52 protein-coding genes (2 of these 52 only partly in view) are annotated in these 56,844 nt (G+C 68.1%); 31 read left to right on the forward strand and 21 right to left on the reverse strand.

What is annotated here, in order from left to right; all coding sequences use genetic code 11:
• Positions 1-835 carry the 3' portion of a DUF4331 family protein gene (locus ON34_RS11640; RefSeq protein ID WP_040778169.1) on the forward strand. It extends 200 nt beyond the left edge of the window, so the window shows 835 of its 1,035 coding nt (coding positions 201-1,035); its start codon lies beyond the left edge, outside the window; its stop codon occupies positions 833-835.
• A 31-nt stretch (positions 836-866) separates the two neighbouring features.
• On the forward strand, positions 867-2,294 hold the full coding sequence (locus ON34_RS38070; protein ID WP_051022392.1) for a HoxN/HupN/NixA family nickel/cobalt transporter: 1,428 nt from the start codon (positions 867-869) through the stop codon (positions 2,292-2,294).
• Between the two features lie 11 nt (positions 2,295-2,305).
• Here the strand turns inward: ON34_RS38070 and ON34_RS11650 are convergent, their stop codons facing one another.
• The gene (locus tag ON34_RS11650) at positions 2,306-2,794 is read right to left on the reverse strand and encodes a hypothetical protein (protein WP_157172265.1); all 489 of its coding nucleotides are present in this window, start codon (positions 2,792-2,794) and stop codon (positions 2,306-2,308) included.
• A gap of 636 nt (positions 2,795-3,430) precedes the next feature.
• Between ON34_RS11650 and ON34_RS11655 the strand changes: the two genes are divergently transcribed.
• Positions 3,431-4,426 (forward strand): alpha/beta hydrolase, encoded by a 996-nt coding sequence (locus tag ON34_RS11655; RefSeq protein ID WP_174372029.1) that lies wholly within the window; start codon positions 3,431-3,433, stop codon positions 4,424-4,426.
• Between the two features lie 637 nt (positions 4,427-5,063).
• On the opposite strand, the gene ON34_RS11665 is transcribed toward ON34_RS11655, so the two are convergent.
• Positions 5,064-5,516 carry a CBS domain-containing protein gene (locus ON34_RS11665; RefSeq protein WP_040778178.1) on the reverse strand — a complete coding sequence of 151 codons (453 nt, stop codon included), beginning with the start codon at positions 5,514-5,516 and terminating at the stop codon, positions 5,064-5,066.
• A 175-nt stretch (positions 5,517-5,691) separates the two neighbouring features.
• Between ON34_RS11665 and ON34_RS11670 the strand changes: the two genes are divergently transcribed.
• The 8 genes from ON34_RS11670 (at position 5,692) to ON34_RS11705 (ending at position 13,451) form a co-directional block, all read left to right on the forward strand.
• Complete coding sequence (locus ON34_RS11670) at positions 5,692-6,276, forward strand: biotin transporter BioY (protein ID WP_174372026.1); 585 nt, start codon at positions 5,692-5,694, stop codon at positions 6,274-6,276.
• The gene (locus tag ON34_RS11675) at positions 6,269-7,390 is read left to right on the forward strand and encodes a class I adenylate-forming enzyme family protein (RefSeq protein WP_040778181.1); all 1,122 of its coding nucleotides are present in this window, start codon (positions 6,269-6,271) and stop codon (positions 7,388-7,390) included. Before ON34_RS11670 ends, ON34_RS11675 begins: the two co-directional genes overlap by 8 nt.
• Entirely contained in the window at positions 7,387-8,514 is a 1,128-nt protein-coding gene (locus ON34_RS11680) for a thiolase family protein (protein WP_040778184.1), read from the forward strand. The genes ON34_RS11675 and ON34_RS11680 overlap by 4 nt, the downstream gene beginning before the upstream one ends.
• Positions 8,511-9,191 (forward strand): energy-coupling factor ABC transporter ATP-binding protein, encoded by a 681-nt coding sequence (locus ON34_RS11685; protein ID WP_040778187.1) that lies wholly within the window; start codon positions 8,511-8,513, stop codon positions 9,189-9,191. The genes ON34_RS11680 and ON34_RS11685 overlap by 4 nt, the downstream gene beginning before the upstream one ends.
• Positions 9,188-9,790, forward strand: coding sequence for an energy-coupling factor transporter transmembrane component T family protein (locus tag ON34_RS11690; RefSeq protein ID WP_040778190.1), 603 nt, complete (start codon positions 9,188-9,190; stop codon positions 9,788-9,790). Before ON34_RS11685 ends, ON34_RS11690 begins: the two co-directional genes overlap by 4 nt.
• On the forward strand, positions 9,783-11,189 hold the full coding sequence (locus tag ON34_RS11695; protein ID WP_040778195.1) for an AMP-binding protein: 1,407 nt from the start codon (positions 9,783-9,785) through the stop codon (positions 11,187-11,189). The genes ON34_RS11690 and ON34_RS11695 overlap by 8 nt, the downstream gene beginning before the upstream one ends.
• A 203-nt stretch (positions 11,190-11,392) precedes the next feature.
• A complete protein-coding gene (locus tag ON34_RS11700) occupies positions 11,393-12,388 on the forward strand; it encodes a DUF4185 domain-containing protein (RefSeq protein ID WP_083889330.1) in 996 nt (331 codons plus the stop codon).
• A 163-nt stretch (positions 12,389-12,551) separates the two neighbouring features.
• Positions 12,552-13,451 (forward strand): MurR/RpiR family transcriptional regulator, encoded by a 900-nt coding sequence (locus tag ON34_RS11705; RefSeq protein ID WP_157172266.1) that lies wholly within the window; start codon positions 12,552-12,554, stop codon positions 13,449-13,451.
• On the opposite strand, the gene ON34_RS11710 is transcribed toward ON34_RS11705, so the two are convergent.
• Positions 13,430-14,848 carry an amino acid permease gene (locus ON34_RS11710; RefSeq protein WP_218003870.1) on the reverse strand — a complete coding sequence of 473 codons (1,419 nt, stop codon included), beginning with the start codon at positions 14,846-14,848 and terminating at the stop codon, positions 13,430-13,432. The genes ON34_RS11705 and ON34_RS11710 overlap by 22 nt on opposite strands.
• A 160-nt stretch (positions 14,849-15,008) precedes the next feature.
• Between ON34_RS11710 and ON34_RS11715 the strand changes: the two genes are divergently transcribed.
• Genes ON34_RS11715 through ON34_RS11725 form a run of 3 tightly spaced genes read left to right on the forward strand, consistent with a single transcriptional unit; the run spans position 15,009 to position 18,761 of the window.
• Positions 15,009-15,782 (forward strand): enoyl-CoA hydratase/isomerase family protein, encoded by a 774-nt coding sequence (locus ON34_RS11715; protein ID WP_040778198.1) that lies wholly within the window; start codon positions 15,009-15,011, stop codon positions 15,780-15,782.
• Between the two features lie 2 nt (positions 15,783-15,784).
• Positions 15,785-17,947, forward strand: a complete 2,163-nt coding sequence (locus tag ON34_RS11720) for an acetate--CoA ligase family protein (RefSeq protein ID WP_040778201.1) — start codon at positions 15,785-15,787, stop codon at positions 17,945-17,947.
• A 7-nt stretch (positions 17,948-17,954) separates the two neighbouring features.
• Positions 17,955-18,761 carry a crotonase/enoyl-CoA hydratase family protein gene (locus ON34_RS11725; RefSeq protein ID WP_373291913.1) on the forward strand — a complete coding sequence of 269 codons (807 nt, stop codon included), beginning with the start codon at positions 17,955-17,957 and terminating at the stop codon, positions 18,759-18,761.
• A 59-nt stretch (positions 18,762-18,820) separates the two neighbouring features.
• Here the strand turns inward: ON34_RS11725 and ON34_RS11730 are convergent, their stop codons facing one another.
• Entirely contained in the window at positions 18,821-20,041 is a 1,221-nt protein-coding gene (locus tag ON34_RS11730) for a PucR family transcriptional regulator (protein WP_040778506.1), read from the reverse strand.
• Positions 20,042-20,297: 256 nt separating this feature from the next.
• On the opposite strand from ON34_RS11730, the gene ON34_RS33500 reads away from it, so the two are divergent.
• A complete protein-coding gene (locus ON34_RS33500; RefSeq protein WP_051022395.1) occupies positions 20,298-21,260 on the forward strand; it encodes a helix-turn-helix transcriptional regulator in 963 nt (320 codons plus the stop codon).
• Here ON34_RS33500 and ON34_RS11740 read toward each other — a convergent pair.
• Complete coding sequence (locus ON34_RS11740; protein ID WP_040778204.1) at positions 21,250-22,137, reverse strand: sigma-70 family RNA polymerase sigma factor; 888 nt, start codon at positions 22,135-22,137, stop codon at positions 21,250-21,252. The two genes, ON34_RS33500 and ON34_RS11740, sit on opposite strands and share 11 nt — an antisense overlap.
• 133 nt (positions 22,138-22,270) lie before the next feature.
• Between ON34_RS11740 and ON34_RS11745 the strand changes: the two genes are divergently transcribed.
• On the forward strand, positions 22,271-22,618 hold the full coding sequence (locus ON34_RS11745) for a DoxX family protein (protein WP_040778209.1): 348 nt from the start codon (positions 22,271-22,273) through the stop codon (positions 22,616-22,618).
• Between the two features lie 100 nt (positions 22,619-22,718).
• Here ON34_RS11745 and ON34_RS11750 read toward each other — a convergent pair whose 3' ends face one another.
• The 7 genes from ON34_RS11750 to ON34_RS11780 form a co-directional block, all read right to left on the reverse strand.
• Entirely contained in the window at positions 22,719-24,305 is a 1,587-nt protein-coding gene (locus ON34_RS11750; protein WP_040778211.1) for a GMC family oxidoreductase, read from the reverse strand.
• 97 nt (positions 24,306-24,402) lie between these two features.
• Complete coding sequence (locus tag ON34_RS11755) at positions 24,403-24,981, reverse strand: TetR/AcrR family transcriptional regulator (RefSeq protein ID WP_040778213.1); 579 nt, start codon at positions 24,979-24,981, stop codon at positions 24,403-24,405.
• A gap of 33 nt (positions 24,982-25,014) precedes the next feature.
• Positions 25,015-26,484, reverse strand: a complete 1,470-nt coding sequence (locus ON34_RS11760; RefSeq protein WP_040778216.1) for an FAD-dependent oxidoreductase — start codon at positions 26,482-26,484, stop codon at positions 25,015-25,017.
• 12 nt (positions 26,485-26,496) lie between these two features.
• The gene (locus tag ON34_RS11765) at positions 26,497-26,892 is read right to left on the reverse strand and encodes a carboxymuconolactone decarboxylase family protein (protein ID WP_040778219.1); all 396 of its coding nucleotides are present in this window, start codon (positions 26,890-26,892) and stop codon (positions 26,497-26,499) included.
• Positions 26,889-27,764 (reverse strand): NAD(P)-dependent oxidoreductase, encoded by an 876-nt coding sequence (locus ON34_RS11770; RefSeq protein WP_040778222.1) that lies wholly within the window; start codon positions 27,762-27,764, stop codon positions 26,889-26,891. The genes ON34_RS11765 and ON34_RS11770 overlap by 4 nt, the downstream gene beginning before the upstream one ends.
• Positions 27,765-27,840: 76 nt before the next feature.
• Positions 27,841-28,593, reverse strand: a complete 753-nt coding sequence (locus ON34_RS11775; protein WP_040778224.1) for an SDR family oxidoreductase — start codon at positions 28,591-28,593, stop codon at positions 27,841-27,843.
• Positions 28,594-28,630: 37 nt separating this feature from the next.
• Positions 28,631-30,100 carry an aldehyde dehydrogenase gene (locus tag ON34_RS11780; RefSeq protein ID WP_040778226.1) on the reverse strand — a complete coding sequence of 490 codons (1,470 nt, stop codon included), beginning with the start codon at positions 30,098-30,100 and terminating at the stop codon, positions 28,631-28,633.
• Between the two features lie 286 nt (positions 30,101-30,386).
• On the opposite strand from ON34_RS11780, the gene ON34_RS11785 reads away from it, so the two are divergent.
• The 5 genes from ON34_RS11785 to ON34_RS11805 all read left to right on the forward strand — a co-directional run bounded on the left by ON34_RS11785 (position 30,387) and on the right by ON34_RS11805 (position 34,919).
• Entirely contained in the window at positions 30,387-31,589 is a 1,203-nt protein-coding gene (locus ON34_RS11785) for a cytochrome P450 (protein WP_040778229.1), read from the forward strand.
• Positions 31,589-32,398, forward strand: coding sequence for an SDR family oxidoreductase (locus ON34_RS11790; RefSeq protein WP_040778234.1), 810 nt, complete (start codon positions 31,589-31,591; stop codon positions 32,396-32,398). Before ON34_RS11785 ends, ON34_RS11790 begins: the two co-directional genes overlap by 1 nt.
• Before the next feature lie 2 nt (positions 32,399-32,400).
• Positions 32,401-32,598, forward strand: coding sequence for a ferredoxin (locus ON34_RS11795; RefSeq protein WP_040778238.1), 198 nt, complete (start codon positions 32,401-32,403; stop codon positions 32,596-32,598).
• Between the two features lie 138 nt (positions 32,599-32,736).
• Positions 32,737-34,329: a succinic semialdehyde dehydrogenase gene (locus ON34_RS11800; RefSeq protein ID WP_051022396.1), complete on the forward strand. Its 1,593-nt coding sequence runs from the start codon at positions 32,737-32,739 to the stop codon at positions 34,327-34,329.
• 104 nt (positions 34,330-34,433) lie between these two features.
• Positions 34,434-34,919 (forward strand): glutathione peroxidase, encoded by a 486-nt coding sequence (locus ON34_RS11805; RefSeq protein ID WP_040778240.1) that lies wholly within the window; start codon positions 34,434-34,436, stop codon positions 34,917-34,919.
• A gap of 11 nt (positions 34,920-34,930) precedes the next feature.
• On the opposite strand, the gene ON34_RS11810 is transcribed toward ON34_RS11805, so the two are convergent.
• Positions 34,931-35,758: a class I SAM-dependent methyltransferase gene (locus tag ON34_RS11810; RefSeq protein WP_040778244.1), complete on the reverse strand. Its 828-nt coding sequence runs from the start codon at positions 35,756-35,758 to the stop codon at positions 34,931-34,933.
• A gap of 64 nt (positions 35,759-35,822) precedes the next feature.
• Between ON34_RS11810 and ON34_RS11815 the strand changes: the two genes are divergently transcribed.
• The gene (locus ON34_RS11815) at positions 35,823-36,455 is read left to right on the forward strand and encodes a TetR/AcrR family transcriptional regulator (RefSeq protein ID WP_174372027.1); all 633 of its coding nucleotides are present in this window, start codon (positions 35,823-35,825) and stop codon (positions 36,453-36,455) included.
• Positions 36,456-36,515: 60 nt separating this feature from the next.
• On the opposite strand, the gene ON34_RS11820 is transcribed toward ON34_RS11815, so the two are convergent.
• From ON34_RS11820 to ON34_RS11840, 5 genes are all read right to left on the reverse strand, one after another.
• Positions 36,516-37,880 (reverse strand): NtaA/DmoA family FMN-dependent monooxygenase, encoded by a 1,365-nt coding sequence (locus ON34_RS11820; RefSeq protein WP_040778247.1) that lies wholly within the window; start codon positions 37,878-37,880, stop codon positions 36,516-36,518.
• Between the two features lie 19 nt (positions 37,881-37,899).
• Complete coding sequence (locus tag ON34_RS11825; RefSeq protein ID WP_040778251.1) at positions 37,900-38,943, reverse strand: LLM class flavin-dependent oxidoreductase; 1,044 nt, start codon at positions 38,941-38,943, stop codon at positions 37,900-37,902.
• A gap of 218 nt (positions 38,944-39,161) precedes the next feature.
• Complete coding sequence (locus ON34_RS11830; RefSeq protein WP_169333861.1) at positions 39,162-40,598, reverse strand: MFS transporter; 1,437 nt, start codon at positions 40,596-40,598, stop codon at positions 39,162-39,164.
• Positions 40,599-40,679: 81 nt separating this feature from the next.
• Positions 40,680-42,341 carry a sulfatase-like hydrolase/transferase gene (locus ON34_RS11835; RefSeq protein ID WP_063821662.1) on the reverse strand — a complete coding sequence of 554 codons (1,662 nt, stop codon included), beginning with the start codon at positions 42,339-42,341 and terminating at the stop codon, positions 40,680-40,682.
• A gap of 171 nt (positions 42,342-42,512) precedes the next feature.
• Positions 42,513-43,199: a TetR/AcrR family transcriptional regulator gene (locus tag ON34_RS11840; RefSeq protein WP_040778255.1), complete on the reverse strand. Its 687-nt coding sequence runs from the start codon at positions 43,197-43,199 to the stop codon at positions 42,513-42,515.
• Between the two features lie 151 nt (positions 43,200-43,350).
• Here ON34_RS11840 and ON34_RS11845 point away from each other — a divergent pair, with 151 nt between their 5' ends.
• A complete protein-coding gene (locus tag ON34_RS11845; protein WP_040778258.1) occupies positions 43,351-44,289 on the forward strand; it encodes an NAD-dependent epimerase/dehydratase family protein in 939 nt (312 codons plus the stop codon).
• An 84-nt stretch (positions 44,290-44,373) separates the two neighbouring features.
• Here ON34_RS11845 and ON34_RS11850 read toward each other — a convergent pair whose 3' ends face one another.
• Positions 44,374-45,036, reverse strand: a complete 663-nt coding sequence (locus ON34_RS11850; protein WP_040778260.1) for a PAS and ANTAR domain-containing protein — start codon at positions 45,034-45,036, stop codon at positions 44,374-44,376.
• 431 nt (positions 45,037-45,467) lie between these two features.
• On the opposite strand from ON34_RS11850, the gene ON34_RS11855 reads away from it, so the two are divergent.
• The 8 genes from ON34_RS11855 (at position 45,468) to ligD (ending at position 56,202) form a co-directional block, all read left to right on the forward strand.
• Positions 45,468-46,163, forward strand: a complete 696-nt coding sequence (locus ON34_RS11855) for a type 1 glutamine amidotransferase domain-containing protein (protein WP_040778261.1) — start codon at positions 45,468-45,470, stop codon at positions 46,161-46,163.
• A 248-nt stretch (positions 46,164-46,411) separates the two neighbouring features.
• The gene (locus tag ON34_RS11860) at positions 46,412-47,479 is read left to right on the forward strand and encodes a DNA/RNA non-specific endonuclease (protein ID WP_245547991.1); all 1,068 of its coding nucleotides are present in this window, start codon (positions 46,412-46,414) and stop codon (positions 47,477-47,479) included.
• Between the two features lie 125 nt (positions 47,480-47,604).
• A complete protein-coding gene (locus tag ON34_RS11865; RefSeq protein ID WP_157172268.1) occupies positions 47,605-48,393 on the forward strand; it encodes an AfsR/SARP family transcriptional regulator in 789 nt (262 codons plus the stop codon).
• Between the two features lie 103 nt (positions 48,394-48,496).
• The gene (locus ON34_RS11870; protein ID WP_040778263.1) at positions 48,497-50,572 is read left to right on the forward strand and encodes a S1 family peptidase; all 2,076 of its coding nucleotides are present in this window, start codon (positions 48,497-48,499) and stop codon (positions 50,570-50,572) included.
• Positions 50,569-52,914, forward strand: a complete 2,346-nt coding sequence (locus ON34_RS35980) for a hypothetical protein (protein ID WP_040778266.1) — start codon at positions 50,569-50,571, stop codon at positions 52,912-52,914. The genes ON34_RS11870 and ON34_RS35980 overlap by 4 nt, the downstream gene beginning before the upstream one ends.
• Positions 52,911-53,345: a hypothetical protein gene (locus ON34_RS11880; protein WP_051022399.1), complete on the forward strand. Its 435-nt coding sequence runs from the start codon at positions 52,911-52,913 to the stop codon at positions 53,343-53,345. Before ON34_RS35980 ends, ON34_RS11880 begins: the two co-directional genes overlap by 4 nt.
• A 27-nt stretch (positions 53,346-53,372) precedes the next feature.
• Positions 53,373-55,136, forward strand: coding sequence for a M4 family metallopeptidase (locus tag ON34_RS11885; protein WP_051022400.1), 1,764 nt, complete (start codon positions 53,373-53,375; stop codon positions 55,134-55,136).
• Positions 55,137-55,248: 112 nt separating this feature from the next.
• A complete protein-coding gene (gene ligD, locus ON34_RS11890; protein ID WP_040778272.1) occupies positions 55,249-56,202 on the forward strand; it encodes a non-homologous end-joining DNA ligase in 954 nt (317 codons plus the stop codon).
• A gap of 27 nt (positions 56,203-56,229) precedes the next feature.
• On the opposite strand, the gene ON34_RS33505 is transcribed toward ligD, so the two are convergent.
• Positions 56,230-56,577 carry a VOC family protein gene (locus tag ON34_RS33505; protein ID WP_063821663.1) on the reverse strand — a complete coding sequence of 116 codons (348 nt, stop codon included), beginning with the start codon at positions 56,575-56,577 and terminating at the stop codon, positions 56,230-56,232.
• Positions 56,574-56,844, reverse strand: partial view of a LipP1 family hormone-sensitive lipase gene (lipP1, locus tag ON34_RS11905; protein WP_051022401.1) — the 3' portion only. It continues 698 nt past the right edge of the window; only the last 271 of its 969 coding nucleotides appear in the window; its start codon lies beyond the right edge, outside the window; the stop codon is at positions 56,574-56,576. Before lipP1 ends, ON34_RS33505 begins: the two co-directional genes overlap by 4 nt.

Below are 56,844 nucleotides of genomic sequence, written 5' to 3' on the forward strand. Positions count from 1 at the left end.
GGATCTGACCTACCGATTCGTCTTCGACGAGCGGGACCACGACGGCGTCCAGCGCTACACGGTCTGTCGCATCGACGGGGACGATGCCGCCGACCCGTTCGCCGCCGGAGTCGTCGTCGCCGACGGGCAGACCGATCTGGAAGTCTCCGGCGCCGACGGTATCCGGGTTTGGGCCGGGAAGGCTGGTGACCCGTTCTGGATCGAGCCCGACGTACTGCACGCCGTGGGCCATGCCTTCCAGGACGGTACCCGCCTCGATCTCGGCGGCTGGACTCCGGCGGCCGCGACGAACCTGTTCGCCGGGCACACCGTGTACTCGATCGTGCTCGAGCTTCCCGATCCGATACTGCTCGCCCCCAACGGAACTCAACACGCCATCGGCGTGTGGGCCGTGGCGAGCCTCGCGACGGACGCGGGCGGCTGGCGCTCGATCAACCGGGTCGGGCTGCCGATGATCCACCCACTGTTCACCCAGTACAACGAGCAACTCGGCGACGACCTGAACGCGGGAATTCCCAGCGAGGACCCCGCAAGATACGGAACCTTGCTCACCAAGGAGATCACGGCCGTCGTCGCCGCCTACGGCACCGCCAGCGATCCGCGCGACTATGCCGAACGGCTCGTCGACCGGCTGCTGCCGAACATCCTGCCGTACACGGTCGGGACCACGGCGACCTTCGGATTCCTCGCCTGGAACGGCCGCTCGCTGACCGACAACGCCCCCGACGTCATGTTCTCCACCGCGGCGAACACGCCGATCGGCCTGGGTATCGGTCGGGAATCGGTGACCTCGAAGCCGCGGTCGGCGTTCCCGTACGTCCCGGCCGCCAGCTGACCGGCACCCGACATTCGAGAGGACAACGGCAATGGCGGTATCATTCCGGCTCCTTCGCGGCGTCTGCGTGCGCTACCCGCAGGCCGCCGCTCTCGCGATGATGGCCGCGGCTGTCCTCGCGCTGCACGTGGCGGGGTGGGGGCTGCTGTTGTCACAGCATGCCTCCACCCAGGCCACGCTCGGAGTGGGGCTCGGGGTGACGGCGTACGCCCTGGGCCTCCGCCACGCCTTCGACGCCGACCACATCGCGGCGGTGGACAACACCACCCGCAAACTCGTCGACGACGGCCGGAAACCGGTCTCCGTCGGCTTCTGGTTCGCCCTGGGCCACTCGACCGTGGTGCTCGGTCTCACCGTCCTGCTGGCGTCGGGTGCACACGCGCTGTCCGGGCCGCTGGCGGACGACGACTCGGTGTTGCACCGGGTGACCGGCATCATCGGCGCCAGCGTGTCCGGCCTGTTCCTGTACTTGATCGCCGCGGTCAACATCCATATGCTCGTCGGCACCTGGCGGTTGTACCGGAAAGTCCGCGCGGAGGGGGATTTCCAGACCCGCCACATGGAGATCGCCCCGGCGGTACGTGGTCCGCTGAGCCTGATCCTCGCCCGCATCACGAAGGCGATTCGCGCGCCGTGGCAGATGTACCCTCTCGGCGTGTTGTTCGGCATCGGGTTCGACACCGCGACCGAAATCGGGTTGCTGGTCCTCGCCACCGGCGGCGCCGTCGCGGGAGTGCCCTGGTACTCACTGCTGTCGCTGCCGCTCATCTTCGCGGCCGGCATGACCCTGCTCGACACCGCGGACGGCGTTCTCATGCGTTTCGCCTACGGCTGGGCCTACGCCGACCCCGCCAGGAAGCTGCGGTACAACCTGAGCATCACCGCACTGTCGGTGCTGGTCGCCGTCGGAGTCGGCACGGCGGAACTGGTCCATATGGCGGCCACTCAGCTGGGCCTGAACAGCACCGGGTGGGGCCGGCTCAGCGACGTGGATCTCACGGCGGTGGGGCCCGCGACGGTCGTCCTGCTCACCATACTCTGGCTCGGAGTCGTGGTCCTGCGGCGTAAACCGCGATCACCGACCTCCGCGTCCACGCCCGTCCTGCTCGAGCCCGGCTGGCGACGCGGCCGGGTGTCCTGGTTCAACGACGCCAAGGGTTTCGGCTTCCTCATCCCAGACGACGGCGGCCCCGCGGTGTTGGTCGACTGCACAGCCATCGTTGTTCACGGCTTCCGCACCCTCGAAGCCGGTGAACAGGTCGTCTTCACCGCCCGCCCCACTGACCGCGGCCCGGAAGCCGCCCTCGTCCGCCCCGACCGCCATCAGCCAGCCCGTGCGGTGTCGTCCCGCCCTTGTATGAAGCACATGGGCTGGCCACACCCGTGCGCGAACACCGCGCTCTACACGACAACGACGAGTGTTTCGAGCAGCGCCTGCACTGGCTGCTCGAAGACGTAACGGCGGTCGAATCACTTCACCGGGCTGCTGGGAAAACGCACCGCAATTCGACATCCCGGAGAAGTGTTCCGGGACTGTCTTAGGTGTTGGATGCTTGTTCCGACTGCCCGGCTCTTTCGCGGCTGCTGCGGCATGGCCGGGCGTGAACTCCGGTTGCACCCCACGATCTGGCCCCACGCGTCGGTGAAGCGGCCCGCCGAATCGCTGAAAAATTGGTCTGCCGTAGCCGCCTGCTGGTCGGTGTTGGAGGCCAGCGATTCGAGCAAGTTGCGTTTCTTGTCCACCAGGGCGTATAGGAGGTTGCTGACCGGCTCGAGTACGGCGAGGATTATGTCTGGCCACTCCGGGTGCTGAGCGCCGATGCTCTGGAGTTGCTCTACGACCGAGTCTTGCAGCTGCTTGGATTGGGTGGTGGTGCTCTTCATCAGTTGATTGATCGGATCGCTGAGCTGCTGGCCGGAGATGGCGCCCGCGACCGCGCGCTGTCGCACTCGCTCCATAGCCGTACTTTGTGTGGTGGCGCTGATTGTGCGCGCGATGCGCGCGCGGCCGCACATCGTGCGCGGTTCCGGCCACAACGTGCTGGAGTCGGGCGAGAATCCGGGCGCCGATCCCGCCTGTTGCCCAAGCTGTAATCGGAAATCTCGCGTATTGCAACGGCCCGCGCACGGCGCGCCCGCCGTGCTTGATGCAACTCTGGATACCGCGGTTGTCGTGTCCTGCCGAGCCGAATCACGCGAAATCGCGGACAGTCCGGGTGGCCAAACCGCGGCAGATTCAGTTACAGCGATGTGCGCGGTGGATACTCGCGCGCGAGTGCGGGTTGCTGGACCACTCACGGTCCGGAACGGACGCGTGATCTTACCGCTGCTTGTGCCGCGCCCCCAGGGCAATCGGGCCGATTCGTGAGGTATCCAGACCCATCGAACCGGGGAAGTGCGTCCCCCTCCCTCTGCTTTAGCGTTGGCGGAGCTTGTGCGTCGTCCAGCAGCTGAATCGGTGCCGGGTAGACAGACGCGACGGTTGGAGGAAAACAAGCGATGAAACGAAGTTCCGACGTCGACGCCGGACGTGCCGCCGCGCCTGTTGTCGATTCGGTAAGAGTACGCGCGGGAATCGGAATGGTCTGCCGCTCGATGTTGCACGCGCTCGTCGTCCTGGCGGCGGTGTTCGCCGTGACCGCAGGGGTGGTCACGGCGTCATCGCCCGCGACGGCCGATGCGACGTCTATCACCGGTTCCTGGGCCGAGGACGACCGAACCGTGCAGGTGCGGGTGCATTCCGCGGCGATGGGGCAGGACATCATGGTGAAGGTGCTGCGCCCGGCCGACCGTTCGGTGCCGCGGCCGACGTTGTACCTGTTGAACGGTGGCGGCGGCGGTCAGGACAGCGCGACCTGGCAGAAGAATACTGACGTGTTGCGGTTCCTCGCCGACAAAGAAGTCAACGTCGTGCAACCGGTGGGTGGGCGCTGGAGCTACTACACCGATTGGCGGGCACCGGATCCGAAACTCGGTGTCTACAAATGGAAGACCTTCCTCACCGAAGAGTTGCCGCCGCTGATCGACGCCGAGTTCGGCACCACCGGAGTGAACGCCATCGCGGGTTTGTCCACCTCGGGAACTTCGGTGCTCCAGTTGCCGATCGCCAAACCCGGCCTGTACCAGGCGGTGGCGGCCTACAGCGGTTGCGCGCAGATCAGCGACCCGATCGGTCGCGAGTTCGTGAAACTCGCCGTGGAGAGCTGGGGCGGTGGTGACACCGACAACATGTACGGCCCGCCCGAAGACCCGATGTGGGCGGCCAACGACCCGTACCTGCACGCCGACCAGCTACGCGGCATACGTCTGTTTCTGTCCACGGGAACCGGCGTCCCAGGCATGTATGACACTTACAACGGTGCGTATGCCCAGCCAGGGCAGCGTGGCTATCTCAACCAGCTGGTGTTGGGCGGTGTCATCGAGGCGGCGGTGAATTGGTGCACGCACAACATGCGTGACCGTCTGAACGCACTAGATATTCCCGCGACCTACGATTTCCAGCCCACGGGAACCCATTCATGGGGTTATTGGCAAGAGGCACTGAAGAAATCATGGCCGGTGCTGGCCGACGGACTCGGCCTGCCGCAGTGAATCGCCGGGTCCGCGCGGATCGACACCGCGCGATGCCGGGACAGCCGCGCACGGCCCCATGAGCGGGTCGACACCGAAGTAGTTGAAGTACCAATAGACGTGCGCCCAGCCGAAGTAGAACAGGACGGCGGTCAGCAGCGTTGTCGGCGCGACCAGTTGGCCAGTGTCCCGGTGAGCAGCGTCAGTGTCGATCCGGGTGTCAGGATGATCGACCCGTTGGGCGACTGTTCGGTCGGTGTCGAATCGCGTTTCCCACCAAGGAAACTGCTGTATTTGCAAATGCTGCGCACGGTGTCGGTGTCGTCCTGCGCGATATCGACCTCGGCGCAGCCGCAGCACTCATCGGCTCGCCTTCTCCGCGAGATCCCGGACATCAACGATCGGGTTGCCTTGGAGCTCGGTGAACGCGGGAATTCGGAATGGTGCGCCCGCCGCCCTACCGGCATCGGTTTTCGCTGGTCGCCCGGGTACTTCAGCGTCCGGTGGGGTCTCGGTTCCGGACGCCGACTGCGTCGTCGCAGTGCCCGCTCCCCGGTCCGGCATCGACGTGGCGCATGCCGAGATCGCCACCACCACGGTAGCCAGGACCACGAGCCGCCGCGGTCTTCGCCGAGGCGCGGACGTGAAGGGCGGCCGGTCAGGACGCGGGCTGGCCCGGAGTCGGAAGATTCGCGGCGCAAATGGCTTCGACGAATTCGCCGACTTGATGCTCGGGCAGCTGTCGGGCGAGATCCGCCTCGGTGATGATGCCGGCGAGCCGGCCCTGAGCGGTGACCGGGAGCCTGCGGATTCGGAACTCGGTCATACACGCGAGAACAGCGCCGATGTCGGCGCCGACGTCGACGGTATGCATCTGCTCCGCGCCCTGGGTGAGTTCTCCCGCTGTGGTCGTCCTGGGGTTCAACCCGACACCGACGACCTTCACGACGATGTCGCGATCGGTCACGATCCCGACCGGATGGCCTTCGCCATCACAGATGGGGAGCGCGCCGACGTCGAGCTGGCGCATTCGCTGTGCGGCGAAGTCCATGGTGTCGCGTACGTTGATGCACTCGACATCCGGGCGCATGACGGTCTCCGCAGTGATCATGCTGAGCCTCCTCGATACGAACCGTCGGTTGCCGCTCGACCATCACTCGGATCCTGTCTCGGCGGTAGGGGACAAGGTCACCGTCTGGTCCTCGACTTCGAGAAATCGGGCCCTGCGTGCCGTCACCGTCGGCCTGCTATCTTGAACGTCGTTCAAGTTTGAGCGGAGGGTTGTCGTGGAGGGTGTCGAGAACTCTCGGGAGCCGAGGATCGGTATGTCGGCGCGCGATATGGCGCAGATCGCGGTGTTCGCGGCGCTGATCGCCGCGCTCGGTCTGCCCGGGGCCATCACGGTCGGGTTCAGCGGCGTGCCGATCACCGTGCAGACGCTGGGTGTCATCCTGGCCGGAGCGGTGCTCGGGGCGCGCAAGGGCACGGCCGCGGTGCTGGTCTTCCTCGCGCTCACGATGATCGGCCTGCCGCTGCTGTCGGGCGGCCGAACCGGTTTGACCGCGCTGGCCGGGCCCAGCGCCGGATACTTGCTCGGCTGGATTCCCGCGGCACTGGTCATCGGGCTGCTCACCGCCCGGATCCTCCCGAAATACCCGCTCGTGCTCGGCCTGCTGAGCAACGCCGCCGGAGGGATGCTGGTCATCTACGTCTGCGGCGTCGCGGGTCTGCTGGTGCGCACCGATCTGGGAATCGGAGCCGCGATTTCCACCAACGCCGCGTTCATTCCCGGCGACCTGGCGAAAGTAGTCGTCGCGACGGCGGTGGCCAAGGGTGTCCACCGTGCGTATCCCGGTCTGATCCATGCTTAGTCCCGAACTCGGCGGCGCGGACGATCAGCCTGCCCTCGACTTCGACGGCCGCGCCCACACCTATCGCGACCTCGACCAGGCGATCGAGCAGTGGATCGCTCAGCAGGGTGACGCGACCATCTATGACGCGTCGACCCTCTCGGTTCCGGACGCGTTGATCTGCGTCTGCGCCGCGGCCCGGCGCGGCATCCCGGTACTGGTCGAGAATCCCGACGCCCGTCCGCACCGGCCGAGCATCCCGCCTTCGGCGTTTCTCCTGGTGGCGACGTCCGGGTCGACCGGCCGTCCGCGTCCGCTCGCCCGGACGGCCGCCTCCTGGTACGACAGCTTCCCGGCGTTCACCGCGATCACCGGCGTGGCGCCGACCGACCGGGTACTGATCACCGGCCCGTTGTACGCGACCATGCATCTGTTCGGCGCGTTGCACGCGCTGTGGCGCGGCGCCTGCGTCACCGATGACCCGTCGCGGGCCACCGTCGCGCATGCCGTTCCCTCGGTGCTGCGGGAGATGGCCCGGACCTGCCCGCGCCTGCGTACCGCGATCGTCGCGGGCATCGCGGTGGACGACGGTGCGCTGGCCGCTGCCCACCACATCGAGGTCGTCGAGTACTACGGGTCTTCGGAAGTCTCCCTGGTGGCGGCGCGGCGCGTTCCCGAGCCGATGCGGCTGCTCGATGGCGTGGACGCCGAGATCCGCGACGGACTGCTCTACGTCCGATCCCCCTACACCGTGCTCGGCGCGCCCGACTGGTTCGGGATCGGTGACCTCGCAGAACTCGGCGACGACCGCACGCTGACGGTGCGCGGCAGGGGCGACTGCGCGATCAATGTGGGCGGCACCACGGTGGTGGCCGAGGATGTCGAGCGCGTGCTGGAGACACTCGATGGCATCGCCGCCGCGGCCGTGATCGGATCGCCCCATGCCGTTTTCGGGGAAACCGTCACGGCAGCGGTGCAACTGAACGGCCTGGTCGAACTCGACGAAATCCGGGCGCGGGCGCGGCGGGCACTGACCAAAGAGGCGATGCCGCGCCGGTGGGTGCCGCTTCCTGCGCTGCCGAGGACTGCCGCCGGAAAAGTCGCCAGGGGGCAGCTGAAAGACTTGCTGACATGACCCCTGTCCCCGTTCTGGTGGCGCCGCGTCGCACGCCGATCGGCAACGCCGGGCACGGATTCGCCGATCTGACCACCACCGATCTGGCCGCCCCTGTACTGCGCGAGGTGCTCGCGACGCTGCGCGGCGCGGGGATCGACGGCGAGGTGGACGACGTCGTCCTCGGAAACTGCCTCGGACCGGGCGGCGATCCAGCCCGGGTGGCCGCATTGCGGGCGGGGCTTGGCGTGCACGTTCCCGGCGTGACCGTCGACCGGCAGTGCGGCTCCGGCCTCGACGCGGTCATGCAGGCGGCGTCGCGCGTGCGAAGTGGCGCGGACGACCTCATCCTGGCCGGGGGCGTCGAATCGGCGAGCACGGCGCCGTGGCGCTTCTGGCCTCCGACCGCGGACGCCGACCCCGTGCGATACACCCGCGCTCCCTTCGCGCCACAAGGTTTTCCCGATCCCGATATGGGGGTGGCCGCCGATGATCTCGCCCGCGCGCACGGCATCAGCCGCGCCCGGCAGGACGCGTATGCGGCGCGCTCGCACACCCTCGCCGCGGCCGCCGATTTCTCCGCGGAGATCGTGCCGATCGGTGCCGTGCACCGGGACGAGCGCATCCGCGCGGGCATGACCGAGACCCGGCTCGCGCGGCTGCGCCCCAGTTTCAGCGCCGACGGAACGGCCACCGCGGGCAATTCGTGCGGAATCTCCGACGGCGCCGCGGCGATGGCGGTCACCAGCGAGGCAGTGGCCGCGGGGCTGCCCGCGTTGCGGATCCTCGGTTGCGCGGTCGCCGGCTCCGATCCAGCGCTGCCCGGACTCGGTCCGGTGCCCGCGATCCGGAAACTACTGCGCCGCACCGGTTTCAATGTGTCCGATCTCGGCGTCGTCGAGATCACCGAAGCGTTCGCGTCGGTGGTGCTGGCGGTGGCGGACGAACTGGGCCTGGACGAAGCCAAGATCTGCCCGCAAGGCGGCGCGATCGCGATGGGGCATCCTTGGGGCGCGTCCGGAGCCATCTTGCTGGTGCGGTTGGCGAGTCAGATGCTGCGAGCGGACGGCCCCGCGCTGGGGCTCGCGGCCTGCGCGATCGGAGGCGGGCAGGGCATCGCCATGCTTGTGGAGCGTGCGTCGTGAGTGACATCGTGTTCGACTCGGTCTGTCACCGCTTCGGTGACCGAAAGGTGCTGCGCGACATCGATTTGGGCATCAGCGAGCGTCGCGTCGGCATCATCGGCGCCAACGGTTCCGGCAAGTCCACCTTGGCGCGCATGATCAACGGTTTGCTGACGCCGACCTCGGGCACCGTCACGGTGGACGGCGTGGACGCCGCCCGCAAAGGCGCGCAGGTGCGGCGGAAGGTCGGATTCGTGTTCACCGACCCCGATACGCAGATCGTGATGCCCACGGTCGCGGAGGATCTCGCTTTCTCACTGCGGCGAACGGGCCTGAGCAAACAGGAGGTCGCGGCGCGGGTCCGGGAGATCCTGGAGCGGTTCGGGCTCGCCGACCACGCCGATCATCCCGCGCATCTGCTGTCCGGCGGTCAGAAGCAGTTGCTCGCCATCGGCGCCGTCCTCATCCGCAGGCCGGAGGTGATCGTCGCCGACGAGCCCACCACGCTGCTGGATCTGCGCAACACCAGGCTGATCGCCGAGGCGCTCGACGCCGTGGATCAGCAGGTGATCGTGGTGACGCATCAGCTGTCGCTGCTGGAGGACTTCGATCGCGTGATCGTCATCGATGACGGTGCGGTGGCGTTCGACGGCGCTCCCGCCGACGCCGTCCCGGCATATCGGGCCTCGGTCGCATGATCGGCGTCTACCGTCCGGGCGATTCGCCGCTGCACCGGATGCCCGCCGGGCCGAAGCTGGTCCTGCTGCTCGTTGCGATTGTGGCGGCGTCGGTGTTCGTGCGCAGCCCGCTTCAGGTCCTGATCGCCGCCGTCGTCGTCGCGGGGCTGTTCGCGCTGGCCAGGATTCCGTGGCGAATTGTCTTGGCGCAGTTGCGTCCGCTGGTGTGGATGGTGGCGCTGATCGCGGTGTTCCAGGTGCTGATCACGTCCCCGGCGCGAGCCGTCGTGGTGTGCGGTGTCCTGGTGATCTCGGTGGCGCTCGCGGCGCTGGTCACGCTCACCACTCGGGTGAAGGACCTGCTCGACGCCGTCACCCGAGGGCTGGGGCCGCTGCGCAGGCTCGGCGTCGATCCCGAGCGCATCGGTCTGCTGCTGGCTCTGGCCATCCGGTGCGTCCCGCTGCTGGCCGGAATCGTGCACGACGTCGCCGAGGCGCGGCGGGCCCGTGGACTGCAATGGTCGATGACGGCGCTGGTCACGCCGACGCTGGTGCGGGCACTGCGCACCGCCGACGCGATGGGCGACGCCCTCGCGGCGAGGGGAGTGGACGATGCCTGACCTGCTGGCCGCGCGGATCGCCCGGCAGGCCGTCCAGAACCCGCACGCGTTCGCGGTGATCGACCGGCGGGAGCGCATCGATTACCGGGACTTCTGGTCCCGGGTCGTCCGCACCGCCGCGGGGATCGACGGTATGCGCCGAATCGCCGTGCTGCCCACGTCCGATATCGAATCGCTGGTCGTGGTGACGGCGGCGATGCACGCGGGCGTGAGTGTGGTCCTGCTGCATCGCCATCTACTGCCCGCCCAGCTGAGCAGAGTGCTGGAACTCGCGGAGCCCGCAGCGGTCGTGGCCGCGCCGCATCAGCATCGGAGGCTGCGACGGCTGGGATTCGAGGGGAACGTACCGACCGCGGCGCAGCTGGAATCCGACGGCGTGGTGGGTGGTGCGCAGCCGGATGGCGAACTGCTGGTGGGCATTACGTCCGGCACCACCGGCGAGCCGAGACTCTTCGTGCGCGACCAGCGATCGTGGGCGACCACGTTGGATCGCTCCGACCGCACGTTCGACATCGGCGCCGACGATCGCGTGTCGGTGCCCGGCGTCCTCGACCACACGCATTTCCTGTACGGCGCGTTGCATGCGCTGACCCGGGGCGCGACGGTCGATCTGCGGCCGGTCGTCCAGTCGCTGAACAACGGTGCGACACACCTGTATTCGGTGCCGACGATCGCGTGGGACGTGGTGCGGGCGGGCATCGGCCCGATCGAGAGCGTCCGGGAGGTGCTGTCCTCGGCGGCCCGCTGGCCGCGCACGGGACGCCGAGCGTTGCGGGAGGTCTTGCCGAACGCCTCGCTCGTGCACTTCTACGGTGCCTCCGAACTGAGTTTCGTGTCGTTCGACCGAGGACTCGGGGCCACGGACGAGAACTCGGCGGGAGAACTGTTCGACGGTGTCGAGGCGCGGATCCGCGACGGCCTGGTATACGTGCGCAGCGACATGCTGTTCACCGGGTACCTCACCGCGGACGGCGTGGTCGATGGCCCTGTAGACGGGTGGATGACGGTGGGCGACCGGGGCCGGGTGACCGGCAACCGGCTGTACCTGTTCGGCCGGGACTCCGAGATGCTGATCCGAGCCGGACTCAATGTGGAACCCGCCGCGGTCGAAGCGGCGCTCACCGCGATACCCGGCATCGCGGAAGCCGCCTGCGTCGGCGTGCCGGACGAACGCATGGGACAGGCGCCCGCGGCCGCGATCGTCGTGGACGGCGCCGCACCGAGCACCCACGAGATCCGGCGGCGTCTGCGTGCGACGCTACCGAGTCCCAGCATGCCGGTGCGGATCCTGACCGTGGACAGCCTGCCGCGCACGCCGCGGGGCAAGCTCGATCGACGGGCACTGGCCGTGACGCTCGCCGCGCACCGCGACGGCGGGGCTGTCGGCACTGACCGCTGACGCCCGGCGCGACAACGCCATCGCGGGACCGGTTCTTCGTCGTGCCCGAGGCACGGCGTGTTCTCGGCGAGGCGCACGGAGATTCGCCCGAACGGGCAACGCCGCGGTTACCGACCTCTGATACTGGTTGGGTAGGCACGCCATCGTGCTGCCCTACGAGCCGATCTGGGAAGCGACGCACCGAGAATCGACAGGATCCGGCTATGAAGATCAAGAATCTGAATCCGCTCCCGATGGCCGACATCGGCGGTTCCGATCTGTTCATCCCGTTTCGGATGCCCAGCGGTGACATCGGGTTCCTCCCCGGTGACACGTTTTCCGGCACCGAACCGAGAGTTGGCGGACCGAACTGGCGTTCGCCCATGCTGCTACGCAGCAATACGCACGATATGTCCAGACCGATCGAGTTCCAGTCGGCCGCGCGCGGCGCTCGCCAGCTGTGGGATTACGTCCACGACAATCCGGAGTACTCCACAATCCTGCCCTGCGACGCGATCACCATAGGCGGCCGAATCTATTTGTGGGTGATGGTCACCCAGGGGCTCGCCAACGAGCGATGGTGCGAGATCCGGTATTCCGACGACAACGGCGAGAGCTGGACCGACACCGGGGTTCGCTGGTCGACCAGCGCGTACGGCGGCAAGCGCACCATGATCTCCTGGGAGCGCGGTGGCGACGGCTATGTCTACGTCATCTCCACCGGAGGGCTCGCGCGCAACAAGAACATGCTGCTGTGGCGGGTGCGCGAGAATCACGCCGCGCTCACCGACCCGGCGGCCTGGGAGGGATGGGGCTGGAACGGCCAGAACTGGGGATGGGGCCGGAATCCGGGTGGCGACCCGCGATACGGCATCCTTCCCGACGGCACCCGGCTCGGAGAGATCGGGCTACGCCGGATCCAGGGGAACTGGGTGATGTCCGGTTTCGACGCCGGAGCCTATGGAGCATTCGTCAAAGTCGCCGGAAGGATCACCGACAATTGGTGGACGGCGCGAACGTACCGGCCCGTGAAAGGCTCGTTCTGGGCACCGGGGGGCCCGGACATCGTGCCCCGCCTGTACGGCTGTTATGTCCACCCCGACAGCAGGTTCGACGGTGCGTTCGGCATGATCGTGAGCGAGTGGGCGGAATCCGGTATGCCCTATCGCGCCATGCAGTTCCGGATCTTCGGCATCCGTGCGGCGGTCCCGATCACCTAGCTTCATCCGAGCCGGCGACGAATGCCCTAATTGCCGATGTGCTGATTGGACGATTGTCCAAAAAGTCGCGAGGCGATTGCGGTGATTCGGCCAGGGCGGGTGCCGCAGCTCGGTCGGTTAGATTGGAAAACGATGGCTGGTGGTGGACGCTGAAGGAGGCTCGGTGGGCGCGAATGTGGAGTCGATGGCGGGTCCCACGACGTTCGGCGAGCTGGTGACGGAGATCCACGCCCGGTGGGGTTCGCTGTCGGTGTCGCACAAGAAGCTGGCCGAGCGGGTGCTGTCGGACCCGGAGGCGGTGGCGTTCATGACCGTGTCCGAGTTGGCGGGTGCGGTGGGGGTCAACGAGGCGACGGTGGTGCGGTTCGCAAACGGTCTCGGCCTCAAGGGATATCCGGGCCTGACCCGGTTGTGCCAGGAGCGGTTGCGGGAACAGGCGCAGCTGCTGCGCCGATTCGACAACCTGGAACACTTGGTGGCCCAGGGGGCCGGCCTGATCGATAACACGGTGGTGCTGGATCAAGCGAACATCGCGCGCACCTTCGCCGCCATCGAGGAGGCCACCTGGGAGGCCGTGATCGACCGGCTGGCGCGGGCGCCCCGGGTGCACGTGATGGGGTTGCGGAAGTGCCACGCACCGGCCTATCTGCTGGGCTACCTCCTGGGTCTGCTGCGAGAGGACGTGGCAACCGTCACCGGCACAAGGGGCACGTTGACCGACGAACTGCGCCGCGTCCGAGCCGGGGACTGCTTCGTGGCCATGTCGATCCACCGCTACAGCCTCGACACGGTCCGCGCGGCGCAGTGGGCCCGCCGGCGCGGCGCGCACGTCGTGGCCTTGACCGACACCGCCGTATCGCCACTGGCGGCATCAGCGCAGCACACTGTGTATATCGAGGCGTCCAGCGCGAGTGTGCTGCGCTCGATGACCGCCTTCACCTCGGTAGTCCAAGCGATGGCAGGCGCGGTGGCGCACGTCCTCGGTCACGAGGTCCGCGAGACGCTGCTCGACGAGGAGAAGTTGCTGGGCGAGTTCGGCGTCTACTCGGCCGATACGGTCTGAGTACGTCCTGTCGTCGACAGTTTCGGCGCGGGCGCCGCTGCGATCCGGACGGCACGGCGTTGGTGCAGCAAGCCGGCGGCCACCGCGACAGTCGTCACTACGAAAGTCAGCGCGAGCGGAGTCCGGGTGCTGGATCCGAACGCCATCCCCACCACGATCGCCAGCAGCGCGAGCACGACGAGGTACGACAGATACGGCGCGCCCCACATCCGCACCGGAAGCGCCGCGGCCTGCGCGGGGGTGCGGTGACGCCGGCCGGCGATTTGGGTCGCGCAGATGCACAGGTAGACGACCACCGCGACGGCTCCCGAGGAGCTGAGCAAGAAGCTGAAGACCGCGCCGGTGGGGAGGAAATAGTTCGCGATCACCGCCAGGAATCCAACGCTCGCGGCCGCGAGCACGCCGGCCGCCGGAACGCCGGATCGGGTGGTGCGCCCAAGCAGTCGTGGTCCCTCACCGCGTTGTGCCAGCGAGAACAGCATTCGTGACGAGGAGTACAGCCCTGAGTTCAGGCACGACAACACCGCGGTGAGCACGACCACGTTCATGATGGTTCCCGCGCTCGGAATACCCAGCGAATCCAGCACCGCGGTGTACGGACTTTCGGTGATCTTCGCGCTGTTCCACGGCAGCAGTGTGACGATCACCAGGACCGAACCGACATAGAAGACCAGGATGCGACCGGCGACGCTACGCATGCTCCGGCGCACCGCGTGCACCGGATCGGCGGCCTCGCCCGCGGCGATGGTGACCAGTTCGGTGCCGAAATAGGAGAAGAAGACCGTCAGCGATGCGGCCAGCACCGGGGTGAATCCGTGCGGGAACAAGCCGCCCCGGCCGAGCAGGTTCGTCGTTCCCGGAGCGTTGTAGTGCGGAAACGCGCCACAGATCGCCGCGATGCCGATACCGATGAAGACCACGATCGCCGCGACCTTGATCAGGGCGAACCAGAACTCGAAACGCGCGAACGAACTCACCGCGGCGAGGTTCACTCCGGTCAGGGCGCTCATGAAGAGGAGGGCGAACGCCCACGTCGGCAGCGCCGGAAACAACTGATTGGCGATCGCTCCGCCGGCGATGGCCTCGAAAGCGACGGTCACGCACCAGTGATAGGTGTAGACCCAGCCGACCGACAAGCCCGCCCACGGGCCGAGTTCCCGTGACGCGTAACTCGAGAACGAGCCGGTCTCGGGACTCGCGGTCGCCAGTTCGGCGAGCATGCGCATCACCAGGATCACCACGAGTCCGGTGAGGAGATAGGCCAGGACGATGCCTGGGCCCGCGGCCGCGATCGCTTTGCCGCTGCCGACGAACAAGCCTGCCCCGATGACGCCGCCGATGCCGATCATCGTCAGCTGACGAGTGTTGATGGTGTGCTTCAGATTTGCGGTGGGCACGATGCCTCCCAAAGACCGTGGGCTGTGACCCGGGTAACTGATGCTCAGTTATGGAACACCGCTGCCCCCGCCGAATGCAAGCAGATTTGCATATTTGATGGAGAATGCAATTTGTGTGGCATAGTGTCGGTGTCGACCCACAGCACGAGGGAGTGAGCCCATGTCCACGGTGTTGGTGAACAGATCCGGTGCCACCGCAACGCTGACGCTGAACCGCCCGGAGCGGCTGAACGCGGTGACCGAAGAGCTGTACGAAGCGTTGATCGGTCATCTGGTCGTCGCCGAGTCCGATCCGGCGGTGCGTTGCGTGGTTCTGCACGGCTCCGGCCGAGCCTTCTGCGTGGGCGCCGATCTGAAGGCGCACCACTCCGCCTCGCGGACGCCGGCGGAACAGGCGCACTACCTCGAGCTCGCCCAGCGCGCATGCGAGCAGATTCAGACGATGGCCACCCCGGTGGTCGCCGCGGTCGCGGGCTACGCGCTCGGCGCCGGCGCGGAGATAGCGGTGAGCGCCGACTTTCTCGTCATGGCCGAGGACGCGCAACTCGGCTTTCCAGAGGTGAGCATCGGAACATTCGTCGGCGGCGGAGTCACCCACCGGTTGCCCCGGCTGATCGGCCTGCGCCGGGCCACCGATCTGCTCATCCTGGGCGAGCGCTGCACCGGCAGGCAGGCTCACGAGTGGGGCCTGGCCTACGCCGCCGTCGCGGGCGACGTTCTGCTCGAGACGGCCCACGGCCTTGCCGGATCGCTGGCCGGCAAGGCGCCGCTGTCGCTGGCGCGGATGAAGGCCGCCCTGCGGCGCGACGATTCGCTCGAGATCGCGCTGGAAACCGAGCCCCGGCAGATTCTGGAACTGATGGCGACCAGGGACTGGGCCGAGGGCGTGGCGGCCTTCGCCGAACGCCGTACTCCCGTGTTCGAAGGGAAATAGGCATGACCACTCTGGACGAGCGCACCGACATCGGCCACCGCAGCTCCTTGCAACGGTTGCTGGATCCGCGGTCGATCGCCGTCGTCGGCGCTTCCTCCGCTGTCACCAAGCGCGGATATCAAGCCATCCGGTCGCTGCGCGAATCCGGTTTCTCCTATCCCGTCTACCCGGTCAACCCCAAAGGCGGGCAGCTGCTCGGCTACGAGGTATATCCGTCGATCAGCCGGCTTCCCTACGGTATCGATGTCGCGCTGATCGCGTTGCCCGGCGCCGCGGTTCCCGCGGCCTTGCGGGAGTGCGCCGCGGTCGGCGTCGCCGCCGCCGTGGTGCTCGCGAACGGATTCGCCGAGGTCGGGTCGACCGGCGCGGACCTCGACGAAGCGTTGGCGGCCGCCATCGCCGAGACCGGCATCCGGGTGGTCGGGCCCAACACGTCGGGAATGCTGAACGTCTCTTCGGGCGCGAATCTCGTTGGTCTGCAGGCTGTTCCGAAGGGGCCGATCAGTGTGATAACCCAAAGCGGGAACATGCTGCTGTCGCTGGTCAACGACAATGACGTGACAAAGGGCCCGGGTTTCCATGCCTACGTCGGGCTGGGCAACCAAGCCGACGTCCGGTACGACGAGTGTCTCACCGAACTGGCCCGTCAGCCGGAAACCGGCGTCGTGGCGATCCATTGCGAGGGATTCGTCGACGGCCGGGCATTCCTCACCGCCGCCGCGGCGGTGGTGCCGGACACACCGATCGTCGTGCTGCGGGGCGGACGTTCCGAGGTGGGCCGCCGGACCGCGCACTCACACACCGGGTCGATCGCGGGTTCGGACGCGGTCGCGACCGCCGTGCTGCGGCAAGCCGGCGTCGAATTGGTCGATCGGTCCGACGAACTCGCCGTCGTCGCCGGTGCGCTGGCCACCTGTCGGCCGATCGAGTCCGGTCGCAAGGTCGCGATCCTCAGTGATGGCGGCGGCCACGCCACGCTGGCCGCCGACGCGCTGGCTGCCCGCGGCGTCGAGCTGGCGAGGCTCGCGGCGCGGACCCAGCGGGAGCTCCGGGTTCTGCTGGGTGATGCTGCGGCAGTGGGCAATCCGGTCGATGTGGCAGGTGCCACCGATGCGGATCCCGGGGTGTTCGCCGCGGCCGCCGAGGTGCTCATGCGCGATCCAGAAGTCGGCCTGGTGTTGATCATCGGTTTGTATGGCGGCTACCACCTCCGGTTCGATCCCGGCCTGCGTGAACGCGAGGACGCTACCGCCGAACGGTTGCTCGGCCTCACCGCCGAGCACAGCCTTCCACTACTGATCCAAAGCTGTTACGCCGGTGCGGACATCGCCAACCACGATCGGCTGCGAGCGGGCGGAGTGCCCGTGCTCGCGTCGATCGACCACGCTGTGCGGGCGGTGGCGGCGCTGGACCGCCGCGGGCGCGTGGTGTCCGGCGCCGACCGCGACGCGCTGCTGCGGCTTCCGCCGCCGGCGCCCGGGATCGAGGGCACCGGACTGCTCGGGGAGCCGGCGGCTCGCCGCGTGCTCGCCGATGCCGGGATCGATACCGGCGCATGGACCTTCGCGCGGACCGTCGACGAGGTTGCCGCCGCCGTCGCCGGCTACGGGCGTCCCTGCGCTCTCAAAGTGGTGTCGCCGCAGGTGGTGCACAAGTCGGACGTCGGGGGTGTGCGACTGGACGTGGCGGCTGCCGATGCCGCCGACGCGGCTCGCGCGATCATCGACTCGGTCACCGGCGCGGTGCCCGGCGCCCGGATCGACGGCCTGGTCGTTGCGCCCATGGCCGAGCCGGGAATCGAGTTGCTCGTCGGCGCCACCCGCGACCCCATCTTCGGCCCCGTGGTCGCCTTCGGCACTGGAGGGGTGCTGGTCGAGGCGCTGCGCGACGTCACGTTCCGCGCTGCCCCGTGCACCGAGCGGGAGGCCGGGGAAATGATCGGTGAAACGGTCGCGGCGCGTTTGCTCGACGGCTACCGCACCCTGCCCGCGGTGGATCGGCACGAGCTCTCCCGATTCCTGGTCCGCCTGGGTGACTTCGTCGCGGCGCACCCGGAGATAGTAGAACTCGATCTCAACCCGGTCATCGCGACCGGATCGCACATCGTCCCGGTCGATGTTCGAATAGTCCTGTCCGACAGTCCTTCTGGAGACCATTGTGGATGAACCCCTGATGATCGGTCGCGTCGGCGACGTGGTGACCTGGACGCTGAACGATCCCGCGGCCCGCAATCCGATATCGGAGGAGGACACGATCGCCGCCCTCGAGGCGGCGGTGACGGCGGCCAATCGTGATCACAGCGTCCGGGTGGCGATCCTCACCGGCGCCGGTTCCGCGTTCTCCGCCGGCGGCAACATCAAGCAGATGCGCGATCGATCGGGGATGTTCGGGGGAGATCCGGCACAGCTGCGACAAGGTTATCGGCATGGTATTCAGCGCATTCCGAAGGCGCTGTATCACTGTGAGGTGCCCACCATCGCCGCGGTGAACGGCCCGGCTGTCGGTGCGGGCTGCGACCTGGCGTTGCTGTGCGATCTGCGCATCGCGTCCAGCAGCGCGCTGTTCGCCGAGAGCTTCGTCAAGGTCGGTCTCGTCGCCGGCGACGGTGGGAGTTGGCTGCTGCCGCGCGCCATAGGAATGGCGCGAGCGTGTGAGATGGCGTTCACCGGGGAGGCGATCGATGCGGCCACCGCTCTGGAATGGGGTCTGGTCTCGCAAGTCGTCGAGCCCGGCGACCTGCTCGACGCCGCACATCGGCTGGCCGCTCGGATCTGTGCCAATCCGCCGCACGTGCTGCGCATGACCAAGCGGCTGCTGCGCGAGGGGCAGCACCAGAGCCTGGAGAGCCAGCTCGAGCTGGCGGCGGCGATGCAGGCCGCCGCGCACCACACCCTGGACCACCACGAGGCCCTGGCAGCGGTACTCGCCCGCCGCACACCCAGCTCTGCCACGGAACGAGCCGATTACCGCGATCGCTGAACCCCTGGGCAGCGCGGCGGCGGGGATGTCTCCGTCTGCACCAACGCGCGGCCTCCGGATCAGGTGGTGCGGTATGTGCGGGCGACCAAGGCCGAGCGCAGATACCACAGGCCCGACGGTTGTGTCGGATCGAAACCGGTGAGCTGCCCGATTCGCTTGAGCCGGTAGTCCACGGTGTTGGTGTGCACGTGCAGCACGCGGGCGGTGCGCTGCCGGTTGAGGTTGTTGGCGATGTGCCGTTGCAGCGTCTCCAGCAGTTCGGGGTGCGCGTCCAGCGGATCCAGCAGGGAGCCAAGATATTCGCGGCCGGGCCCCGGCCGGGTCAGCTGGTATTCCAGCGCCAGCTCGTCGAAGCGGTAGAGCCCGGCCACCGCCTGCAACCGCTGCACCATGTCGAGCAGTTCGTGCGCCTGGTCGGCGGCGGTGGGGATCTGCGCCGGGGTGGCCTCGACCATGGTCGCGGTGATCCCCACCTGCGCGGCGTGCGAGAGCTGGGTGACCAGCGCGTCCAGCTCCTCGTTGGCGAGGTGTCCGGTCGGGATCAGCACGGTGCCGCCGTCCACGCTCAGCAGCGAGAGCGCGACCTCCCCGCACCGGGTGGCCAGCTCGGCCTGGACCCGGCGCAGTTTCCTGCGCGCCACCACCTTGCCGTCCACCATGGGGTTGCGTTCCTCGCGGTGCGGCGGAATCGCCACGGCCAGCACGGCATACGAGGACGCGATGGCGATGCCGCATTCGCGCGCCATGGTGGAGGTGCTGTGCCCGCCCAGCAACGCCGAGGTCAGGGTGTGCACCGCTGTGTGGTGCTCGCTGACGACTGCCCGCAGCTCGCGGACGTAGGCCATGGAGACCGCCGAGTTGATCATGTCGAGCATCTCGACGACCATTTTCGCGCCGTCGACGAGGTTGTCGTAGTCCTTGATGGACGCGTTGGACACCACCAGATCGAGACCCATCTTGAAGCCCTCGTGGATCGAGTGGTGGATGGTGTCGATCGGCACGCCCTCGCGCGCCCACCCGGCCGCGGCGTCCCCGAGCCGCTGGAGCTTCTCCGGGAGGCCCTGCCCGTCCAGCATGCTCACCGCCAACTCCAGGCAGACCCGGGTGATGGTGGTGACGTCGCCGGAGATGGCGTCGCCCGGCAGAGTGCCGCACGGGATGACGTTCTCGACGAAGTGACCGACCATCTGACGCGATAGCCCGCGGACGTCTTTCAAAGGGGACGACATCGGCTTCCCCGACAGAGTAAGACTCGGCCGGGCCGAACTGTCGACGGACATTGGCGACTCCCTTCCGTCCACCTTGGTGTACAGCGCATTCACACTAATTGGTCGATCTCCTTCGCGGACTGGATCCGCGGGTTCTGTGAGAGCACGGGAGACCGGCCGACGCGTCGCTGTGAACGGTCACAGCGGGTCGGCGCACTGCTGGTCGTCGATGCGACGAGCGCCTGTGAGAGGCGAGCAAACCGTATTGTGATCTATTGTGGGGATGGATAATAGGGCATCGGTGAACCGACGGCGATAGGTTGTCACCATGAAGTGCTATGGCGTGACCGCGAGCGATTCCAAGTCGTGGACCACGATCGCCAACAGCTTTGTCCCGATGGACTATCAGTACGGCGATCCAGAACGGTGGTATTCGGGCCTGACGGTTCAGGAATCGGCGGTCTACCGGTTGTTACGCTGGGAGCAGCGGGGAACCAGCACGTCCTACCGCACGCGGACGAACATCCGCCATCAGCCGTGCGACGACTTCTACTGGGTCGTCGTTCCCGAACGGGGCGTGTACTCGGTTCGGTACCGCGATGTGGAGACGCGGGCGCATTCCGGTCAAGCCACGGTGACCGCGCTGGACGACCTGTGTCAACTCCACATTCCGCTGTTGTCCGCGTACGCGTTTCAGGTTCCGCGCGCGGAACTGGATCATCGCGCGGGAACCATTGGGCGGAGCATGACGATCGACCTGAACTCCGGCCTCGGCCGCGTCGCGCAGGCCATGATCCGCAGCACCCACACCGAACAGGAGAACCTGTCCGATCGCGAGTTCAACGCGGTCTGCGATCGCATCGCCGAGCTGCTGTGCCTGATCTCGGTCGGGGACACCAATCCGCAGCGGGCCCATCACGCCCAGATCGCCGCGCAGATCAGGCAGTACGTGCGCGCCAACGTCGGGCGAGGTGACGTGCGGCTGCCCGCCGTCGCGCACGCACTGGGCTGGTCGCCCCGGCAGCTGCGGTCGGTGCTGCAGCAAATCGGCACCACCTACCGCGACGTGCGGCGGGACGAGGCACTGCGGGCCGCACGCGATTTGCTGGAGGATCCGGCGCGCGAGGAAGTGCCCATCCAGGAACTGGCGGTCCGCGCCGGTTTCACGCCCGCGTGGTTCTCCTCGGCGTTCAAGGCGCGCTTCGGTGAGACGCCACGGGATTTCCGGCGACGCAGGCTGGCGGAACTGGCCGAACCCAGCGGCGAGCGCAGGCCGATGGTCACGCGCTGATCGCGCGAGAGTCGGGCAGCAGGCTGATCGTCAGCTGCCGCAGCCGGGCGGGATCGGCGATCACCTCGTAGGCGGCGACGCGGTCGCCGCGCACGACGACCGTCAACGCCAGCAGGAGTCGGCCGTGCGGCGCGACCAGGATGCCCACGCCGCCGTCGACCAATGCGGGCATCGCCAGCCGCGAGCGGCGGCGCAGCAGCACGGTTTCCCTGGCGACCGCCGCCGCGCCGCGCACCGTCGTCGGCACACCGGCCGGGAGCGCGGCCGGGTCCGCGGTCCGGACCACGTCCGGCGCGAGAACAGCCAGGAGTCTGTCGAGATCGCCGCCGCGCGCCGCGTCGAGAAACGCCTCGACGACGTGCCGCTGCGCGGCGAGATCGACCGGGGCCGCGGCGTCACCGCGCACGCGTTGCCGGGCGCGACTGGCGAGCTTCTTGGCGGTCGTCGTCGTGCGGCCGACGATCGGCCCGATCCGGTCGAACGGCACCGCGAACAGATCGTGCAGGACGAACGCGACTCGCTCGTCGGGGCCGAGCCGGTCCAGCACCACCAGCAGCGCGCGTCCGACCGAGTCGATGAGCACCGCTTCGCGCTCCGGTTCGTTGTCGTCGTCCGCGAGCCGGTCCACGTGGTCGAGCGGTTCTTCGCGCCGCGCCGCGCGGCCGCGCAATATGTCCAGGCAGATCCGGGACACGACCGTGGTGAGCCAGCCCGGGAGGTTCCGCACGTCCGCCACGTCGTGGCGGGCCAGCCGCAGCCACGCCTCCTGCACCGCGTCGTCGGCTTCGGTCGGCGAGCCGAGCATCCGGTAGGCGACCGCGTGCAGGTGGTCGCGCTGCGTCTGGAACTCCCGCGTCAGCACGTCATCGGTGGGCATCCGTCACCTTTCAGCTCAGCCGCCCGTCATCGAGATGACGGATTCGACAGCGCCCAGGTGACCGTGGTGCGGCGTCACCTTGCCGCCGTTCCACCGCACAGACGGGCGCGACCAGGACAGAAGGGTATTTCGTATGGCCATCGCCTATGTCGTCGCCACGGTGCTCGCGGCTGCGGCCGCGTTGCTCGCCGCGGGCATCGACGTCGTCCGCGCCGAGTGGGTTCGCACGAACATGAAAGCGTACGGGGTTCCCGAGTCGTGGCTCGCGCCGCTGGCGGTCATCAAGGCGGTCGGCGGCGCCGGGCTGCTGGTCGGTCTCGCGGTGCCGCCGATCGGCGTGGCCGCGGCCGCCGGGCTGGTCGTCTACTTCCTCGGCGCGGTGCTGACCGTGATCCGGGCGCGCTGGTACACGCACATCGGATACCCGCTGCCCTACCTCGTGTCGGCGGCTGCTTCGCTGGCGCTGTCCATCGCGTCGTAAGCCGGTCGGGGAACGCGCCAGGCGAGATTCAGTCGTCGGTGCGGCACTGCCCCCGAACCCAGTCGCGCCTTCGTACGCACCGGAAGGTACCGGCCCGAAGCTATCCGGCGAGGATGAACTCGGCCGCCTGCTCGCCGATGAACACCGTGGGCGCGTGCGTGTGGCCGCGGATGATCAGCGGCATCACCGAGGCGTCGGCGACCCGGAGTCCTTGCACGCCACGCACTTCCAGCCGTGGCGTGACGACGCTGGCGGAGTCGGCGCCCATCCGGCAGGTGCCCACCGGGTGGTAGAGCGTGTGCGAGTAGGAGTTGAGCGTCAGCTCCAGCACGGCTTCCGGTTCGGCGGGCGCCTGCGGCGGGTAGATCAGTGGGCCGAGCACCGCCTTCATCGACGGCTCGGCGGCGATGCGGGCGCACACGCGCAATCCGGCCATGAGGGCGGCGCGGTCGGCGCCCGCGCTGTCGGACAGATAGCGGGGATCGATCACGGGCTTGGCGGACGGGTCCGCGGCCGACAGCGAGATCCGGCCTCGGCTCTGCGGGCGCAGCAGCACCGAAGCCAGGACCACACCATGCTCGGTCGGGTCCTGAAGCCCTTCGTAGAAGAACGGCGCGGGCGCGAAGATCAGCTCCAGGTCGGGCAGCTCCAGATCCGGCTTGCTGCGCACGAACCCGTATGCCTCGCCGACGTTCGAGGTGAGCATGCCGCGGTGCCGGATCAGGTAGTCCAGCAATTGGCGCGGCTTCTCGGCGCCGAACAGCGAATCACCCGCCACGCTGTAGCCGAGCGCCGCGACCAGATGGTCCTGCAGATTCGCCCCCACCTCGGGCGCGTGGTGGCGCACCTCGATGCCGTAGCGAGCCAGCTCGTCACGGTCGCCGATGCCCGAGAGCATCAGCAGTTGCGGGGTGTTGATCGCGCCGCCGCACAGCACCACCTCGCGTCGCGCGGTCACCGTGTGCGTGGCGCCGCCTCGGCGGTATTCCACGCCGACAGCGCGCGTGCCGTCGAAGAGCACCCTCGTGGCAAGCGCTTCGCTGCGCACCGTGAGGTTCGGTCGGCGCAGGGCCGGTCGGAGGTACGCGTCGGCGGTGCTCCAGCGGCGACCCACGCGCTGGGTCACCATGGTCTGGCTGAACCCGTCCGGCTGCGGACGATTCGGCGGCTCGACGGCATAGCCCGCCTCTTCGACCGCGGCCAGATAGGCGGCGGTGAGCGCGCGTGGACTGCGCTGGCGGGAGACGTGCAGCGGACCCGCGGTGCCCTCGTCGGGATATTGGGCGTTCTCCACTCGTTCGATGCGGCGGAATTGCTCGACGGCCGCGGCGAAGCCCCACTCGTCACCGGCCAGCAGGGCCCATTCGTCGTAGTCCGCGCGGAACCCGCGGACCCACATCATGGCGTTCATCGAGGACGAGCCGCCGAACATCTTGCCGCGCGGCCAGTAGATCTCGCGGTTCTTCAGCTCCGGCTGGGGCTGCGTGAGATAGTCCCAATCCACCTCGGAGCGAAAGAGTTTCGCGAACCCGGCGGGGATGTGGGCGAATTTGTTCTTGTCCGGCGGACCGGCCTCGAGCAGCGCCACCGTGGTGCCGGGATCGGCGCTGAGCCGATTGGCCACCACCGCGCCGGCCGATCCCGAGCCGACGACGACGTAGTCCGCGGAAAGCCCACCTGGTTGCACTGTTCCCTCTCCGATCTGCACCGACTACGGCAAAGATACGAGCAAGTGTGCGCGGCGGGTTCGGTTTCGGCGAACCCGGATGAAGTCGCGGTCCACGCTAGCGCAGGATGAGTCGCGCGGAGACCTCGATCCGGTCGGCGATCTCGGAATACGAGCCATAGCCCATGCCTGCCCGCACCAGCGCGCCCGCGTAGAGCAACTCCAGCGATTCGACCACGTCCGGATCCGGATCCGGGCCGAGCGCGCGGATGATGCGCTTGCGGATCTCGGTCCCGATACGCCCGCGCAGGTGCTCCACGTCGGGGTCGCGGCCGAGCAGGGCGCTGGTGACCGCGCCGGAGAGCTCCTGCTCGTCGGCCACCAGCATGGCGATCGTGCGCAGCTCGGCGATCACCCGGATCTTCGGATCCGGGTCGTCGCTGACCGGTGAGGGGGAAGCGACCAGCCGCCGCCAGAAGATCTCCGCGACCAAGTGCTCCTTGGAGGAGAAGTAGGTGTACGCGGTGGCCGTCCCGACGCCGGCCGCGGCGGCGACCATCCGGATGGTCATGCCCGCGAAGCCTTCGCGCGCAAGCACTTCCACCGCCGAGCGGGTCAGCTTGTCCACGGTGTCGGCCTGCTTGCCGGAGAGCCTGCGGCGGGTCGCCTCCAGCATGACGGAATCGGGTTCGGACATGTGTCTGGATACTACTAGGCCGGACCGAGTGGTTCAGTTCTTGGCCGCGGCGATGCCAGCTCGCCGTCCGTAGAAGCTGCCGTCGCCCAGCGACGCACCGCTGACATAGCCGCCCGCGCAAAGACCGGAGGTGCATCGACCCGCCGCGAACAGACCCGCGATCGGCTCGCCGGAAACGTGCAGCACCCGGGAATCGAGGTCGGTGCGCAGTCCGCCGAGAGTGAAACCCGCGGTGCGGCCGCGCATGTCGAACGCCGCCAGCCGACCACGCAACGGGCGCACCCATTCCGTTTTCTTACCCAGCAGCGGGTCTCTTCCGTCGGCGGCGTGCAGGTTGTAGCACTCCACGGTCGACTGCAACGCCCGCCCCGGCAGGCCCATCTCGGCCTCCAGTTCGGCGACCGTCTCCGCCGCCCAAGTCGGCGGCTGACGGAAGAACGGCGTCGAGGTCTCGGTGGCCAGCGCCTCCTCGTAGGAGGCTTCGTCGATCACCAGATACGCCTGGTTGTCCTGCTGGATCAGCGTCGCCTGCCCGATCCGGCCGGGATAGGTGTCCTCGGGGATGTAGCGCTGGCCGCGTCCGTTGACCAGGATGCCGCGCGCCAACAGCTGCGGGTCGCCGAAGAACGCCACCTCGGTGGCGTCCATGTGCGCCAGTTCCGCGCCGAGTGCCTGCGCCAGCCGGATGCCGATGCCGTCGTGTTCCTCGATCGCGGCGGCGGGTCTGCCGATCAGTCGCGGAGCGTATCGCTCGACCATCTCCTTGTGATAGGCGAAGCTGCCGGTGGCCAGGACGACGCCCCGCTCGGCGCGCACCGCGACCTCCTGTCCGTAGCGGCGGGCCAGCACTCCGACCACGCGATCGTCGTCGTCGACGATCAATCGCGCGATCCGCATGTCGTACTCGACGCCGACCCCGAGCGCCTCCGCGGTCTCGGCCAGCGGCTTCATCAGCATGTAGCCGCCGCTCTTCTGACCGGTGCGCTTGTCGGCCATGCGCGGGACATGGCCGCGCGGAGCCGGTTCGGCGGTGGTGTTGAACGGCGCGGCGTTCTCTCCGCCGGAGTACATCAGTCCCTCGTCGTGCGGCGGCTCCCAGCCCGGCTCGCCCCAGAACGCCTCGCGGAACGGCACACCGCACGCGACCAGCCAGTTGTAGTGCTCCACGCTGCCGCGGCAATAATCGGCGATCTTCGCCTCGTCCGCGCCGGGACCCAGCGCGGCCAACAGGAAGGTCGCCATGTTCTCGGGCGTGTCCGGGAAACCGAGGGCCTGCTGCAACGGTGTGCCGCCGCCGAGGTAGATGAACCCGCCCGCCATCGCGGCCGCGCCGCCCCAACCGCCGGTGCGCTCCAGGATCAGCACCTCGGCACCCGCGCGGGCGGCCTCGATCGCCGCGCACACCCCGGCGATGCCGTAACCCGCGACGACCACGTCGGCTCGGTGGTCCCAGGTCGTGACGCGGCTGGCGCGCAGCGGGCGAATGCTGGTGGCATCGGACATGATTCGGGTCCTTCACTGTTCGGACTGCTCGCGGGCGGCCTTCTTCTGCTGTGCGACTATCGTGCCGACCAGCAGGTCGAGTTTGGTGCCGTTCGGCCAACCCACGTAGTGGCACAGGAACACCGCGACCTCGTGCAACTGCTCTTCGGTGAGTTCGCCGTTGCGCAGCGCGGCCCCGATCTGGATGCCCGCGGTGTCGATGGCGCCCTGCGCGGTCAACGCGCCGAGCAGCAGCAGCCTGCGGTCGCGAATGGTGAGCCCCGGACGCGACCAGATGTCGGCGAAGAGGTGGTCGGCCGTGACGGCGAAATGGGCGCCGGGGTAGTCCTGGAATTCGGTGCCGTACACCTCGGCCATCTTGGCCAGTCCGCGCTGCCGCACGGTGTCGGCGGAACCGTTGTCGCTCATGATGGATGCCTTTCCGATGATGTGCCCGTACCGACGCCGAGTCCCGGTCCGAGCCGGTCGAGGGCGAGTTCGGCCAGCGGCAGCGCGGTGCCGAGCCGTTCGCCGAGTTCCAGGGCCAGTCCGAGGTCCTTCTCGCCGAGATCGCGCACGTGCCGCAGGATCGGCAGCCAGGCGTCGCCGTCCTCGATCGGCGCGGTGGAATCGCGCAGCATGATGGCGCCCGGGCCGCCGGTGACCGCGTCGGAATGCCGCACCACCTTGCCGAGCGCGGTGATGTCCAGGCCCGCCGACTCCGCAAGGCGCTGCGCCTCGGCGGCGGCGGCGAAGGAGACGAAATGCAAGAGATTGCGCGCCAATTTCATTCGCGTGCCCGCGCCGACCGGCCCGGCGTGCACGATGAGATCGGCGAAGCAGCCGAACGGTTCGCGCACCCGCTCGAACGCCGCCGCGCTGCCACCCACCATGACCGCGAGCGCGCCGCGGGCGGCGCCGGGCGCTCCTCCGCTGACCGGCGCGTCCACGAGTTCGACGCCGCGTTCAGCGCAGACCGCCGCGAGCTCCTCGGCGGTGTCGTCGCTGATCGTCGAGTGCACGGCCACCACGGTTCCGGCCGCTGCGGTCCGCAGCACTCCATCGGGACCAGTGACCACCTCGCGGACCTGCGCGTCGTTCACGACGGTGATCGAGATGATCGCGGCCTGCTCGGCCAACTCGGCGGGGGAGATGGCCGCCGCCGCCCCGGCTTCGGTGCAGCGCACGACCGCCTCCGGGCGGACATCGCACACCACGAGCCCACCCGGCCAGCCCAAAAGACGGTGGGCCATCGGCGCACCCATATTGCCGAGGCCGAGAAATCCGACGCGCTCGCTCATGCCTGCACCTCGCTGACGCTCGGCTCCGGCACGAGTGAGTGCTCGGCTGTGTCGATGGTTCGCTCGCTGCGCTCCCTCATGACCGCACGATCTGTCCGCCGTCGACATTGAAGATCTGCCCGGTGACCCAGCTCGCCTCGTCCGACAGCAGGAACAGGCAGGCGCCGACGAGATCCTGCGGAGTGCCGATCCGCTTGAGCGGCAGGCGTTTGACGATGTCGTCGACGATCACGTCGGGGGTCACCGATTTGGTGGCGTCGGTGTCGATCGGGCCCGGCGCGATGGCGTTGATCCGGATGTTGGATCCGCCGAGTTCGAACGCCAGCTGCTGGGTCAATCCGTTGACGCCGACCTTCGCCAGGCCGTAGAAGCTGGAATACAGCCATGCGGCGGTGGACGATTGGTTGACGATCGATCCGCCGCCGCGCTTGGACATGTGCGGCCAGACGGCGCGGGTCATGTTCAGCGCGCCGTCCATGTTCACGCTCATGAACGTCCTGTAGTAGTCCCACGGCACGGTGAGCAGCAGATTCAGCTTCATCTCGCCGTAGATCGCGGCGTTGTTCACCAAGTGGTCGATGCCGCCGAACTCGGCGGCGGCGAAATCGGCCAGCGCGGTGGCCGATTCCGGATCGGACACGTCGAGGAGCCCGAACACCGCGGTGCCGCCGTCGGCGACGATCTTCTCGACCACCGCGGCACCGCCGTCGGCGTTCTTGTCCGCTACGACGACGCTCGCGCCCTCGGCGGCCAGCGCCTGCGCGTAGGCCGCGCCGATCCCTTGGGCGGCGCCGGTGACGATGGCGGATCTTCCCGTGAAACGGGCCATGGAGTTCAGCTCCTCTGTGTTGTCCGGCAGGGACGGTTCATCCGGCGGTGGCGATCAATTTGGTTTCCAGGTATTCCTCGAATCCGGCGACGCCCATCTCGCGGCCGATGCCGGATTGCTTGTAGCCGCCGAACGGGGCGTCGGCGGAATACCAGACGCCGCCGTTGACGCTCAAGGTCCCGGTGCGCACGCCTTCGGTGACGCGTCGGATGCGTTCGGCGTCGGTACCCCACACCGAGCCGGAGAGGCCGTAGGGGGAGTCGTTGGCGATGCGGACGGCGTCCTCGTCACCGTCGTGCGGGATGATCACCAGCACCGGGCCGAAGATCTCCTCGCGCGCGACCGTCGCGGTGTTGGGCACGTCCGCGATCAAGGTGGGTTCGATGAAGAACCCGCGCTCGCGCTGAGCCGGGCGGCCGCCGCCGACCACGATCCGCCCGCCCTCGGCGCGGGCGATATCGAGATAGCGTTCGACCCTGGCGCGCTGGTGTTCGGAGATGAGTGGGCCGCAGACGGTGCGCGGGTCGGCGGGGTCGCCCGGCGGGATCGCGCCGAGGGTGGCCGCGGCGGCCTGCACGGCCCGGTCGTAGGCGGCGCGCGGGACCAGCAGGCGAGTCGTGAGCGCACATCCCTGCCCGGCGTGCACGCACACCGAGAACGCCGCCACCGAGCAGGCGGCCGCGATATCGGCGTCGTCGAGCACGATGAACGCCGACTTGCCGCCGAGCTCCAGAAACGCCTTCTTCAGTGTCGTCGCGGCGCCGGTCATGACGGCGCGGCCGGTGGCCGTGGAGCCGGTGAAGCTGATCATGTCGACGCGCGGGTCCTCGGTGAGCCGCGCGCCGAGCGCGTGGTCGGCGGAGGTCACGATGTTCACCACGCCGGGTGGGATGTCGGTCTCCTCGGCGATGATCGCCCCGACCGCCGCCGCGCACCACGGGGTGTCCGGGGCGGGCTTGAGCACCACGGTGTTCCCCGCCGCGAGCGCGGGGCCCAGTTTGGCGAAATTGATCTGGTGCGGGAAGTTCCACGGCGTGATCGCCCCGACCACGCCGACCGGCTCGCGCCGCAGCACGCGACGGGTCTTGATGCCCATCGGCTCGGCCACACCCAAATCGGTTTCCCACGCATAGGTTTCGGCGAGCCCGGCCGCGTAGCCCAGGTCGGCGACCGGGCCTTCCAACTGCGGTCCGCTGGTGAGCATGGCCGGTGCGCCCGCCTCGGCGATGGTGAGCTCGCGCAGTTCCTCGACGTGTGATTGCAGCGCGTCCCGTAACTGTTCGAGGCAGCGGGCGCGGAAGGCGTGGTCGCGCGACCAGTCGGTGGTGTCGAACGCGGTGCGCGCGGCATCGATGGCCGCGTCGAGATCGTTCGCGTTCGCGTTCGCGGCGTGGCCGAGGATCTCCTCGGTCGCGGGGTTCACCGTCGCGAAGACTCCGTCGGCGCCCTCGACCAGCTTGCCGCCGATCAGCAGGCGAGATCCGTCGGCGGGCAGGAGGCTGTTCATGACCTGGCTCCGATCCTGTCTGGACAAGTGTACGGAATATAGTCTCGGCCTGTCGGCAGTGACAATAACAGGTTCCAACTGATCATTCTCACCGAGGTTCGAGCCGGGGGTTGCCGATCTGCTGTGGTTTCTCGGTTTCGCGCATTCCGATGCGCGATAGTCGAGGTGTCGCGCCGAAAGATTGTCGGGGTAACGAGGCGATGGTAGTGTCCAGACACATGTCCAGCTATCTGTCTCCGGACTTTGGCATCCAGCGGAACCTGTTACCGAATTCGGAGGGCGGCCGATGACGGCGGCAGTGCAGCCGGTGACGTTCGATCCATACGACTACCGGTTCCACGAGGACCCGTATCCGACCTACCGGCGGCTGCGGGAGGAGGCGCCGCTGTATCACAACCCGGACCTGGATTTCTGGGCGCTGTCGCGGCACGCGGACGTGACCGGAGCGTTTCGCGACAGCGCGCGGTTGTCGAGTGCGAACGGCGTCTCGCTGGATCCGGCGGCATGGGGTCCGCACGCGCATCGGGTGATGTCGTTTCTGGCGATGGACGATCCGCGGCATATGCGGATGCGGCGGCTGGTCTACAAGGGCTTCACGCCGAAGCGGGTCGCGGAGATGGAGGACCGCATCCGGGAGTTGACGCTGTCGTACTTGGAACCGGCGCTGGCGGCCGGGACGTTCGATTGGATCGACCAGGTCGCGGGCAAGCTGCCGATGGACGTGATCTCCGAGCTGATGGGCGTGCCGGAGACCGACCGCGCGGAGATCCGCAGGCTGGCCGATCTGGTCGTGCACCGTGAGGACGGCGTGCTCGATATCCCGCTGGCCGCGGCGGAATCATCCATGAAACTCCTGGGCTACTACACCGAGATGGTGGCCGAGCGGCGACGTGCGCCACGCGAGGATCTGACTTCGGCGCTGCTGGACGCCGAGATCGACGGCGACCGGTTGTCCGACGAGGAGATCATCGGATTCCTGTTCTTGATGGTGGTGGCCGGGAACGAGACCACGACGAAACTGCTGGGCAATGCCTTGTATTGGGGTGGGCGGAATCCGGGGGAGTACGCGAAGGTGGTCGCCGATCCGGATCTGGTCTCCGACTGGGTGGAAGAGACGCTGCGCTATGACACCTCCAGCCAGATAATCGCGCGCACCGCGACGGAGGACCTCGCCTATCACGACGGTTCCATTCCGGCTGGCGCCAAGGTGCTGCTGCTGATCGGCTCGGCCAACCGCGATCCCGAAGTATTCGACGACGGCGACAGCTTCCGCATCGATCGGGCCGACAAATCCGGACTGGCCAGTTTCGGTGCGGGCGTGCACTTCTGCCTCGGCGCGCATCTGGCGCGGCTGGAGGCGGGCGTCGCCTTGCGCGAGTTCGCCTCGCGAGTGCGCTCCTACGGCGTGCTGGAGTCCGGCATCGCGCGCGTGCATTCCTCGAACGTGCGCGGTTTCGCGCACCTTCCGATCGCCGTGGAGGTCCGATAGTGCCCAGATTCGCACCCCATCCGGAACGCAGGCCCGCACTCGTCTCGGGGGCGTCCTCCGGGATCGGCGCGGCCACCGCGATGGCACTGGCCGAACTCGGCCACCCGGTGGCGCTCGGTGCTCGGCGCGTCGAGCAGTGCGCCGAGCTGGCGGACAAGATCCGCGCGAACGGCGGCGAGGCCTTCGCGCACCGGCTGGATGTCACCGAGCCGGACTCGGTCGAGGAGTTCGTGCGCGCCGCCGAGACCGCGGTGGGGCCCACCGAGATCCTGGTGTCCAGCGCGGGCGACATCGAGTTCGGCCAGGTGCACGCGATGGATCCGGAACGATTCCTGCGCCAGGTGCACGTCCATCTCGTCGGCGCGCATCGCTTGGTGCACCGGGTGCTGCCCGGCATGCTGCGCAGGCAACGCGGTGACGTCGTGCTGATCAGCTCCGACTGCGCGCCGGAGCCACGCCCGCGAACCGGCGCCTACAGCGCCGCGAAGGCCGGGCTGGAGGCGATGGCCGCGCAGATGCGAATGGAGCTGGAGGGCACCGGCATTCGCGCTTCGCTGGTGCGGCCTGGCCCCACCCTCACCGGCATGGGCATGGACTCCACGCCCGAGGTCGTCGGTCCGCTGCTGGAGGACTGGAAGGCCTGGGGATTCGCCCGGCATCCGTATATGTTGCGTGCGGCAGACCTGGCCGCCGCGGTGGTGGCGGTGGTGTCGACGCCGCGGGGCGCGCATCTGGTCCTGGTGGAGGTGCAACCCGAGGCGCCGGTGCGTCCGCTCGATGCCTCGTCCGGCGAGGAGAACGGAGGGTGACGATGCGAGTGCTGGCGGATCTGGATCTGTGTCAGGGGCACGCGGTGTGTCAGGACGAGGCGCCGGACGCGTTCCACGTGCCCAAGCGCGGCAAAGTGGAGATTCTCGACGCGGCCGCCGATTCGTCGTCGCGGGCCGACGTGCAGCGCGCGGTCCGCTACTGCCCGACCCAGGCGTTGTCCCTCATCGCGGACGACTGAACGAGAATCTCCGCTCTCGGCGGGTAGGCACGCGCCGCCGGGGCGAATACCATGGACGAAAACCGGAACGTGTTCTAATTTAGGTCCGGTATCCGGCCCGGCACCTGCGGCGATGCCCGACGTCATGGAGAAGACCCGATGAGCACAGCACACACCGAGAAGGCGGCGGGCGCCGTGCCCGCCAGGATCACCGGGGAGCTGATCGAGCGGCTGACCGGCCTGGTCGCCGCCGACGGTAGCGCGGCGGCGTTCCCGATGACGGAGGTCTACACCGGCGCGCCGGTCGGCGAGCTGCCGCAGTCGACACCGCGGGACGTACTGGCCGCGTGCGCGAACGCCCGTGCCGCGCAGGCCGCATGGGCCGCGCTGCCGCTGCGGGAGCGTTTGCGCGTTTTCGAACGAGCCCACGAATTGATCCTGCGCGACGTGGAGACCATCGCCGACCTCATCCAGATCGGCTGCGGCAAGACCCGCCGCATGGCCGTCGAGGAATCCTGCGACGTGCCGATGGTGATCAGTCACTACCTGAAGACCGCGCGCCGCGTGCTGCGGCCGAAACGGCGCGGCGGTCCGATGCCGCTGCTGACCACCTCGACCGAGGAGCATCGCCCGAAAGGCCTCGTCGCGGTGATCGCCCCGTGGAACTTCCCCTTCGCCATCGCCCTGTCCGACGCCGTGCCCGCGCTCATGGCGGGCAACGGCGTCGTGCTCAAGCCGGACAACAAGACCGCGCTGTGCGTGCTCTTCGGCGTCGAGCTGCTGCACCGCGCCGGACTGCCGCGCGGACTCGCACAGGTGGTGTGCGGGGAGGGACCCGACATCGGGCCGACCCTGATCGACAACGTCGATTTCGTCATGTTCACCGGTTCCACCGCCACCGGCCGGATCGTCGGCGAACAGGCCGGACGCAATCTCATCGGGTGCAGCCTGGAACTCGGCGGCAAGAACCCGATGATCGTGCTCGCCGACGCGAACCTGGACGAGGTGATCCCCGGCGCGGTGTTCGCGGCGTTCGCCAACTCCGGGCAGGCGTGCATGCACATCGAACGGATCTATGCGCACCGCGACATCCACGACGAGTTCCTGCGCCGATTGGTCGCGGCCGCAGCGGAATTGAACGGCAAGATCGGGGCCGCCTACGACTACACACCGGAGTTCGGCTCCCTCGTCTCCCCGCAACACCTCGAACGGGTCGCCGCCCACGTCGAAGACGCCCGCGCCAAAGGCGCCACCGTGCACGTCGGCGGTAAAGTGCGCCCTGACATCGGCCCCGCCTTCTACGAAGCCACCGTGCTGACCGGTGTGACACCCGAGATGACCCACGCGACGCTGGAAACCTTCGGCCCGGTCGTCACCGTATATCCGTTCTCCGACGAGCAGGAGGCGGTCCGCCTCGCCAACGCCACCGACTACGGCTTGAACGCCAGCGTCTGGAGCCGCGACCTGGCACACGCCAACCGCATCGCCGCCCAGTTGCAGGCGGGCAATATCAACATCAACGACGGCTTCGTCGCAACCTACGCCGCCAAAGCCACGCCGTCGGGCGGGGTCAAGCAGTCCGGCGTCGGCACCCGCCACGGCGACCAGGGCCTGCTGAAATACACCGACACCGTGAACGTCGGCGTGCTGAAGAAGCAGGTGCTCGCGGCACGGGCGGGTCAGCCCTACGACAAGCAGCTGAAGACGACGCTGATGTCGCTGCGACTCATGCGCCGAACCAGATTGCGCTGAGCGCGGTTCGCAACACCGCACCGACGACGACCGCCCACCCGGACGATCCGGTACCGTGGCCGTCGGGGTGGGTCGACGATCAAGAATGGGCAGGTCCGATACGAATGAGCCTTCGAGACGTACCGCTACGCACGTTGTCCGGTGAGCCGACCACGCTGGCCGAGCTGGTCGGCGACAACGCCGTCCTGCTGGTCAACGTGGCCTCGAAATGCGGCCTGACACCGCAGTATTCCGGCCTGGTCGAACTGCACCGGTCGTTCGGCCCCCGCGGCTTGCGCGTGGTCGGCGTGCCCTGCAACCAATTCATGGGCCAGGAGCCGGGCACCGCGGAGGAGATCCAGCAGTTCTGCTCCACCACGTACGGCGTGGACTTCCCGCTGCTCGAGAAGACCGACGTCAACGGCGAAAACCGGCACGCGTTGTACCGGACCCTGGTGGAATCCGCCGACGCCGACGGCAACGCCGGTGATATCCAGTGGAACTTCGAGAAGTTCCTCATCGACCGCGATGGAAAGGTAGCGGGCCGCTTCCGCCCGACCGTGACGCCGGAGTCGCCCGCACTGGTCGCGGCGATCGAAGCCGTTCTCTGAGACAGGAATCGTCAGGCGGCAGGATTTCGGGCCGCGGTGATCAGGACAGTGGTGTAGCGGCACACCAGGTTGCCTCCTACCGCATCGATTGCCGCACCGAGGCCTGCCAGTACTTCGTCCAGGACGTTCTTCGGGAGCTGGGTGGTGATGCCGGTGGTGGATGACAGCTCCAGCCACTCGTCGCGGGAATACGGGTGCTCCCAGGTGAATTGCCGCTGCTCCGGCTCCTCGAACGTGCCCGCCTGCCGGATTCCGTCGGATATCTTGTCGCACATCATCGCGTACGCCTCCGGCCCCGAAGTCGTAGCCAGGCGGGCAATCGGCGAGTCGGGCAAAACGCTGCGATAGACCTCGGCGAATGCCTCCTCCAGTTCGCGGGGTGGCTGACTCGCATTCCAGAACACCGCCAGCCGGCCGCCGGGCCGCAGCGTCTCGGCGGCCTTGGCCGCCCCGGCGATCGGGTCGACCCAGTGCCAGGTCTGCCCGGAGACGATGGCGTCGAACGTCCGTCCGGCCGGATCCCAGGCTTCGAATGTGGCCACCTCGACTTCGGTTCCGTCGCGTCGCGCGAAATCGGCCATGCGCGCGTCGGGTTCGACTCCGAGCACCGTGCAGCCTGCCGCTCGGAATTGCTGGGCGACTATCCCGGTACCGATGCCGACATCGAGGAACTCGCGCCCCGGGCTCGCGGCGACGATGGCCTCCACCATGCCTTGGGGGTAGCGGGGCCGGGACCGGTGATACCGCGCCGCGTCCACGCCGAACGACTCGGCCACCTGACGGGCTCGATGAGACTCGTTCACCGGGGGATGCGAAGGATGATCGGGTAGAGTGGGCATGCGCCCACCTTAGTGGGCGGATGCCCACTACGCCAGCTCTCATGATCGAAAGGACGGAAGCCGGGTGCCGACCGGGATACACATCCGCGACGTGCGTGCACAGCTGTTCGACGCCGCCGAACGCGTCCTGCTCCGGGACGGGGCGATGGCGCTGACCAGCCGGGCGGTCACCATGGAGGCAGGCTGCGCCAAGGGCGTGCTGCACCGGCATTTCGACGACTTCGACGCCTTCCTGGCCGAATTCGTGCTCGATCGCATTCAGCGGATCGAGCGTCGAGCCGTCGCCCTGCGGGAGGCAGCCGGGACCGCCGCTGTCGCGGACAACATCACCAGCGCGCTGGCGGACCTGTTCGGGTCGATCGCTGGAGCGATCGTTCCGCTCATCACCTTCCGGGACGAACTGCGCGCCCGCCTGCGCAGGGCCGGGCTGGTCGGCCTGCCGGTAGTGACGGAAGCCGCGGCCATGATCGCGTCCTACCTCACGGTCGAGCGCGAACTGGGCCGGATCGCGGCAGAAGCCGACATCGACACGCTCGCACCCACTCTGATCGGGGCGGGGCATCTGCTGTACGCGGACCGGAAAGCCACTCCACCGGAGGTCGCCGACGTCCGCAAAATGGTGGTTACTGTCCTCGCCGACGTCCTGCGCGAAGTAGAGCGGCAACGGCCCAGCGGTAACTCGCCGGAGAGCCGCTGAGAAAGTGTCCGCGTCGAGCCGGAAACGTCGTCTCGAGACGGCGGCTCGGGTGGGTTCGCGTCAGGACCTGCGGGTGAGCGGTTCCCGCAACCGGAGGTGCTCGCGCAGTGTGGTGCCGGTGTATTCGGTGCGGTAGACCCCGCGCTCCTGGAGTTCGGGGACCAGCCAGTCGACGATCTCGTCGAGTCCGCCGGGGACCAGGTAGGGGGAGATGTTGAATCCGTCGGAGGCTCCGTGGCGCACCCAGCGGGCGAGTTCGTCGGCGACCTGGGCGGGGGTGCCCGCGAAGCCGGAGCGTTCGGTTGTCGCGATGACGACCTCCCGCAGGGAGAGGTTCTCGGCTTCGGCTCTGGCTCGCCATTCGCGGGCGATGGCCAGCGGGTCCTGTCCGGAACGCGGCGCCCCTCTGGTCTCCGAAATCGGGCGCGGCTGTGGGTCGTCCGGGGGCAGTGGGCCGTCCGGGTCGAGTCCGGACAGGTCGCGGCCCCAGACCTGACCGGCCAGCGACAGCGCGGTCCGGCCGGTGTACTGGCCGTTCTTCACCCAGCGCACCTTCTCCTCGACCTCGGATTCCTTCTCCGCGAGGATGATCTGGGTGCCGGGCAGGATCCGGATGTCGTCCTGCGGGCGTCCCGCCGCACGCAGGCGGGACCGGATGTCGTCGGCGAAGGTGAGCGCGTCGTCGAAATGTGTTCCGTGCCTGGAGAAGATGACGTCGGCATGCGCCGCGGCGAAATCGCGGCCGGTCGGCGAGTCACCGGCCTGGAAGATGACCGGATGTCCTTGCCTGCTGCGCGGCAGCGTGGGGGTGATCGTCACCTGGAAGTGGTCGCTGGTCCGCTCGACCGGGTGGATGGCGTCGGCGCGCGCCCACGACGGGCTCTGCTGCGACGTCGCGATCGCGCCGTCGTCCCAGGCGTCCCAGATCGCGCGCACCGTCGCCACGAATTCGGCGGCGCGTTCGTAGCGCAGCGCGTGGTCCAGATAGCCGCCGCGGCGGAAGTTGGCGCCGGTCCAGGCGTTGTCGGTGGTGACCGCGTTCCAGCCCGCGCGACCGCCGGACAGCAGGTCCAGCCCGCTGAGCTTGCGTGCGAGGTCGGCGGGCTCGTTGTAGGTCGTGTTCTGCGTGGCGACCAGGCCGATGTGGCGGGTGATGCCCGCCAGTGCGGCCAGTTGCGTGATGGCGTCGGGACGGCCCGCGATGTCCAGTTCGAGGATGACGCCGTCCTGCTCGCGCAGGCGCAGTCCCTCGCCGAGGAAGAACGCGTCGAACAGGCCGCGCTCCGCGGTCTGCGCGACCTTGCGGAAGGTCTCGAAATCGATCTGCGATCCGCTGGACGGTTCCGACCAGATCGTGGTGTGGTTCACGCCCTGGAAGAAGACGCCGAAGTGGACCTGGGCGTCGGGGCGCGGGAAGTCGGTCACGGGAACGGTCTCCTGGTGCTCAGCGTGTGGTGGCGTAGCGGTTGACGGGACGGGCCAGGCCGAGGTTGGCGCGCAACGTCGAACCGGGAACCGGGCGGTGCGCCACGCCGGTGCGCAGCAGACCGGGCAGGACTTCGCGCGTGAGCACGGGCAGGTCTTCGTCGATCACCGCGGGGTGCAGCCGGACGCCGTCGAAATGGGCACTGAGTTCGGTGAGCAGGCCGACCAGCTTTTGCGCCGAGCCGGAGAACGCCGGTCGGCCACCGGAACCGGGTGGCGTGGCGAACCGCTCCGCGGCACTCGCGGCGGGCGTGTCGAGCGTGACGTCGAGCTCGGCGAAGACCAGCGGAGCACCCGCCGAACGCGCGTGCGCACCCGCCTCGATCGCGGCGGAGACCGAATCGGCCGCGACCAGCCGAACGTCGACCTCGCCCTCGGCGCCGAACACCACCGGCTGTCCCTGCGGCGGCCGCGGCACGATCGCGGGCCCCTTCACCGCGAAGCTCTCGCCCTGGAAGTCGATGTAGTGCAGCTTGTTCCGGTCGAGGAACCGGCCGCTGGGGTAGTCGCGGATCACCGCGTCGTCCTCCCAGGAGTCCCACAGGCGGCGCGCCACCTCGATGGAATCCCGCTGCTCCCTGGCCAGCTCGGCGTCCCCGCGCACCGGAGGGCGGCCCCAGGTCGCCGCCGCGCGGGGGTCCTCGACGCGTTCGGCGATCCATCCGGCCCGTCCGCGCGACGCGTAGTCGAGCGAGGCCACCTGCGAGGCCGTGTGGAACGGCTCGGCGTAGGTGGTCGCGACCGTGGGCACCAGTCCGATCGTGCTGGTCGTCGCCGCGACGAACGCCGCCCGGGTCACCGCGTCCATCCGTCCTGGCAGCGCCCCGGGCAGGATCGAGTCGGCGAACGTGGCGAGGGTGAACCCGGCGTTCTCGGCGGCGGCGACCCGGGTGCGCACGGTGTCGGCGGTGAGCAGACGATCCGGCGCATGCGCTGCATGCCGCCACGCCTCGGGATGAAATCCCTCGCCGTCGAGTTCTATGCCGAGCGCGAGAACGCCCATTCGACAACCTCTTTCGTACCGCGACCGACACAGTGCACGCCCGGCCGCGACAGCCCGAGCGGGCGCTGACCCGGCTCGGGCCGCCGACGGCGCACCCTCTCCGAGCATGGCGGGCGGCGGCAGTCCGGCGCGATGGTTTGCGTCGCGATGATTCGAAGGTTGTCGAATAGCAGTGTGCGCCGGAGCCGTGCGGCACTCCGGCGCACGCCGCTGTGCGGTTACCGCGCCGCGCGGGCCGAGAACGCCGCGGCGAGCAGGACCGTGACCCCCTCGGCGATCGCCGTGACGCCCAACGCGTGCGCCGCGCTCGACACCGTGCTGCCCGCCAGGCCGAGGAACAGCGACCCGAAGGTGGCGATGCCGACCACGATGCCGAGTTGCACGGTGGTCACCAGAATGCCGCTGGCATCGGCCGCCAGGGTCATCGGCACCTTGGCCAGCGTGCGCGTCATGAGCGGACTGAACGCCAGACCATTGCCGAGGCCGCAGAGGCCGAGCAGCACCAGCGCGATCACGCCGACGTCGGCCCGGTCGCGCAGCAGCGCGCCGAGCGCGACCATGCTCGCCGCCCCGAGCACCAGGCCGAGCGGAATCATGGCGGGGTGGAACCGATTCGGGATCCGCTCCCAGTTCAGGCTGGCCACCGCGAAGGTCGCTCCGAGCGGGACGAACAGCAGACCCGCGTGCAGCGCGCTGTAGCCGAGAGTGCTCTGCAGGTGGATCGCCATGACGAACATCCAGCCGCCGAAGGTCGCCATGACCACGAACAACGTGACCGCCGTCAGCACCAGTCCCGGCGCCGCGAGGACCGGCCGGGCGAACAGCGGTTCGCCGCCGCGCGCCGCCACCAGTCGTTCGATGGTCACGAACAGTGCGAGGCCGATAACGCTGGCGCCCAACGAGATCCACGACCACAGCGGCCAATCCAGTTCTCGGCCCAGCACCAGCGGAAGCACCAGCAGCAGCACCGACACGGTGAGTGTCGCCAACCCGGGCAGATCGAGCTTGCGTTCGACGCGCTGGGTCGCCGACGGCAGGACGCGCGGCGCCACGGCGAGCAGCACGACGCCGATCGGCACGTTCACCAGGAACACGCCACGCCAGCTGCTGCCGAACAGGTCGGCGTTGACGATGAGCCCGCCGAGCACCTGTCCGGCGACCATGCCGCCGGAGATGATCGCCGAATACAGGCTGAGCGCCCTCGCCCGGGCGTCGCCGGTGAAGACGCGCTGGATGAGCGTCATGATCTGCGGCACCATCGCCGCCGCGCCGACACCCTGTGCGAACCGGAAGACGATCAACGACGTCTCGTTCCAAGCCAGACCGCAGGCCAGCGAGGCCAGCGTGAACGCGGCGAGTCCCGCGATGAACGCGCGGCGCTGGGTGAACCGGTCGCCCAGGCGCGCGCCGGTGACCAGCAGGACGGCGTAGGCGATGACGTAACCGGCGACGATCAGCTGCAGAGCCGAGCCGCTGGTGTGCAACGAGCCGCGAATCGAGGGAATCGCCACGTTGACGATGGAAGCGTCGAGCACGGCCATGAACTGGCCGGTGAGGATGACCATGAGGATGGCCAGTGGACGCCGCGCTCCCAGCGCGGCGGGCGGCGTGGCGGCGCGCGTCGCCGCCGCACCGGGCGAGATGGTCTGTGTCATGCTTCGAGCTTGCGATGTGCCGGGCACCGGTAACAGGAGCCCGATAACACTGGTACCGGCAGCACCAGGCTGAGCGCGAGGCTAGGGCGGGGGCACCAGATCCAGCAGGGCTTTACCGATCCGCTCGGCTTGGACCAAGACGTTCGTCTGCGCTGCGATGTAGTCGCCGATGCCTTCCTCTTGGGCGGCCCGCAGATACGGCGGCAGCGGCTGCTGGATCTCGTTCCGGATGACGTTGTCCAGCAGCGATTCCATCTCCCCGCGCAACGGGTTTCCGGTCGCGGCCTGGTTGTCGAGCTCGAGCCGGCCGCCATCGGCGCTGTAGTCGTAGAGTTCGAATTCCTGCTCTTGCGCCGCATCGATCTGGATCTGGCCGCGCACCCAATGAGAGTAGGAAGTGAATTTCGCGTCGGCGGTGCGCACCATCGCCACATGGCCCGGCGCGTTCTGGTTGAACAGGATCGCGGCCTCTTCGATCGAGTCCTCGTCGGTGGTGTGCGCGACCCAGGGACGGCCCGCGGCGCCCGGATTACGGCACAGCGCGGCGATGTCCAGTCGCCCGCTGAGGTGTTCGTAGCGTCCGTCGCCGCGCCAGCCATTTCCGCCGGTGGCGATGGTGAGCAGCAAGGGCGTGAAATCGACGCTGGAGGTGAGCTGGCTCCTGGTGCTCGTACCCGCGACCGGGCTGAAGTAGCCGCGCGGATCGTGGACGTAGAGCGGAACCCGGATCGCCTCGTCGTAGGCGGCGCCGCCTTTGCCGTGCAGGCCGTGCGAACCGGCGTAATCGCCGTGGTCTGAGGTGAAGACGATGACGGTGTTGGCCGCGACCTCGGGGCGGGAGTTCAGGGTGTCGAGCACCCGCCCGATCTGGATGTCGACCTGCTGCTGGGCCCACAGATAGAGGTTGCGCATGTCGATCCAGGCATGCACGGCTTCCGGCGTTCCGTAGGGCGCGGGCCCGAATGCCGCGGCCGAGACCTCCACCAGCGCCATCTGCAGCCGAGGCTTCTTCGACAGTTGTTCCAGCGATTCGAAATTGGGCGGAAGGTCGTTCATCCAGCGCGGGATGTCGGCGTTGAATTGGTCGCGCCGGGTCCAGCGCGGCCACCATTGGATGTCATGCGGGTTGACCAGCGACACGGTGGTGCACCAGGGTGCGCTGCCGGAATCGTTGTGGAACCAGTCGACGAATTGGTCGACGATCTTCGGATCCGCCTGCAGCCCTTGGCCCGGTGCGCCATTGGGGGAGGGATAGGTGCCGCCGTGAAAGCCGTACGCCTCGAGCGCGCCCGGCGTGCGATCCGGGTAGCTGCCGAGATGCCACTTGCCCCAGTAGGTGGTGTCGTACCCGTGCTCGCGCAGCATCGACCCCCACGTCGGGAACAACGGCGTCAACGTCGACTCCGACACGACCATCACGCCGGTCTGCTGCGAATAGAGGCCGGTGAGCAGGCAACCGCGAGCCGGTGTGCAGTCGTTCGCCGCGGTGTAGTGGTTCTCGAAGGACACACTGCCTTCGCGGATCCGGGCGATATTCGGCAGCACGCGATCCAATATCCCCTGCTCGGGAAACCACATGGGGGTGCGCATCTCGTCCACGATGATCACGAGGATGTTCGGCTTGTCCGGATCGATGTCCGCTCGCGCTCTGCCCGGGGCGGCTCCGGCCGAGACGGCGGCCGCCGCCGTCGCCGAGGTGGCCGCGCTGGTCAGAAATCCCCTTCGAGTGAACGAGCTCGGCAATGTTCCTCCACGAATGAGTATGTTCGGTCGTCAAGTGGAACGCGGCGTATCTCGGTGCTGTCACCGTAGCGTCGAGCGGCGGGCGGTGGCCGCAGGCCGAGGGGAGACACGCCGATCGGCGATCGGTGTTATGCGTGGCCGAAGTTGTCGGCCGATTCGATGCCGGACCGGCTACGGCAGGCCGACCAGATCCGCCATCAGGTTCATGTGGTGGGTGAAGTACTCGGCACGGGCTTCGATGGTGTTGTCGAGGCGGCCGAAGATTTCGAAGTTGAGCAGGCCGAACAGGTGGGTCCAGGCGACGAATACGCGGTCGAGAACCTCCTCGGGCAGGTCGGAGGATTGCCGCTCGATGAGGCGGCGCAGGTCGGCGCGCACGGGGGCGGGCAGTGGAGTCGGAAGCGGCGGCGCCGTCAGCTCTTTCGCACCTGCTTGCGCGATGGCGACGAGCCGGAACACCACCGCCGCCGCAGGCGCCACAGTGTCTTCCGGTGCGTCGTAACCGGGCACTGGATTGCCGTACAGCAGGCCGTATTCGGTCGGATGTGCCACCGCCCACTCCCGCACGGAAGAGCACACCGCAAGCCACCGCCCGCGCAGATCGGTGGCGGATATTCTCGCGTCGGCATCGGCGGCGGCGTCGGCGAGCGCCTGGTAGGCCTCCATGATCAGGGCGGTCAGCAGATCGTCGCGGCTCGGGAAGTACCGGTAGAGCGCGGACGCGACGATGCCCAGATCGCGCGCGACCCCGCGCAGGGAGAGGTTCGCGCCATCCATCGCCAATCGCCTGCGCGCGGCGGCCTTGATCTCCTCGGTCATCTCGGAGCGGACACGCGCGCGCAGCGAAGGGGCGGACATGCCCGAAGTATAGAGAACAAGTAAACGCTCAGAGAACGTGTGTACGATATGTGAACACTGTTCTTGACATAGATCGCCGTTCGCGGCTATCTTCTTCCCTGAAGAGAGAACGGTGTTCTCCAAACGGAACACACGACAGGATGGATCTGCCATGTCCCTGTATGTCGTCATCGGAGCCGGTCCGGTCGGATCCGCCACCGCTCAGCTGCTCGCCGCGCGCGGCGACCGGGTGCGCTTGATCACCAGGCGCGGTCACGGCCCCGATCATCCGCTGATCGAACGTATCGCCGCCGACGCGACCGATGCCGCGGTGTTGAGCCGGCATTGTGCGGGCGCGGGCGTCGTCTTCCAGTGTGCTCAGCCGCCGTACCACCGCTGGACCGCCGACTTCCCGCCACTTGCCGCCGCTGTGCTCCAGGCGGCGGAGGTGACCGGCGCCGGATTGCTCAGCGTCGGAAATTTGTATGGCTACGGGCAGGTCGACGGGTCGATCACCGAGCGGCAACCGCTGCGCCCCAACAGCGGAAAAGGGCGGGTGCGGGCGGAATTGTGGGCCGAGGCGCTGGCCGCCCACGAAGCGGGCCGAATCCGCACCGCCGAGGTGCGTGGGTCGGATTACCTTGGCGCCGGGGCGAATTCCGTATTCACGGCCTTGGCGCTGCCCGCGGTGCTGGCCGGCCGCCGGGTGCTGTTCCCCGCTGATCTGGACACCGCGCACAGCTGGACCGATGTCGGTGACACCGCGCGCACTCTGGTCGCGGTAGCGGATGACGAGAATGCCTGGGGGCGAGCATGGCATACACCGACGGCGCCGCCGATGTCCATCCGCCAGCTGGCCGAACTGGCCGCGACGGTCGCCGATGCGCCACCTGCACGCGTCGGCCGCATGCCCGCCGCGATGCTCTGGGCCGCTGGGCTTTTCAATCCCGACGCCCGCGAGCTGACCGAGCTGCGCTACCAGTTCGATCGTCCGTTCGTCATAGATTCTTCCGCCGCCACCGCCGCATTCGGCATAGAACCGACCCCCACCGCAGACGCGTTGCGCGCCACCATTGCCGCCCTGCGCCCCGAACCGGTATCCCACGATTGATGGGGCAGTGGCCTGGTGCACGTCGCGGGCGCTCCTACATCCCAGGCCCGGAGCATGCGCCGGTCGATCGGCGGCAGGTCCGGATTACGTCACGCGGTCGTGCAGAGTCAGCAGGAGATGGTCGAAATGGGTGCGCTGCTGAACCAGCGCACCGCCCATCGCGACGACGTCGGAGGCGAGTTGCTCCGCCAGCGTGCGGATCTTGACGTTGGTTTCCTGCGAGCGCCAGCGCAGCACCCGGAACGCCTGTTCGGCATTGATGCCGTAGACGAACATGACGATGCCTTTGGCCTGTTCGATCACCGCGCGGGCGTCGATGAGGTCGGGCAGCAGGTCGTCGAGAGCTTCCTGGCGGTTGTCCTGGAGCGTCTCGGTGACATCGAGGTAGTAGCCCGCGGTGCCGACCACGGCGCCCTGCTCGTCGAGCATCTGTTCGCCGATCACGATCACGTCGTGCGTGTCGCCCGACGTGTCGATGATCCGGTGGCGGCTGCAGAACGGGGCAGCCGTCTCGATGGCGTCGGTGAGCGTCTCGGCGACCCGCTCGCGGTCGTCGGGGTGCTGATGGCTCAGCACCAGCTCGGTGGACGGCTCGGCCTCGCCGGGGGAGTAGCCGTGCATCGCGGCGACGTCCTCGGACCACTCCCACCGCTGATCGTCGAACCAGAATCGAAAACTTCCGATGTCCGGGCAGCCGCCCAGCACACTGTGCGCAGGGTCCTGTCGGCACTGGCCCGTCTCTGTCATTTGTCCAGTATGGCTCCACCACCTGCCCGGCTCGGGCGGAGGTCCCTGGTGGCCCGGTGAGGGTGACCGGTGTGTTGTCTGCGCGAACGCGGTTGCCTGAAGCTCGCCAGGGCTGATGTGCCGTCGGGCTCACAGTCGACCCGGCCGGTGTGATCCATGCCGAGAGCCGGTTCGTGGGACGGCCGGAAGCCATGGTCACGCCGAGTAAGCCTGCACGTGCAAGCGCGGCCCGGTGTCTGGTAACCCATCGAAATTCCGATGTCTGAAATCGGCAGTCTTATTCGTCACCTATGGATGGGCAGGACTACCTTCGACGGTGTCGCCGCTGACGACCCACCGTGCCCGTAGCAGCGCTGAGGGATGCGGTCGAGTCAGCGCGACATGTTCGATGATCGAACCCCGGTTACCGGGTTCCGGAAGACGGAGACAACATGTCGAAGATCCTTTTCGTGATGACCGGCGTCGACTACTGGACGCTCGCCGACGGGACGAAGCACCCGACCGGCTTCTGGGCCGAGGAGTTCGTGGTGCCCTTCGAGAAGCTGAAGGCCGCGGGCCACGAGATCGTCGTCGCCACGCCCGGCGGCGTCGTACCGAGCGTGGACCGGAGCAGCCTCGCCGCGGAGGTCAACGGCGGCCAGGAGACCGCCGAGCACCGCGCCCAGGTGATCGCCACGAGTGCCGAACTGAACAACCCCGTCGTCTTGGCGGATGTCGACCTCGACGAGTACGCCGCGGTGTTCTACCCCGGCGGGCACGGACCGATGGAAGATCTCGCGGTCGACGCCGACTCCGGCCGCCTGCTCACCGCCGCCCTGGCATCGGGCAAGCCCTTGGCGGTGGTGTGCCATGCACCGGCCGCGCTGCTGGCCGCCACCGAGGACGGCGGCGCCAACAGCTTCGCGGGATACACCTTGACCGGTTTCACCAACGCCGAAGAGACGCAGGCCGGTTTCGCCGACAAAGCCAAGTGGCTGCTCCAGGACCGCTTGGTCCAGAACGGTGCCGAGTTCCGCGAGGCCGACCCGTGGACGCCGAACGTGGTGGTGGACCGCACGCTGATCACGGGCCAGAACCCGGCCTCCTCGGCGGGTGTCGCGGACGAATTGCTGAAGACCCTCGGCTGATCGCGGTCGCCGACCGGCTCCGGTGCCGTGCTCGGCCCCGGAGCCGGATCGCGGTGTGCGGGTAGGCGCCGCACGTCAGCCGGATCTGCCGACCGACGGCCGATTCAATTCTCGATTGAACAAATTGTATCGACCATAAATGGACTCCATTTCCGAGTAGTTCACTACTCGTGCACCTCTCGTCCGGCGAACGAAGGATGGTGGTGCTGGTGGCGTGCGCCCGGCGTAACCCGAACATGGAGTCGACAATGCCTGCGAAAAGCCATTCATCATTTGACCATCGGCAGGGCGGCCTGCTCATCGCCCTGCACAAGTTCATCGGGACCACGGGTGAGGATTTGCTCGTGGATCCCGATATTTCCTCGATCGGTCTCGGCTACAAGGAGATCGACGGGGAACCGGCCACCGAGATATCGGTGCGGTTCGCCGTGAACGAGAAGGTATCCGAACCGGAAGCGTTCGAAGCGCTCGGAACGTCGATTCCGGAGCGCATCACCGTCGAGGAGGCCGCGGCCGCGACGGGATACGACGCACGTTTCCTCGCGTCGCCGATTCCGCTGCCTGTGGTCGACGCACGGGTTCGCCCGGACGTCGCAACAACGTTCGACGGTTCGGAGGTGCTGCACTACACGCATTTCTCCCTCGCAATGCGCCGCTCGCGTAAGTTCGCCATCTGGGTGGCGTGGAACATCGATGGCGCCTCGATCCGAAAACTCTCGCGAAAGAGGATCGATTTCGTCAAAGACCCGAGACTCGATGCGGACGCACAGGTCGGCAACGAGTTGTACCGCGACAACCGGCTCGATCGCGGCCACCTCGCGCGACGGGCCGACCTGCTCTGGGGCAGTCCGGCCGAGGCCGCGACGGCCAACAGGGACTCGTTCTTCTACACCAACATCACGCCGCAGATGGACGACTTCAACCAGAGCGCGCGCAACGGACTCTGGGGCCGTCTCGAAGACGCGGTCTTCGCCGACGCCAGCGTCGACGACCTCAAAGTCAGCGCGTTCGGCGGCCCGGTCTTCGCCGACGACGACCGGGAGTTCCGGCAAGTCAAGATCCCGCGCGAGTTCTGGAAGATCATCGCGTTCGTGGAGAACGGCGAACTGAAGGCCCGCGGATTCCTGTTGAGCCAGAATCTGCGGCCGCTCGAAGCGCTGGATCTGGACGAGTTCCGCGTCTTCCAGGTTCCGTTGACCGAAATCGAGCGGCGCGCGCTCGTCCACTTCCCGCAAACCTTGCGGGAGGCGGATCTCCACGTGGCGCCGGAGGAATTGTCCATTCCGTTGAGCGCGGTTTCGGAGATCCAATGGTGATCACGTAGTCGGCTACTCACGCCGACAGTCGGTGGTATGGGCATGATGTCCGATATGCGGTAGCCGAGATCGACCGGCCGCCGTGCGTCCGCGAAATGAAGACCGACGCGCGATCGAGTGGTGAAATGGTGCTCATCGACCACAATGCCATGCATACGACGTGTTTCCAGCTCACGTTGGTCGAGGAATTCGCCCTGCACAGCGGCGGCCGCCGGCTTTCCGTTCCGCACGCGGCGGAACGGGTGCTGACCTATCTCGCACTGCTGAATCGACCGGTCGCTCGTGGCCGCCTTGCCGGTGCGCTGTGGCCGGAATGCGCTGATCGCTGCGCGGCGCAGCGTCTGCGCACCGCCCTGTGGCGTTTGCGCCGCGTCCAGGACGCAGTCGTGGAGATCAACGGCGATCGACTGCGCCTGCACCCGGACATATCCGTCGATCTGGCATACCTCACCGAATTGGCGCACCGACTGGTTCACCAGCCTTGCCCGGAGGATCTCGCGCGAGTTCCACTGCTGCTCAATCGCGGGGAGCTGCTGCCGGACTGGGACGAGGAGTGGGTGGTCGTCGACCGGGAACGGTATCGATTGGCCCGGGTCGCGGCGCTCGAATCGGCGGCCGAAGCATTGCTGGGGCGTCGGCAGGGCGGCGCCGCCCTGATGGCCGCGTCGGCGGTTGTGGCGGCAGAGCCGCTGCGAGAAAGCTCCCGCCGGATTCTGATGCGGATCCATCTCGCGCAGGGCAACAAGATCGACGCCCTCCGTGAATACCAGCGATACCGAGACCTGCTGTGGGCCGAGTTCGGCGCGCGGCCGTCGCCGGAAATCGACGACCTGCGCCTTCGCGTCAACGAGTGCGATGCCGCGTCGGTCGAGTGGCTCCTGGATCACCGGCACGAGGCACTACGGGCGCCGTGACGAGTAGGGCAACGGCGAGGTGACGGTGCTGTGACGCGCACGAGGAACACTCCGCCGGGAGCGGACGTGACAACACCAATTTCTCTCCCAGGGCGGACGGACCATGAATTCTCGAATCCAGGCGGCGTGGTTGAAGCAGATCGAGGCCGCCGCGGAGCGTTACGACGCGACCGAGACCAAGCGCGAGGACATCGAGCAACTCCGCAGAATGAAGGACAGCACGGTCGTCGACTCCCCGGAACAGATCAGCGCTCGCGCACAGCGGCTGGCGGCCAGCGGCGAGATGCCCGTGGAGGCCATGATCGAAGTCGGCCGGACCGAGCCCTCCGACCGGATCACCACCCTCGAGCGGATCATCGGCGCCAGCAACGAACTCCAGCCGGCCAACTTCCTGGCCCGCGGCGCTCGCACGGCGGCGACGGTCGCGCGGATCTCGCTGATTCGCAATGGCCGAGAGATCCCGATGGGCACCGGTTTCCTGGTATCGCCCAGACTGCTCCTGACCAACAATCACGTGCTTGCCGACCAGGACACCGCCCGGCAGGTCGTGGTCGAATTCGGCGCCGAGACGACAATCGACAACAACCCCTGCCTTCCACTGCGGTTCCGTCTCGACCCCGACTTCTTCGTGACCGATGAGCACCTGGACTTCACCCTGGTGCCGGTCCGTCCCGGTACCGACGGCAAACCGCCAGGGGACGTCGTCGGCTGGTGGAACCGCCTGATCAGGGACCAGGGCAAGATCGTCATCGGTGAGGCGATGAACATCATCGGCCATCCGATGGGCAGGCTCAAGGAGATCGGGATCCGCAAGAACCAGCTCGACCTGCAGCTCGATCACTTCCTGCACTACTCGACCGACACCGAACCGGGAAACTCCGGCTCCCCGGTTTTCAACGACCAGTGGGAGGTCGTCGCGCTGCACCACTCCGGTGTGCCGTGCACCGACGAGCAAGGACGGATCCTGCGCCGCGACGGAACAGTCTGGCGTCAGGGCGACGGCGACGACGCAATCGCCTGGACGGCCAACGAGGGTGTGCGAATCAGTGCGATCCTCGGGCACCTGGCCGGACTGCCGCGCTCGGCACGCGACGAGGAACTCCTCGCCGAACTCGGTCCCGACTGCGGACTGGTCGCCGGACCATCGGCGTTCGACCGAATCGCACCTGCCGAGGACAGCATCGAGCCCGCGGCTCCAGCTGCGACGCCGCGGGAGAGTACCGGAGTCCGGGGCGGCGTCACCGCCCGAGCAGGCGCTTTCGGCGGCACACGTCATCTGCTGTTCCTGCACGGCCGCAGCCAGCACGGTCGCGATCCCGAGCTCCTGCGCCGGGAGTGGACCGCCGGACTGAACAAAGGCCTGACCCTTGCCGGGCTCAGCCCGCTCGATCCCGCGGACGCGTACTTTCCCTTCTACGGCGATCGTTTGGCGGCCCTGCTGCAGCCTCTCGAGCGAACCACCCTCGCGCCCGAGACGATGGCCGTCGACCATGCCCTGGCAATGGCTCCGCCCACACCGCAGGCCCGTCAGCTGTACGACCAGATCTTGCAGAACGCGGCCGCGGATGCGGGCATGCCGTCCGATGACGATCAACCGGCGCAAGCCATCGAGGTGGAAGGACTCGGTTCGATCGGTAGCGCGATCGTGAGCAAGCTGCAGCGACAGCTGAGCTGGCTGGCCGCCCGCAGCGATCTGGACGAGCTCGTCATCGCGCAAGTCTTCCGTGACGTCGCCACCTACCTCGCCGACGAGCGGATCCGGCAAGCGGTACTCGACTGCGTCCTCGAGACCGTCCCCGCTTCGGGGCGGCTCACCCTGGTCAGCCACAGTCTCGGCACCGTGGTCGCGATGGACCTGCTCACCCGGCTCCAGCCCCAGCTCGACGTCGCCGTGCTGGTCACCCTCGGCAGCCCCCTGGGGTTGGACGCCGTCCACGACAAACTCCTGGTCGCGGGGCCGCACCGGCCAGAACGTGTCGGCGACTGGCTGAATGCCTGGTCCGCGGTGGATCCGATCACGATCGGATGCCCACTGCGCCATATCTGGAAGGGGCAGCTCAGGGAGATCCCCGTCGACAATCCCAAGGAACGGGCACACAGCATCGCCGAATACCTTGCCCATCCGGCTGTCGCGCAAGCCATCCACAGCGGTGTCGCGTCGACGACGACGGGAACATGACGGGGGAGTCCGATTCCGTTTACCGCGTCCATGTCGGCGGTGCGGTAGCCGGTCAGGTCGTCGTGGGGAATCACAACGTTGTCATCAACGCGCAGAATTCCTCGGTCGTAGTACGCGACGATCCGGCGCCGGTGGTGACCCGGCGGACGCGGCCGGTGTGCACGGCGCTGCCCCGGGTCGGCGCCGAATTGCTCGGCAGGCGAATGGAATCGGCACTGTTGATGCAGTGGCTCGCGGAAGGATTTCCCGTCGAGGTGTGCGGCGGGCCCGGAGTCGGCAAGTCCGCACTGCTGCGGTGGTTCGCCGCCGATCGCGCGGCTCGCGGCCACGACGTGGTGTTCCTGCACGCCGCCGGGCTGGCGGCGCCGGACGTGATCCAGGAGCTGTTCCAATCCTGTTATGACGCTCCGGGATACATTCCCGACCTGCGACGGCTGCGCCGCCTGATGATCTCCATCCACGCGCTGGTCGTGGTGGACGATTTCGAGGGTTCGGTGGAGGAGTTCTCCACACTCGTCGACCTGCTGCCCGCGAGTGACCTCGTCGTATCGACCAGGCAGCGAGTCGCGTGGGGGCGGGGGCGCTCGCTGGAGTTGCGGGGTTTGGACGAACAGGCGGCCCTGGCGCTGATGGCCCGCGAACTCGGCCGCGGCTTGGACGGGAACCTGGCGGCGGCGCGGCAGTTGTGCCGAGCGGCCAACGGCTATCCGCGTGCCTTGCTGCAGGCCGCCGCATGGCTTCGCAGCGGCGGCGCGGCCACGATGCCCGCTGCCCCCGAGGTGCCGCAACGCGCCTTGGTCGGCGGCCTCGGCGAGCGGTCGCGCCGCGTTCTCACGGTGCTGTGTGCCGTGGCGGGTGCCCATCTGTCGCCCGCTCTCTGCCGGGCGATGACTCGCGATGCCGGGAGCCCGTCGGCGCTGGAGGAACTGGCTGGTCTGCATTTGGCCGAACGCTCCGGCGTGGGCTACCGGCTGGCTGTGGACCCCCGTACGGTGGCGGGCGAATGGGGGATCCCGCCGCCGAATGCCGCCGACTACCTCGACGCGCTGCTCGAGTGGGCGAACCGGGTGGCCGCGCCGATGGACATCGCGGATGCCGCACCCGTTGTCGAACGTGTGCTGCAGGCCGCGGTCGCACGTGGCCGGCAAGCGTCCGCGTGTGCCCTGGCGCGGAAAGTGGCGCCCGCGCTCGGCTTGACGCTGCTGTGGGGTGCGTGGGGCACGGTCCTGAAATTCGGTAGAGATGCCGCCCTCGCCGGCGGTTTCGCGGCTGACCTGGCCTACTTCGAACACGAGGACAGGGTTCGCCGTCAGGCACTGGCGGCGGCGGCCGGAGCGGTCGTGGTCTCCGGTGCGGGCGGGAAGTTGGTGAGTGGCCGCCTGGCTTCCACGCACACGGCACGCAAATCCGTTGCCATGATGTCCTCGCATCCGGTCGCCACCGGATGGGGCGTCGCGCTGATCGTGGCTGTCGCCGTCGCGGGGGTCATGCTCGCCACCGGCCGACAAGCGGAAGTCGGACCGGAGGCGTTCATCACCAGGCTGCCTCCACCGCCGACGGATGCCGGTGGAGAGCCGCCCGGGGCCTCCGCGACGGGCGGGTCGCGTCCGCTACTGCCACCCGGAGGCGGTTTCTGTACGCGGTTTGCGGACAGCGTCGACTTCGGTACGGTCGCCGTCGGCAGCGCCGCCGAGCGGGATGTCTCGTTCCCATCGCTGGACTGTGACGACCGGTCAGCGGCATTTTTGGAGGCCGACTCCGCATTCAGCGCGAAGCGTGACTCTTGCCCATCGTCAGGCGATTTCGGGACCTGCGTTTTTCGAGTGACTTTCCGACCGCAGGCGCCTGGCTCGTACCGGGCGACCCTGGTCGTCCCGGACGACAACGGCGGGCGGGCGGTGACCATTGCCCTCACCGGCCACACACAGGGGCTGGATACCAGCGCGAGCTCGGCATCACCGACACCACCGTCGCCGGGTTCGCCGCCGCCGAAGGTGACCTCGGTATCGCCGCCGCCACCACCGCCGTCACCGACCGTGCCGCCGCCGCGCACAGTGCCGCAGCCGCCGCCGACCGTCCCCGAGCCGCCGCCGACTGTCCCCGAGCCGCCGCGAACTGTGCCGCCGCCACCGCCGCCGCCGACGGTGCCCCCGCCCCCACCGCCGCCGACGGTGCCGCCACCCCCGCCGCCGCCGACGGTGCCCCCGCCCCCACCGCCGCCGACGGTGCCGCCACCCCCACCACCGCCGCCCCCGCCGCCGGACACGTTCAAGCCGCCAGCGGTGAAAACCCTACCCACGGTTTCCCAACCGGCCCCCTATCCCAATGAGGAACTCCGATGACCGATACACCTGGGGATCGCTACAACATTCACGTGGGCGGCGGCGTTTCCGGCCAGTTCACCGTCGGACGAGACAACACGGTGAGCCGAATCGAAGCCGGGCGAGACGCTGTCCAGGTGACAGCGGCCGACATGGACGCGCTCCGAAGCGAATTCGCCCGTGTGCGTGTCCAATTGCCCCCGGACACCGCCGTCACCGATCAGGCTCGTGATCGCCTCGACGAGTTGGAGAAGGCGGTCACCGCTCCCGAGCCGGATCTGTCGACCATGGAATACGTCCGCAACTGGTTCGTGCGGAATCTTCCGGAACTCGCGGGCACGGTAACCGGATTGATCGTGCACCCGATCGTGGGGCGGTTGGTCGCAGGGGTCGGCGGCGCTCTCGCCGCGGAATTCCAGCGCCGCTTCGGCTTCGACGCCACTTCCCGATGAGACCAACGCGCAGAAAGGGTACCGAAAATGTCAGCATCACTGGAATCTCTGCACTACCACGTCGCGGACGATCCTGCCACGGGCGATGACGTATCCGCACGCTCCCGCGAGTCGTTCCCGGCCGGTGCTGCCGCGCCGGAATTGGACGCGCCCGCATTGTCTTTCACCAGCAATGAGGCAGCGGCCCGGTTCTATCTCGACCAAATCCTGCGCAGCGACGGCCGCCCTGCGCTGGAATCACTGGTCGAACCGGAACGTGCCGAACGGGTGCCGAGTTTGGTTCTCGAGAGCGAGCAGGACTTGCGGAGGCTGGGCACCCAGCAGGTGCGTTTCGCGCAGACCGCACGGAGTATCCCGGTCTTCGGAGCAGGCGCTGTGGTCGAACTCAACGACTCCCGGGAGTTGGTGAGTGTGAACGCACGGCTCGACGAGGTTTCCGATGTGGACCCGGTCGAGTCTCTCAGACGTTCCGAGGCACTGGAGCGGCTGGCACGGTTCACCGGAGTGGCGATCTCTCCGGAGGCGGGCGTGAGCGGAAGGCTGAACTTCTACAAGGACGAGGACGCCGGATCCTGGCACCTCGCATGGTTCTTCCGCGGAGTTCCCGCGGAACCACCGGCGCCGACGGAAAGCACGGAGATCGATCCCCAGGCAATCGAGGGCCACGGATTGGGTCCGAGGCCGATCCCACCGAGCTTCGACTACCTGGTCGACGCGCACGACGGCGAAATTCTGTACTACTACAGCGCCGTCCCGACGGCGCTTCCGCGCCCGACCCGGTGCACAGGGACCGACGAGAACGAGGTGAAGCAGACTTTCCTCGGAAAACTGGCCTCTCCCGCCGGTACGACCTGTCAGCTGCATGACCCTCTGCGGGCGGTACGGACCTACGATCTCGAGTTCGCGGATCTCGACGGCAATCCTGCCCTGCCGAATAGGCCCGTCGAGGCGGCCAGCAGCGACTTCGGTACGACCAACCGGGCGGCTGTCTCGGCCCATCTCAACGCATCCCGCGTGCAGGACTTCTACAAAGCCGTCCTGCAACGAGACGGCATCGACGACCAGGGAATGGACCTCGTGTCGTTGGTCAACGCGACGGCTACCAGCATGGAGCGACCGCCCGGCCTGCTCAATGCCTTCTGGTGGCAGCGCAAGATGTGGTACGGGCAGCTTCGGCGTGGCGGCCGTCTGGTGAGCCTTTCCCGCTATCTGGACGTCATCGGCCACGAACTCACCCACGGCGTCATCGAGTCGACGTCGAACTTGGTCTACGCGACGCAATCCGGTGCGTTGAACGAGTCGTTCGCCGATATCGCGGGCGTCATCATCAACAACTGGTACACCGCACCGGAACGGGAAGACGTGGGGACGTGGAACTGGAAAATCGGCGCCGGTCTGCGCAGCGACGGCCGTCCACTGCGCGACTTCGCGGACCCGGCGCGCACCGGGCATCCCAAGCATATGGACCAGTTCCGTGCGCTCAGGCCCGGTGAGCGTCCCGGCCCAACGAACGATCAGGGATGGGTGCACCTCAACAGCAACATCCACAACAAGGCGGTGCACAATGTGCTCACCCTGTCGAAGAATGGCGAGCGGGTGTTCAGCGTGCAGGACGTCGCCGTGCTGACCTATCTCGCGATGGCCCGATTGACCTCGCGCGCAACGTTTGCCGAAGCGCTGCAGTCCATGGTCGATGTCGCCCGAACCTACTTCGGTGGCGACCCCGACAGGAAAGACAAAATCGACGCGATCCGCGAGTCGTACCGATTGGTAGGGATCTCCGCTTCCTGAAGTCCACGCTCGGCAGGTAACCCGTACTCGACCGCCGCGGCACCGGTTGGTGTGCCCGATCTGTCTGGCGTGCCCGGTTGACCGGGATCCCGTGGACGGGCATGGTGGGCCGATGGGCAGCGAAGAGGTGCGTCACGGGGTGGCTTTGACCAACCTCGATCAGCCGCTGTTCGACGGCGCCGAGGCGACCAAGCGCGACCTGGTGGACTATCTCGAGGCGGTGGGGGAGCGCCTTGTGCGGGTGTTGCGGGAGCGGCCGCTGTCGGTGGTGCGCATCCGACCTGGTCAGGACCCGTTCATGCAGAAGAACCTGCCGAAATACACACCGGAGTGGGTGCGGCGGGTGACGGTGTGGGCGGAGAGTTCGCGGCGTGAGATCTCCTACGCGTTGTGCGACGACGTGCGGACGTTGCTGTGGTTCGGCAACCAGCGGGCCGTCGAGTATCACCCGACGCTCATCCCCGCCGACCACGGTCGTGGGCCGACGCACCTGGTGCTCGACCTCGACCCGTCACCCGGGCAGACCTTCCGGGAGGCCGCGGAGGCGGCGAAGCTGATTCGCGCCGCGCTGGCGAACGAAGGGTTGACCGGTGCGGTGAAGACCAGCGGCGCCAAGGGCGTGCACGTGTTCGTTCCGATCGAGTCCGGCACTTCGGTCGAGGACGCCGCCGCGGCCACTCGCGCGATCGCGGCCCGCGCCGAGCGCATCGATCCCGAACTCGCCACCACCGCGTTCATCAGGGACGATCGCGAGGGCAAGGTATTCCTCGACTCGACCCGTGCCAGCGGCGCGACAGTCGTCGCGGCCTACAGTCCCCGCATACGCCCCGGCACCTCGGTGTCGTTCCCGCTCGCGTGGTCGGATCTCGACGATGTGGTGCCCGCGGATTTCACCGTGCGCACCGCGCCGGACCTCCTGGCGGATGCGGACCCGTGGGCCGCGGCGATGCCCGCCCCGCAACGGCTTCCGGCGGATCTCGTCGCCGAGGGGCACACCATTCCGGTGGCCCGGGTCCAGGCCATGCACGAAGGCAAACGGCGCGCCCGCGCGCGCCGCGCGACGTGAAACCAGATCGCCGCCCGACTCGAAGGATCAGATCTCGATGGATTCGTAGATGGCGATATGCCACGGCGAACCAGGCGTGGGCCGCAGGACCGCGCGACGCTCGTGCGGTCCGGTGACCGGCTGTTCCACCTCGAAATTCTTGGCGCGCAGATGATTCAGACTCTCGTCCAGATCGTCGACCTTGATCGCGAGGAACGGGGTGTCGTCGTCGCGATCGGTGCCCGCGAGCATGACGCGGACGCCGTCGGTGTCGAACTGGGCCCAGCGGTCGCCGTCGACGACGGCCGGTTCGGCGCCGAGAACGGCGGACAGCAGCGCCACGGCGGCGGGCAGGTCGTCGGTGGGGTAGGCGGGGCCGATCCGCTGGATTGTCATTGGTGCTCCGTAATGGTTCGTGGGGGTCTGGGACGGCGCGCGGCGCGTACGAATGCGAAGGCGGCGGTGTTCGCTCGTATCGCCTCGGGAAGATCGCCTGCCATGCTCAGGAAGCCGTGGAACATGCCGTCGTACCGGCGGATCTCGACAGCGACACCGGCTTGTCTCAGGCGCTGCCCGTAGTTTTCGCCCTCGTCGCGCAACGGGTCGAACTCGGCGGTCACGATGTGTGCTGGCGGCAGTCCGGACAGGTCGGCACACAGCGGG

This window comes from Nocardia pneumoniae NBRC 100136 (assembly GCF_000308755.1).
Classification (GTDB): domain Bacteria; phylum Actinomycetota; class Actinomycetes; order Mycobacteriales; family Mycobacteriaceae; genus Nocardia; species Nocardia pneumoniae.

What these genes read in the sequence shown, in the direction of transcription:
- ON34_RS11725 (WP_373291913.1), top strand. Translation starts at nt 17,955, where the DNA reads ATGATCGGTCGCGTCGGCGACGTGGTGACCTGGACGCTGAACGATCCC.
- ON34_RS11785 (WP_040778229.1), top strand. Translation starts at nt 30,387, where the DNA reads ATGACGGCGGCAGTGCAGCCGGTGACGTTCGATCCATACGACTACCGG.
- ON34_RS11795 (WP_040778238.1), top strand. Translation starts at nt 32,401, where the DNA reads ATGCGAGTGCTGGCGGATCTGGATCTGTGTCAGGGGCACGCGGTGTGT.
- ON34_RS11745 (WP_040778209.1), top strand. Translation starts at nt 22,271, where the DNA reads ATGGCCATCGCCTATGTCGTCGCCACGGTGCTCGCGGCTGCGGCCGCG.
- ON34_RS11780 (WP_040778226.1), bottom strand. Translation starts at nt 30,100, where the DNA reads ATGAACAGCCTCCTGCCCGCCGACGGATCTCGCCTGCTGATCGGCGGC.
- ON34_RS11690 (WP_040778190.1), top strand. Translation starts at nt 9,188, where the DNA reads ATGATCGGCGTCTACCGTCCGGGCGATTCGCCGCTGCACCGGATGCCC.
- ON34_RS11650 (WP_157172265.1), bottom strand. Translation starts at nt 2,794, where the DNA reads ATGGAGCGAGTGCGACAGCGCGCGGTCGCGGGCGCCATCTCCGGCCAG.
- ON34_RS11740 (WP_040778204.1), bottom strand. Translation starts at nt 22,137, where the DNA reads ATGCCCACCGATGACGTGCTGACGCGGGAGTTCCAGACGCAGCGCGAC.
- ON34_RS11825 (WP_040778251.1), bottom strand. Translation starts at nt 38,943, where the DNA reads ATGGGCGTTCTCGCGCTCGGCATAGAACTCGACGGCGAGGGATTTCAT.
- ON34_RS11880 (WP_051022399.1), top strand. Translation starts at nt 52,911, where the DNA reads ATGACCGATACACCTGGGGATCGCTACAACATTCACGTGGGCGGCGGC.
- ON34_RS11720 (WP_040778201.1), top strand. Translation starts at nt 15,785, where the DNA reads ATGACCACTCTGGACGAGCGCACCGACATCGGCCACCGCAGCTCCTTG.
- ON34_RS11775 (WP_040778224.1), bottom strand. Translation starts at nt 28,593, where the DNA reads ATGGCCCGTTTCACGGGAAGATCCGCCATCGTCACCGGCGCCGCCCAA.
- ON34_RS11870 (WP_040778263.1), top strand. Translation starts at nt 48,497, where the DNA reads ATGAATTCTCGAATCCAGGCGGCGTGGTTGAAGCAGATCGAGGCCGCC.
- ON34_RS11675 (WP_040778181.1), top strand. Translation starts at nt 6,269, where the DNA reads ATGCTTAGTCCCGAACTCGGCGGCGCGGACGATCAGCCTGCCCTCGAC.
- ON34_RS35980 (WP_040778266.1), top strand. Translation starts at nt 50,569, where the DNA reads ATGACGGGGGAGTCCGATTCCGTTTACCGCGTCCATGTCGGCGGTGCG.
- ligD (WP_040778272.1), top strand. Translation starts at nt 55,249, where the DNA reads ATGGGCAGCGAAGAGGTGCGTCACGGGGTGGCTTTGACCAACCTCGAT.
- ON34_RS11805 (WP_040778240.1), top strand. Translation starts at nt 34,434, where the DNA reads ATGAGCCTTCGAGACGTACCGCTACGCACGTTGTCCGGTGAGCCGACC.
- ON34_RS11885 (WP_051022400.1), top strand. Translation starts at nt 53,373, where the DNA reads ATGTCAGCATCACTGGAATCTCTGCACTACCACGTCGCGGACGATCCT.
- ON34_RS11655 (WP_174372029.1), top strand. Translation starts at nt 3,431, where the DNA reads ATGTTGCACGCGCTCGTCGTCCTGGCGGCGGTGTTCGCCGTGACCGCA.
- ON34_RS38070 (WP_051022392.1), top strand. Translation starts at nt 867, where the DNA reads ATGGCGGTATCATTCCGGCTCCTTCGCGGCGTCTGCGTGCGCTACCCG.
- ON34_RS11855 (WP_040778261.1), top strand. Translation starts at nt 45,468, where the DNA reads ATGTCGAAGATCCTTTTCGTGATGACCGGCGTCGACTACTGGACGCTC.
- ON34_RS11840 (WP_040778255.1), bottom strand. Translation starts at nt 43,199, where the DNA reads ATGTCCGCCCCTTCGCTGCGCGCGCGTGTCCGCTCCGAGATGACCGAG.
- ON34_RS11730 (WP_040778506.1), bottom strand. Translation starts at nt 20,041, where the DNA reads ATGTCCGTCGACAGTTCGGCCCGGCCGAGTCTTACTCTGTCGGGGAAG.
- ON34_RS11755 (WP_040778213.1), bottom strand. Translation starts at nt 24,981, where the DNA reads ATGTCCGAACCCGATTCCGTCATGCTGGAGGCGACCCGCCGCAGGCTC.
- ON34_RS11665 (WP_040778178.1), bottom strand. Translation starts at nt 5,516, where the DNA reads ATGATCACTGCGGAGACCGTCATGCGCCCGGATGTCGAGTGCATCAAC.
- ON34_RS11810 (WP_040778244.1), bottom strand. Translation starts at nt 35,758, where the DNA reads ATGCCCACTCTACCCGATCATCCTTCGCATCCCCCGGTGAACGAGTCT.
- ON34_RS11680 (WP_040778184.1), top strand. Translation starts at nt 7,387, where the DNA reads ATGACCCCTGTCCCCGTTCTGGTGGCGCCGCGTCGCACGCCGATCGGC.
- ON34_RS11770 (WP_040778222.1), bottom strand. Translation starts at nt 27,764, where the DNA reads ATGAGCGAGCGCGTCGGATTTCTCGGCCTCGGCAATATGGGTGCGCCG.
- ON34_RS11845 (WP_040778258.1), top strand. Translation starts at nt 43,351, where the DNA reads ATGTCCCTGTATGTCGTCATCGGAGCCGGTCCGGTCGGATCCGCCACC.
- ON34_RS11715 (WP_040778198.1), top strand. Translation starts at nt 15,009, where the DNA reads ATGTCCACGGTGTTGGTGAACAGATCCGGTGCCACCGCAACGCTGACG.
- ON34_RS11865 (WP_157172268.1), top strand. Translation starts at nt 47,605, where the DNA reads ATGGTGCTCATCGACCACAATGCCATGCATACGACGTGTTTCCAGCTC.
- ON34_RS33505 (WP_063821663.1), bottom strand. Translation starts at nt 56,577, where the DNA reads ATGACAATCCAGCGGATCGGCCCCGCCTACCCCACCGACGACCTGCCC.
- ON34_RS11800 (WP_051022396.1), top strand. Translation starts at nt 32,737, where the DNA reads ATGAGCACAGCACACACCGAGAAGGCGGCGGGCGCCGTGCCCGCCAGG.
- ON34_RS33500 (WP_051022395.1), top strand. Translation starts at nt 20,298, where the DNA reads ATGAAGTGCTATGGCGTGACCGCGAGCGATTCCAAGTCGTGGACCACG.
- ON34_RS11860 (WP_245547991.1), top strand. Translation starts at nt 46,412, where the DNA reads ATGCCTGCGAAAAGCCATTCATCATTTGACCATCGGCAGGGCGGCCTG.
- ON34_RS11765 (WP_040778219.1), bottom strand. Translation starts at nt 26,892, where the DNA reads ATGAGCGACAACGGTTCCGCCGACACCGTGCGGCAGCGCGGACTGGCC.
- ON34_RS11830 (WP_169333861.1), bottom strand. Translation starts at nt 40,598, where the DNA reads ATGACACAGACCATCTCGCCCGGTGCGGCGGCGACGCGCGCCGCCACG.
- ON34_RS11695 (WP_040778195.1), top strand. Translation starts at nt 9,783, where the DNA reads ATGCCTGACCTGCTGGCCGCGCGGATCGCCCGGCAGGCCGTCCAGAAC.
- ON34_RS11760 (WP_040778216.1), bottom strand. Translation starts at nt 26,484, where the DNA reads ATGTCCGATGCCACCAGCATTCGCCCGCTGCGCGCCAGCCGCGTCACG.
- ON34_RS11850 (WP_040778260.1), bottom strand. Translation starts at nt 45,036, where the DNA reads ATGACAGAGACGGGCCAGTGCCGACAGGACCCTGCGCACAGTGTGCTG.
- ON34_RS11700 (WP_083889330.1), top strand. Translation starts at nt 11,393, where the DNA reads ATGAAGATCAAGAATCTGAATCCGCTCCCGATGGCCGACATCGGCGGT.